The organism is Vibrio hangzhouensis, from assembly GCF_900107935.1.
In the GTDB taxonomy this organism is placed as follows: Bacteria; Pseudomonadota; Gammaproteobacteria; order Enterobacterales; family Vibrionaceae; genus Vibrio; species Vibrio hangzhouensis.
In genome coordinates, this window is the sequence record NZ_FNVG01000001.1 from 230,687 (window position 1) to 288,357 (window position 57,671).

At 45.5% G+C, this 57,671-nt stretch carries 45 protein-coding genes and 2 pseudogenes (2 of these 47 running past the window's edge); 16 read left to right on the forward strand and 31 right to left on the reverse strand.

Annotated elements, in window-relative coordinates; all coding sequences use genetic code 11:
• A protein-coding gene (locus C4S60_RS01000; RefSeq protein WP_103878453.1) for a methyl-accepting chemotaxis protein crosses the window boundary here: on the forward strand, positions 1-709 show its 3' portion. The gene continues 719 nt to the left of window position 1, outside the view; 709 of the gene's 1,428 nt are visible here — the last part of the coding sequence; the start codon falls outside the window, past its left edge; it ends in the stop codon at positions 707-709.
• A gap of 470 nt (positions 710-1,179) precedes the next feature.
• Here the strand turns inward: C4S60_RS01000 and C4S60_RS01005 are convergent, their stop codons facing one another.
• Both C4S60_RS01005 and C4S60_RS01010 read right to left on the reverse strand, forming a co-directional pair.
• Positions 1,180-1,842, reverse strand: coding sequence for an HAD-IA family hydrolase (locus C4S60_RS01005; RefSeq protein WP_103878454.1), 663 nt, complete (start codon positions 1,840-1,842; stop codon positions 1,180-1,182).
• A gap of 124 nt (positions 1,843-1,966) precedes the next feature.
• Entirely contained in the window at positions 1,967-2,458 is a 492-nt protein-coding gene (locus tag C4S60_RS01010; RefSeq protein WP_103878455.1) for a hypothetical protein, read from the reverse strand.
• Between the two features lie 77 nt (positions 2,459-2,535).
• Here C4S60_RS01010 and C4S60_RS01015 point away from each other — a divergent pair, with 77 nt between their 5' ends.
• The 3 genes from C4S60_RS01015 to C4S60_RS01025 all read left to right on the forward strand — a co-directional run bounded on the left by C4S60_RS01015 (position 2,536) and on the right by C4S60_RS01025 (position 6,496).
• A complete protein-coding gene (locus C4S60_RS01015) occupies positions 2,536-3,009 on the forward strand; it encodes a CreA family protein (RefSeq protein WP_410000923.1) in 474 nt (157 codons plus the stop codon).
• Between the two features lie 268 nt (positions 3,010-3,277).
• Positions 3,278-4,582, forward strand: a complete 1,305-nt coding sequence (locus C4S60_RS01020; RefSeq protein ID WP_103878457.1) for an inosine/guanosine kinase — start codon at positions 3,278-3,280, stop codon at positions 4,580-4,582.
• A gap of 165 nt (positions 4,583-4,747) precedes the next feature.
• The gene (locus C4S60_RS01025; protein WP_103878458.1) at positions 4,748-6,496 is read left to right on the forward strand and encodes a formate--tetrahydrofolate ligase; all 1,749 of its coding nucleotides are present in this window, start codon (positions 4,748-4,750) and stop codon (positions 6,494-6,496) included.
• A 91-nt stretch (positions 6,497-6,587) separates the two neighbouring features.
• Here C4S60_RS01025 and C4S60_RS01030 read toward each other — a convergent pair whose 3' ends face one another.
• Positions 6,588-7,214: an OmpA family protein gene (locus tag C4S60_RS01030; protein ID WP_103878459.1), complete on the reverse strand. Its 627-nt coding sequence runs from the start codon at positions 7,212-7,214 to the stop codon at positions 6,588-6,590.
• A 186-nt stretch (positions 7,215-7,400) separates the two neighbouring features.
• Here C4S60_RS01030 and C4S60_RS01035 point away from each other — a divergent pair, with 186 nt between their 5' ends.
• A complete protein-coding gene (locus C4S60_RS01035; protein WP_103878460.1) occupies positions 7,401-8,030 on the forward strand; it encodes a thiol:disulfide interchange protein DsbA/DsbL in 630 nt (209 codons plus the stop codon).
• A gap of 9 nt (positions 8,031-8,039) precedes the next feature.
• The gene (gene bamJ / locus C4S60_RS01040) at positions 8,040-8,513 is read left to right on the forward strand and encodes a BamJ family beta-barrel-assembly machinery protein (RefSeq protein WP_103878461.1); all 474 of its coding nucleotides are present in this window, start codon (positions 8,040-8,042) and stop codon (positions 8,511-8,513) included.
• Positions 8,514-8,560: 47 nt separating this feature from the next.
• On the opposite strand, the gene C4S60_RS01045 is transcribed toward bamJ, so the two are convergent.
• Positions 8,561-9,163 carry a beta-phosphoglucomutase family hydrolase gene (locus C4S60_RS01045; RefSeq protein WP_279626932.1) on the reverse strand — a complete coding sequence of 201 codons (603 nt, stop codon included), beginning with the start codon at positions 9,161-9,163 and terminating at the stop codon, positions 8,561-8,563.
• Between the two features lie 266 nt (positions 9,164-9,429).
• Here C4S60_RS01045 and C4S60_RS01050 point away from each other — a divergent pair, with 266 nt between their 5' ends.
• The 3 genes from C4S60_RS01050 to C4S60_RS01060 all read left to right on the forward strand — a co-directional run bounded on the left by C4S60_RS01050 (position 9,430) and on the right by C4S60_RS01060 (position 13,866).
• Positions 9,430-11,178, forward strand: a complete 1,749-nt coding sequence (locus C4S60_RS01050) for a methyl-accepting chemotaxis protein (protein WP_103878463.1) — start codon at positions 9,430-9,432, stop codon at positions 11,176-11,178.
• Between the two features lie 511 nt (positions 11,179-11,689).
• A complete protein-coding gene (locus tag C4S60_RS01055) occupies positions 11,690-12,301 on the forward strand; it encodes a response regulator transcription factor (protein WP_103878464.1) in 612 nt (203 codons plus the stop codon).
• Between the two features lie 335 nt (positions 12,302-12,636).
• Positions 12,637-13,866 (forward strand): hypothetical protein, encoded by a 1,230-nt coding sequence (locus C4S60_RS01060; protein ID WP_103878465.1) that lies wholly within the window; start codon positions 12,637-12,639, stop codon positions 13,864-13,866.
• A gap of 240 nt (positions 13,867-14,106) precedes the next feature.
• On the opposite strand, the gene helD is transcribed toward C4S60_RS01060, so the two are convergent.
• The 9 genes and pseudogenes from helD to mocA form a co-directional block, all read right to left on the reverse strand.
• Entirely contained in the window at positions 14,107-16,176 is a 2,070-nt protein-coding gene (gene helD / locus C4S60_RS01065) for a DNA helicase IV (RefSeq protein ID WP_103878466.1), read from the reverse strand.
• Between the two features lie 465 nt (positions 16,177-16,641).
• Positions 16,642-17,970: a putative aminohydrolase SsnA gene (ssnA, locus tag C4S60_RS01070; RefSeq protein ID WP_103878467.1), complete on the reverse strand. Its 1,329-nt coding sequence runs from the start codon at positions 17,968-17,970 to the stop codon at positions 16,642-16,644.
• A 15-nt stretch (positions 17,971-17,985) separates the two neighbouring features.
• The gene (gene ygfK / locus C4S60_RS01075; protein ID WP_103878468.1) at positions 17,986-21,102 is read right to left on the reverse strand and encodes a putative selenate reductase subunit YgfK; all 3,117 of its coding nucleotides are present in this window, start codon (positions 21,100-21,102) and stop codon (positions 17,986-17,988) included.
• A 400-nt stretch (positions 21,103-21,502) separates the two neighbouring features.
• Positions 21,503-21,982: pseudogene (locus C4S60_RS01080) on the reverse strand (MarR family winged helix-turn-helix transcriptional regulator); the annotation flags it as partial.
• An 87-nt stretch (positions 21,983-22,069) separates the two neighbouring features.
• Positions 22,070-23,458, reverse strand: a complete 1,389-nt coding sequence (locus C4S60_RS01085; RefSeq protein ID WP_103878470.1) for an NCS2 family permease — start codon at positions 23,456-23,458, stop codon at positions 22,070-22,072.
• Positions 23,459-23,538: 80 nt separating this feature from the next.
• Entirely contained in the window at positions 23,539-24,855 is a 1,317-nt protein-coding gene (guaD, locus tag C4S60_RS01090) for a guanine deaminase (RefSeq protein WP_103878471.1), read from the reverse strand.
• Between the two features lie 120 nt (positions 24,856-24,975).
• A complete protein-coding gene (locus C4S60_RS01095; protein WP_103878472.1) occupies positions 24,976-27,846 on the reverse strand; it encodes a molybdopterin-dependent oxidoreductase Mo/Fe-S-binding subunit in 2,871 nt (956 codons plus the stop codon).
• Positions 27,846-28,643, reverse strand: coding sequence for a molybdopterin-dependent oxidoreductase FAD-binding subunit (ygfM, locus tag C4S60_RS01100; protein WP_103878473.1), 798 nt, complete (start codon positions 28,641-28,643; stop codon positions 27,846-27,848). The genes C4S60_RS01095 and ygfM overlap by 1 nt, the downstream gene beginning before the upstream one ends.
• A 285-nt stretch (positions 28,644-28,928) precedes the next feature.
• On the reverse strand, positions 28,929-29,561 hold the full coding sequence (gene mocA, locus C4S60_RS01105) for a molybdenum cofactor cytidylyltransferase (protein WP_341865957.1): 633 nt from the start codon (positions 29,559-29,561) through the stop codon (positions 28,929-28,931).
• A gap of 24 nt (positions 29,562-29,585) precedes the next feature.
• Between mocA and yqeC the strand changes: the two genes are divergently transcribed.
• Both yqeC and yqeB read left to right on the forward strand, forming a co-directional pair.
• Positions 29,586-30,395 (forward strand): selenium cofactor biosynthesis protein YqeC, encoded by an 810-nt coding sequence (yqeC, locus tag C4S60_RS01110; protein ID WP_103878475.1) that lies wholly within the window; start codon positions 29,586-29,588, stop codon positions 30,393-30,395.
• Positions 30,396-30,417: 22 nt separating this feature from the next.
• Positions 30,418-32,010: a selenium-dependent molybdenum cofactor biosynthesis protein YqeB gene (yqeB, locus tag C4S60_RS01115; RefSeq protein ID WP_103878476.1), complete on the forward strand. Its 1,593-nt coding sequence runs from the start codon at positions 30,418-30,420 to the stop codon at positions 32,008-32,010.
• Between the two features lie 83 nt (positions 32,011-32,093).
• Here yqeB and C4S60_RS01120 read toward each other — a convergent pair whose 3' ends face one another.
• The 16 genes and pseudogenes from C4S60_RS01120 to C4S60_RS01205 all read right to left on the reverse strand — a co-directional run bounded on the left by C4S60_RS01120 (position 32,094) and on the right by C4S60_RS01205 (position 48,765).
• Positions 32,094-32,576 (reverse strand): tetratricopeptide repeat protein, encoded by a 483-nt coding sequence (locus tag C4S60_RS01120; RefSeq protein WP_103878477.1) that lies wholly within the window; start codon positions 32,574-32,576, stop codon positions 32,094-32,096.
• A gap of 304 nt (positions 32,577-32,880) precedes the next feature.
• A complete protein-coding gene (locus tag C4S60_RS01125; protein ID WP_103878478.1) occupies positions 32,881-33,129 on the reverse strand; it encodes a DUF3297 family protein in 249 nt (82 codons plus the stop codon).
• Positions 33,130-33,240: 111 nt separating this feature from the next.
• Positions 33,241-33,756, reverse strand: a pseudogene (locus C4S60_RS01130) (GNAT family N-acetyltransferase).
• A 265-nt stretch (positions 33,757-34,021) separates the two neighbouring features.
• On the reverse strand, positions 34,022-34,540 hold the full coding sequence (locus C4S60_RS01140; RefSeq protein WP_103878480.1) for a GNAT family N-acetyltransferase: 519 nt from the start codon (positions 34,538-34,540) through the stop codon (positions 34,022-34,024).
• A gap of 6 nt (positions 34,541-34,546) precedes the next feature.
• Positions 34,547-34,735 carry a YqaE/Pmp3 family membrane protein gene (locus tag C4S60_RS01145; protein ID WP_103878481.1) on the reverse strand — a complete coding sequence of 63 codons (189 nt, stop codon included), beginning with the start codon at positions 34,733-34,735 and terminating at the stop codon, positions 34,547-34,549.
• Between the two features lie 101 nt (positions 34,736-34,836).
• A complete protein-coding gene (locus tag C4S60_RS01150; protein ID WP_103878482.1) occupies positions 34,837-35,304 on the reverse strand; it encodes an OsmC family protein in 468 nt (155 codons plus the stop codon).
• Between the two features lie 75 nt (positions 35,305-35,379).
• Complete coding sequence (locus tag C4S60_RS01155; RefSeq protein WP_103878483.1) at positions 35,380-36,195, reverse strand: nucleotidyltransferase domain-containing protein; 816 nt, start codon at positions 36,193-36,195, stop codon at positions 35,380-35,382.
• A 20-nt stretch (positions 36,196-36,215) separates the two neighbouring features.
• Entirely contained in the window at positions 36,216-36,515 is a 300-nt protein-coding gene (locus tag C4S60_RS01160) for a hypothetical protein (RefSeq protein ID WP_103878484.1), read from the reverse strand.
• Positions 36,516-36,930: 415 nt separating this feature from the next.
• Positions 36,931-37,872 (reverse strand): carbamate kinase, encoded by a 942-nt coding sequence (gene arcC / locus C4S60_RS01170; RefSeq protein ID WP_103878486.1) that lies wholly within the window; start codon positions 37,870-37,872, stop codon positions 36,931-36,933.
• A gap of 72 nt (positions 37,873-37,944) precedes the next feature.
• On the reverse strand, positions 37,945-39,387 hold the full coding sequence (gene hydA, locus C4S60_RS01175) for a dihydropyrimidinase (RefSeq protein WP_103878487.1): 1,443 nt from the start codon (positions 39,385-39,387) through the stop codon (positions 37,945-37,947).
• Between the two features lie 145 nt (positions 39,388-39,532).
• Positions 39,533-40,753 carry a YgeY family selenium metabolism-linked hydrolase gene (locus C4S60_RS01180; RefSeq protein ID WP_103878488.1) on the reverse strand — a complete coding sequence of 407 codons (1,221 nt, stop codon included), beginning with the start codon at positions 40,751-40,753 and terminating at the stop codon, positions 39,533-39,535.
• A gap of 96 nt (positions 40,754-40,849) precedes the next feature.
• Positions 40,850-42,052 carry a diaminopropionate ammonia-lyase gene (dpaL, locus tag C4S60_RS01185; RefSeq protein ID WP_103878489.1) on the reverse strand — a complete coding sequence of 401 codons (1,203 nt, stop codon included), beginning with the start codon at positions 42,050-42,052 and terminating at the stop codon, positions 40,850-40,852.
• A 77-nt stretch (positions 42,053-42,129) separates the two neighbouring features.
• Complete coding sequence (gene ygeW, locus C4S60_RS01190; protein WP_103878490.1) at positions 42,130-43,317, reverse strand: knotted carbamoyltransferase YgeW; 1,188 nt, start codon at positions 43,315-43,317, stop codon at positions 42,130-42,132.
• A gap of 397 nt (positions 43,318-43,714) precedes the next feature.
• A complete protein-coding gene (locus tag C4S60_RS01195) occupies positions 43,715-45,010 on the reverse strand; it encodes a nucleobase:cation symporter-2 family protein (protein WP_103878491.1) in 1,296 nt (431 codons plus the stop codon).
• 11 nt (positions 45,011-45,021) lie between these two features.
• Positions 45,022-45,528 (reverse strand): (2Fe-2S)-binding protein, encoded by a 507-nt coding sequence (locus C4S60_RS01200; protein ID WP_103878492.1) that lies wholly within the window; start codon positions 45,526-45,528, stop codon positions 45,022-45,024.
• Between the two features lie 6 nt (positions 45,529-45,534).
• Positions 45,535-48,765: a molybdopterin cofactor-binding domain-containing protein gene (locus C4S60_RS01205; protein WP_103878493.1), complete on the reverse strand. Its 3,231-nt coding sequence runs from the start codon at positions 48,763-48,765 to the stop codon at positions 45,535-45,537.
• 649 nt (positions 48,766-49,414) lie between these two features.
• Between C4S60_RS01205 and C4S60_RS01210 the strand changes: the two genes are divergently transcribed.
• Together C4S60_RS01210 and selD are read left to right on the forward strand one after the other, a co-directional pair.
• Complete coding sequence (locus tag C4S60_RS01210; RefSeq protein WP_244182984.1) at positions 49,415-51,067, forward strand: sigma-54 interaction domain-containing protein; 1,653 nt, start codon at positions 49,415-49,417, stop codon at positions 51,065-51,067.
• Between the two features lie 84 nt (positions 51,068-51,151).
• Positions 51,152-52,195, forward strand: a complete 1,044-nt coding sequence (selD, locus tag C4S60_RS01215; protein WP_103878495.1) for a selenide, water dikinase SelD — start codon at positions 51,152-51,154, stop codon at positions 52,193-52,195.
• A 33-nt stretch (positions 52,196-52,228) separates the two neighbouring features.
• Here selD and C4S60_RS01220 read toward each other — a convergent pair whose 3' ends face one another.
• Together C4S60_RS01220 and C4S60_RS01225 are read right to left on the reverse strand one after the other, a co-directional pair.
• Positions 52,229-53,464 carry a peptidoglycan DD-metalloendopeptidase family protein gene (locus C4S60_RS01220; RefSeq protein WP_103878617.1) on the reverse strand — a complete coding sequence of 412 codons (1,236 nt, stop codon included), beginning with the start codon at positions 53,462-53,464 and terminating at the stop codon, positions 52,229-52,231.
• A 139-nt stretch (positions 53,465-53,603) separates the two neighbouring features.
• Positions 53,604-54,530 carry an aldo/keto reductase gene (locus tag C4S60_RS01225; protein ID WP_103878496.1) on the reverse strand — a complete coding sequence of 309 codons (927 nt, stop codon included), beginning with the start codon at positions 54,528-54,530 and terminating at the stop codon, positions 53,604-53,606.
• A gap of 96 nt (positions 54,531-54,626) precedes the next feature.
• Here C4S60_RS01225 and C4S60_RS01230 point away from each other — a divergent pair, with 96 nt between their 5' ends.
• The 3 genes from C4S60_RS01230 to C4S60_RS01240 all read left to right on the forward strand — a co-directional run.
• Positions 54,627-55,022 carry a DNA-binding protein gene (locus C4S60_RS01230; protein ID WP_103878497.1) on the forward strand — a complete coding sequence of 132 codons (396 nt, stop codon included), beginning with the start codon at positions 54,627-54,629 and terminating at the stop codon, positions 55,020-55,022.
• A gap of 346 nt (positions 55,023-55,368) precedes the next feature.
• On the forward strand, positions 55,369-56,580 hold the full coding sequence (locus C4S60_RS01235) for a porin (protein WP_103878498.1): 1,212 nt from the start codon (positions 55,369-55,371) through the stop codon (positions 56,578-56,580).
• A 403-nt stretch (positions 56,581-56,983) separates the two neighbouring features.
• Positions 56,984-57,671, forward strand: the 5' portion of a protein-coding gene (locus C4S60_RS01240) for a porin (protein WP_103878618.1). The gene runs 521 nt beyond the window's last position; 688 of the gene's 1,209 nt are visible here — the first part of the coding sequence; the start codon lies at positions 56,984-56,986; the stop codon falls past the right edge of the window.

The window sequence follows — 57,671 nt, forward strand, 5'->3', positions numbered from 1 at the left end:
AGAGATGACGGCGTCGGCACAGGAAGTGTCCAATATCTCGCGCCAATCTAATGAGCAGGCAGAAGAGGATACTAAGCAGGTAGAGTTGAGCTACCAGCGTGTTCAAAAAGCCATTGGTGACATCAACCAATTGTCTGTATTTATCGAGGAGGCTTCGCATTCCGTAGCAGCTTTGACAGAAAACACGACTCAGATTAACGAAGTTATCACAACAATCAATGCGATCTCAGAGCAAACAAACCTACTCGCCCTCAACGCCGCCATTGAAGCTGCTCGCGCAGGGGAACAAGGCCGAGGTTTCGCCGTAGTTGCTGATGAGGTACGTACCCTGGCAGGACGAACTCAGACGGCCACCGTGGAAATTCAAGCTATGATAGAAAAACTGCAGTCTGAAAGTCAGAATATCGCGTCGATTACTCAACAAACCGTTGAGCAGGCAGAATCAAGCAGCGCGCTTATCTCGAACATTGGTCACGATGTCAACGCCATTGCAGACTCATCGCGCGCTGTCATGGACATGAGCACTCAAATTTCAACTTCGGCTGCAGAACAGAGTTCGGTGGCTTCAGAAATTGCGGCGGAGCTAAGTGATATTCGTGTTCAGTCCGCCACCATACGCGAAGTGGCGGAGCAAAGTGAAATCGGTATTGCTAACCTGTCTAAAGCCACAAAGACACTCAGTGAAGTGTTGACACGTTACCGCACGTAACACTCACACTAGGTAAAAAAGAGCCAGCAGCAGCTGGCTTTTTTGCTTCAAAACTCTTCAACCACATGTGAGTTAAAGTGCATAACATCACTTACCCTCCCCCAAATTACATTCACCACACAAATGCTTATAATCAACGAATAACAACACAGAATGACTGTTAGTGATATAAGTCGCATTAGTGTGTGAAATTAACGAATTTTACGTACTGGAACTATGAGGTCGTATTAATATAAAGAGGTGTGCGGTAAACGACTAGCAATGGAGCAATATGACATTTAACGACGAACAAAACCCCTTTGCGGGGCTGTGTCCAGTGTGTGGTGGGGATGAAGGCCTATTGTCCGAAGACAACGAGACCTTTCTTTGTGCTCATTGTGGTCATTACACAACCGAATACTCAGAACAAAGCGCTCGTTACTATCGTCAAAAGTTCTCGTCAATTTCGGCAAAATCTATTTCACTAAAACCTACAACGCTGAATTGTTCTGTTCATTAATATAATCAATCACTTGCTCCATCGATGTCAGACAAGTGGCATTGCGCTGCTCATAGTCACAAGATGTAGCAAAGTGAATGGTTCTCAAACCCGCCGAAACGCCCATTCTCACGCCTTTGACTGTATCGTCAACATATAGGCATTCCGTCGGCAAAAAGCCCATGATCGTCACAGAATATTGCAATAAGTCAGGCTCAGGCTTCCAGCTATTTGCATCAAATGCGGAAATAATCTTGCCTGTGAATTTATCAGCTAGCCCAACAATTGACAGCATCTTCTCAGCTTTCGACACCGGACCGTTGGTTACAACGCAATATTCAATTCCTTGTTCATCCAGATAATGTAAGAGGCTCATTACCCCCTCTATAGGGCGCAGTTTCTCCTCGAAGAGGCGCTTAGTTTCTTCTCGGTAGATCGGCTCAAGTAGATCGAGCGAGACATGACTTTTAGCAAGATCTTGAGCCGAAGAAAGAACGTCCGCAATTTTGCCACCAGAAAAGTTATCTGAAACAGCATCGAGACTTAGGCTTACACCTACCTGTTCGAAGGTAGTCACAATGGCCTCACAACATAGTTTTTCACTATCGACCAATGTCCCATCGCAATCAAACAAAACACATTTTACAACTGACATGATTTCACGAAGCCTTTTAACACTTATTTTTTGTTGGATATTAATACACTTCGTTCTGTCAAGCAGGGAGCTATACGGTAGTTTCTAACATTGAAGCCATCAATCCATGAAACTTACGAGTGGATCACCGTTTTTCAATCCAAAAGTGACAAGTTTTTGCAATATCAAAAGATTGTATTAGTGAGGTAGCGATAAATTCATCACTATACGCTGGAGAGCCAACAATATCTGATATCAATACGACCTCTTCCTCACGGGTGATCATTGCAGCCGCCACGGCCTTTCCTTCATGAAAGGAAATAAATAGCTCATAAGTCGGATCCAGAATGATTTGAGCAAAAAATTCCACTACTACGTTCTTTTGACTTTCCACAACCCATCGCTCAGATTGTAGAAGCGCAAACATGACGGTCAATCGATGAAAATCAACACAATGCCACTCAAGTTGGGATTCGGAAATATCCCCCGGTTGAAAAGGTTCTAAATAACAGCCCGTTAGAGATTCCGTATACAAATCTCTTCCTTTCAGGCTTTCTGGTGTTGGGAAATCAACGTCGATCTGACTCGCTAGCCACTGATTTTTTTGCTTATAAAGGCGCGCTGCGACATCTTTCATAATAATCCTGTTCGATTTTTCGGGTAACCTTAGTTAAGGTATACAGACGTATAAAGTAAAAGGAATGCCCTAATATGTTGAAAAAGCTCTTGCTTGTCCCTGCTATCACTCTGGCCCTATATGGTTGCGGTGATAAGGAAGTCGGTGATGTTTCGCTTGGTATGTTCACATTAAAAGATATCAAACTCAATACTCTTACCGATCCAATTGTAACGGGCGTTACCTGCCACATTGCCAGTATAGAAGCGGACCTGAGTCTTTCTGACCCAAGCGACAGTTCTATTTCATGCCGACAAACCGGTGAAATCACACCAGAGATGATCGCCCAAATTGATAAATCCAAATCCGGTGAAGTGGTATTTAAGAAATCTAAAAGTATATTCTTTAAAAGCATGAAAGTTCGTCGCATCTACGATCCGGAAAATCAAACCTTGATGTATCTGTCCTACTCTACCAAAGAAACCTCTGGCAGCTTCAAACATAGCTTGTCTACCGTTCCTTTGTGGAATACAGCCGCCTATGTAAACCCAACTGAACCCGTCACTCAGTAAACAGAGTTTATCTGATGACCTTAGGCTAGTTTCATTGCACACTACCTAAGGTCAATCAGATAGTTAACACCGCGAGTATCATTGGTGTTCCCTTCTCTGATTCTCTCCCAATAACTAGTCCCCTTTTATCCTCGCCATTCAGTGTTTTCGCTATTGTTTGCAAAGGATAGCCATCGCGAGACAAATCACATTTACACTGCAATTTTATGAAACATTTTTGGAACCATTGTGATATTATGCGGCAAATTTTGATCCGCTAGCCTTTACTATGAGATTTCCTGGACAACGCAAGTCAAAACACTATTTTCCAACTAGCAAGAAAGACCTTTCTGTTAGCCAAGCCCAGTCTGCCCCTAAGCTATTCAGACCCACGATTGTCGGTGTCGGGCAAACCATCGTTGACATCGAGGCTAGAGTCGATGATGACTTTCTTGCTAAGTATGAACTGAGTAAAGGACACTCATTGGTTTTAGAAGAAAGCAAGGCGGACGCCCTATATTCAGAATTAGTTGAAAAAGGCCTGATTACGCATCAATTCCCTGGTGATACCATTGGAAACACCTTACACAACTACTCTGTATTGGCAGACAGTAAGTCTGTGCTATTGGGTGTAATGTCCAAAAATATCGAAGTTGGTTCTTACGGATATCGATACTTGTGTCGCACCTCTTCTCGAATGAATCTGAACCACTTACAAACGGTCGATGGTCCTATTGGTCGCTGTTACACGCTAATCACTGCCGATGGCGAACGTACATTTGCCATCAATGAAGGCGAAATGAACCAACTCAAGCCAGAAAGCATTCCAGAATCGGTATTTGACAAGGCTTCTGCCCTAGTCGTTTCTTCATATTTGATGCGTGGGAAGCCGGAAGACCCAATGCCTCAGGCCGTCGCTCGTGCGATAGAAATAGCTAAAGCCAAAGCAGTGCCGGTTGTTCTGACTTTAGGAACTAAATGGGTAATCGAAGGCAATGAAAAGTTCTGGCAGGACTACATTAAAGAAAATGTCACCATCGTTGCGATGAACGAAGAAGAAGGTCAAGCACTGACGGGATTCTCAGACCCTTTGCTGGCTGCTGATAAAGCGCTCGATTGGGTGGATCTTGTGTTGTGCACCGCTGGTCCCAATGGACTGTATATGGCGGGATACTGTGACAATGTGGCACTACGCGAGACGACACACGATATTTTGGAAGGCGATATCGAGCAGTTCAACAAATTCGAATTCAGTCGAGCTATGCGCAAAGTTGACTGTTCAGACCCACAAAAAGTCTACTCGCACATCGGTCCCTACCTCGGTGGTCCTCTACAAATCAAGAATACCAATGGTGCGGGTGATGGTGCACTATCAGCGTTACTGCATGACATGACAGCCAACGATTTCCATTGCAAAAATGTACCGGACTCAGATAAGCACGTTGCACCTTGTCTAACCTACTCCTCACTATCACAAATTTGTAAATATGCGAACCGAGTAAGTTATGAAGTTCTCACACAACACTCTCCAAGATTAACCCGCTCACTACCCGAGCGTGAAGACAGCCTGGAAGAGGCATATTGGGACAGATAAAAAAGAGGCTTCGGCCTCTTTTTGTTTTCAAAACAGACAACTAGTTTGGCGCTGATTATTTTTAGAGCAGCATGCTGAACATTTAACTTTACAAAGCATTTTTAACCAGTATTATCTCGACGCAAACGTTTCCCTCAACTATTTTGTGGCTTTTAAGGACCGTTAATGCTATCCGATATCGATATCTGTCGTACGACGTCGCTTTCCCCTATTTCAGACATTGCTAAGCAGTCAGGGCTGCTTGATTCTGAGTACCACCCTCAGGGCTTTTACAAGGCTAAGGTTTCTTTGGACGCGATTAAGCGCCTGGAAAGCAATTGCGATGGCAAACTGGTTGTTGTCACCGCTATTACTCCGACCCCATTAGGTGAGGGAAAAACCGTCACTACCATCGGTTTGTCACAAGGTTTAAAAAAACTGGGACAATCGGTAATGGCCTGTATTCGTCAACCGTCCATGGGCCCTATCTTTGGCGTTAAAGGTGGAGCCGCAGGTGGGGGGTATTCTCAAGTTGCCCCGATGGAGGAGCTTAATCTTCATTTAACCGGTGATATTCACGCTGTGACGGCGGCACATAACCTCGCCGCAGCCGCTATTGATGCAAGGATTTATCATGAACAGCGCCAAGGCTACGAGGCTTTCGAGCAACGCACTGGCCTGAGGGCAGTTAAGATAGACATCAAGAACGTCGTGTGGAAGCGAGTTGTCGACCACAATGACCGTGCACTTCGAATGGTTACAGTGGGACAGAATGAAGTAAACAAGACTATCAACGGTTACGAACGTGAAGATGGGTTTGATATCTCCGCAGCGTCAGAGTTGATGGCGATTCTGGCTCTCTCTAAAGATCTCAAAGATTTGCGTTCGCGTATCGGCAGAATAGTTCTAGCCTACTCCATAGATGGTGAACCCATTACCACAGAAGATCTTCAGGTGGCCGGCGCGATGGCCGTCAGCATGAAAGAGGCCATTGAACCTACATTGATGCAGACTCTGGAAGGCGTTCCAACGCTGATTCATGCGGGTCCATTCGCCAACATTGCCCACGGAAATTCTTCGATTATCGCTGACAGTATTGCAACCAAGCTTAGTCGTTACACCATCACTGAAGGTGGTTTTGGCTCAGATATGGGTTTCGAGAAAGCGTGCAATATCAAAGCTTCGGCTACTGATAAAAAACCGGATTGTGCCGTGATTGTTGCCACATTGCGAGGTCTCAAGGCCAACTCTGGTTTCTATGACTTAAAACCTGGTACTCCAATTCCAGACTCTATTTACGGCCAGGATAGTGAAGCACTTAAAGCTGGATTTGAAAACCTGAAATGGCACATTAACAATGTCTCCAAATATGGTGTGCCAGCGGTCGTAGCTATAAACCGCTTCCCTCAGGACTCTGATGAGGAGTTAGCAATACTGAAACAGTGGATATCACAGCTCGATTCTAACTGCCGTGTAGCCATCAGTGAGGGCTTTGCCAAAGGTGGAGAAGGCACCATCGAGCTAGCAAATCAGGTCGTGGCTGCCTGCGAATCTAAGGCAGAGTTTACGCCACTATACACATTAGAGCAGCCGATTAAAGAAAAGCTCATGGCTGTGTGTGAAGTAGGCTATGGTGCTGCTCGAGTCACATTATCGTATCAGGCTCAGAAGCAGTTGGAGCTATATGAGAAACATGGCTTCAATCATCTTGCAGTATGTCTGGCAAAAACTCCCCTGTCTATCACCACAGATGGTAGTATCAAAGGCGCGCCTTGCGGTTTTGACGTAGTCATTCGTGAACTGCGCCTCTGCGCTGGTGCAGGTTTTATCTATGCTTTATGTGGCAACGTGATGACCATGCCTGGTTTGCCAGATAAACCCGCATTTATGTCACTTGACCTGGACGAAGACGGTAATATTGTAGGTTTGAGTTAACATCTTCTATCGACAATCCATATGCATGAAAAAGCGACGCAGAAGCGTCGCTTTTTCATGATTTCTCTATTAGCTATCTGCTATCACAGCATTACTGCGCAACAATCAACGTTAGTTCCACTCGACGATTGCACGCTTTACCATATTGCGTTTGATTAGAACACGCCGGTACGTGATCTCCATAGCCACGGGTATAGATGATTTGCCTTGGCACCTGTTGTGTAACCAGCGCCTGTCGCACTGACTCCGCTCGCTTATCTGACAAACGGTCATTGATCACTACGCTACCTGTACTATCCGTATGCCCCCCAATGACAACATCAATACCCTGCTGTTCGGCTAAGAAGTTAGCCAGTTGTTGAAGCCAATACACAGAGTTATCTGCGACCTTCGCCGACCCTGTATTGAAATGAATCTTTTGCTTTAGACGAATCATGACGTAATCACCAGGAATCAGCTCATAGTCTAATCCCTGTTTCACCAGATAGCCTTCGAGCGAATCCCAGGCGTCGGTACGCACCTGCCCATAGGGCCCCTCGACACGCGCATTCGACATGTTTGGCGCATTGGCCCAGTCAGGGTGTAGGACATCATGTTCAGACTTCGGTGCTGTATGTAGCATTTCTGGAAATAGTTTACTCGTTGTCGAAGATACTGAACTACAGCCTGCCAGTAATACCGTCGCCATCAGCCAACCTGCGTGTCTCAACGTAAACATTCCTCTCTCCATCGATCAGTTCTACCTGTTAGTATCGACCAATCGCAGAATAACTTTATCTGTTACCTGAAAAAAACTGGATGTCAATGTTGCTATTTGTAACGATTTGTTGGGAATGAATCGCTTGTAAGCACACTTAAATAAACGTTAAACTCTGTGCGTTATTTTCATATATGATGCATCAACATGTTTAAAACTCTTTCAAAAACCCTATCTGTCTTAGCTTTCGCTCTTGTCGTTTCTGCATGTAGTGATACCGATGCTCCTGTCGAAGGAAAGCAATATCGCACTCTGGAAACTAATCTGAGCAGCTACCGCTTACCACAAGTAACTGAAGTGTTCTCACTAGGGTGTGGTCACTGTCGTAACCTGGAACCCATGTTACCAAATCTAGAAAAGCTCACTGACAGTAAACTGGGCAAAGTGCACGTTATGTTTAACGAGAGCGCGCAAATCGCGGCAATGATTTTCTACTCTGCGGTCATGCAAGCAGAAAATAACCAGGTGCCTGCAGATATGAAAGATGAACTGTTTGCGCTGATCCAGAATCATGACATGGATGGCAACGCAAAGAAAACTGAATTGGATCGTATCTTTGAGTCTCGTGGCATGGTTAGCCCTTACGAATTAAATGAAGAACAGCAAAAGAGCCTGTTTGACTACTTGCAACTAGCGGAATCCGTGTCTTCAGCAGCTAAAATCAATGCAGTACCGACCTTTATCGTCAACGGTAAGTACGAAGTGATTTTAGGGGGTCATCAGGACATCAATGAAATCGCTGAAACTATTAACTACCTGAAATCAAAAGAACAATAAGGAATCATTGTGTCTAAAATCATCATCCCTATCGTCGTTCTGCTTCTTGCAGCTTTCATGATTTATCGTACCTGGACCAACAACAAAGCGGGTGAAGAAAACTTCCAGCAAGGGCAAGCATTCCTTCTGGAAAACGGTAAAAAAGAAGGTGTGATAACAACAGAAAGCGGGCTACAGTACGAAGTTCTTCACAAAGGTGACAACACCGAAAAGCCTGGACCGAAAAGCAAGGTAAAAGTGCACTACCACGGAACGCTTATTGACGGTACTGTTTTTGACAGCTCCGTTGACCGTGGAACGCCTATCAGCTTTGGCCTGAATCAGGTGATCAAAGGGTGGCAGGAAGGTCTGCAGCATATGTCAGAGGGTGACAAGTTCCGTTTGTACATTCCTAGCACATTGGGATATGGAAAAAGCGGTACTGGCCCTATTCCACCGTCAGCCGTGTTAATTTTTGATGTTGAGCTAATCGAGATTCAATAGTCTAAAAATCACTGAAGCAAAGCACCTCTCTGGAGGTGCTTTTTTATTTAAGCCGTTTCTACCGGATAAAATTCAAAACCGGATTCAGTCACCAGATAACAATCCATTCCGCCAGCGTGTGCGGCTTGCAGCCCCAGCAAAGTATCTTCGAAAACGACACATTTACCCGGCGACACTCCCATTTTTTGTGCTGCAAGTAAGAACGTGTCTGGGTTTGGTTTATGGCGTTCCACATCTGTGGCAGAGACGACACACTCCAAGTCATCAAGTACTCCGGCATGTGCTAGTAAATTCAATGCCGATTCACGCTGACTGCCCGTACCGATGGCCATTGGCTTACGATTCTTGTACTGCTCAAAAACTCCATACGTGTGACTTATAGGCTGACCATTAATAGGAAGTTCGCGAAAAGTATTCATTTTAAATGTGGAAACCAACGCGGCGTCGAGCTCAATGCCATAACGCTTTGATACTTCAGCGGCAATTTTAACGCTAGGCATTCCACCGAGAGAGTGAAGCCAACCCTGATCGAATGGAAAATCAAACTCCCTTGCCGTCATCTCCCAGGCTAAGACATGATTTGGCATTGTATCCAGTAAGGTTCCATCCATGTCAAAAATGATGGCGTCATATAATTCTAAATTTAACAAGTATTTAGCCTCTTTGCTCTATTTCAACTGGTCCAAGCAGATATTTATTCCTAAAGAACAGCGTACGCTTACCGATACAATAATCAATAACAATAAAAATATGGCTCAGTGAATGTGTTGTACTCACTAGTTTCTTTTTACTCAAGTGAGTAGTGACTATAAATCAATGTGTTGGTACATTTCCAGCCAAACAAAATATGCATACATATTCACAACACCCATCCGGGCAACAAAAATATATCTGAAGAATATGATAAAGGCTCATAATGAAAATTAAGCATCAACTTTTACTTTTAGGTTCAATCTCGATACTCGCCATTTTTTCAATGTTAATGTCCAGCTCTTACTTTGCTAAAACTACCGATAATCTCACGCAGGCGCTAACCAAACTTAGTCAGCTTGAGGTAACTCTCCTCAATCTTCGTCGAAATGAGAAAGATTTTTTATTACGAAAAGACGAAAAATACCTAAGCAAGTTTCAGATTAATGCAGAGAACTTCAGAGCACAGCGGAGTGATTTAATGACAACTTTGGAAAACTCCGGGGTGTCGTTACCTAATCAACTTATCGAAGAGCTCAATGCCTACCAAAGTTCCTTCTCTGAATTGGTCACGGCCTACATGACATTGGGCCTAAACGAATCAGAAGGACTAACAAAGACATTTTTGGATGCATTTCGTCAGGAGCTTACCCGTGGCATAACGATCTCTCTATTAGACTATCACGATGATGTGATGTTTGGCGTAACAACAAATATTAATGAAACAGATAACCAGGCTCTCAATCAGAGCGGTCAGGATGTACTTCGACAACGCAGTGTCATTGGTTTCTCTTATGACAAAGGTCTACTCGGACTAACGCGCAGCAATTCTCACAAAATTGAAACAGATTTTGCCAACTTTAATCAGCAACTAAGCAAAGTTCTTGACGAAAAGATCAAAGCAATAACGACTATCAAATGGACAATTTCGGGATTATTGCTCGCTATCATCATCGTATTTATTACCCTATTGGTCAGAGCTATTAACTTAAACGTTCAACGCCTTCAGTCAACCATCGCAAACATCGCTGAAAACAATGACTTGACGCAACGCGTCGAAATCAAAGGCAACAGTGAAATTGCGTCAATTGCCAAAGCAGTAAACTCATTATTAGACAACTTCAGTACGCTCGTTGGCAACACCCAGCAACAATCTCGTCAACTTAAGAACAGCAGTACCAATATGGAAGATGAGCTAGGCCATGTGATTCACCAATTTCATAGTCAGAGCGATCATACGAATTCTATGGCCGCCGCCGTACAGCAAATGGTGACCACCATTGATGAGATAGCACAAACCACCCACAAAGCAGCCGACGTCGTTAATAAAGCGGCTGATAACTCGCAAAACAGCCGTCTGTTTGTAGAGGATACTGTCGGCAATATCCAGTCTTTGTCTGCTGTATTAAAAGAAAGTAATAACGAAATACGCTCTCTTAGTGAACACGTAGGTAAAATTGGTGGCGCGGTTAACATTATTCAGGACATTGCAGAACAAACTAATCTACTTGCACTGAATGCAGCAATCGAAGCAGCGCGAGCAGGAGAGCAAGGGCGTGGATTTGCGGTGGTAGCAGACGAAGTTCGCGCACTAGCAAGCAGAACCCATCAATCTACCGAAGAGATCACTAACCTTGTCAGTGCGATTCAGTCTCAGATGACAACTGTGGTCACCGATATAGAACAATGTAATTCTCAAGGCGCAGCAACATTGAGCGCATCGGCCAAACTGGACAGCGCTTTGCAGCAAATTTCCGACGACATGGTCGAGATCCAGGCCAACTCCGATCAGATTGCAGCCGCAATTGAAGAACAGGGCATCGTCATGGGCCAAGTCGGTGAATCCATTACAGAGCTAAATGAAATTTCTAACGAAAACATGAATAACGCTCGCTCCTGCCTGAACGAAGTGAAAGGCGTTGCAAGTCAAACCAGCCAAATGGATCAGGCGATTTCGATTTTTAAGATCTCATAGGTTTTTTGCTTTCAGACTACATCTTAAAAACGTATTGATGTTATAAGACAATAAAGTTTGATCACTTTCGCTAAAGTCTGATCATTTACAGTACAATTCGTCACTTTTAGCCCGTATCAGGCCAAACGAAACGGGGCAGAAAAGCTAACACTATTCTGCCCCCAAAATGGGTATGCACCGACTCTCGTTTCGATTCGCCTTAGAATCGTTTGACATAATTTTCATATTGTCGCTATGTAGTGGTCACCACGCTAATTTCACTTCAGTAGTCACCTCCAAATTAACACGACAAATCACGTATAGAAAAGGTTGCAAATTGATAAAAATCATCATGTAACTCTGGTCTAGGACAAGACAGCCATTATTCCAGATTTGCCTATGGTAACTTAATCGTTAAACCCTTTATCTATATAGCCTCTCTGTTACTTGAAAAACCAAACTAAATAATCTAGGGTTTTGCGTATGCGTAACTACTTGTTTGTCTTACAAATGCAGGAAGGGAATCTAACGCATGTCGATAAAAATATTGATCATCATAAATAACCATGTCATATGTGAAGGACTGCGATTACTTCTTGATGAAGACGGTTTTGACGTCACCACCGCTCTTTCACCTAAGGTAACTTCATTCTCTCCGGACATTGTCCTGTTCGATTCTCAGCAAAACGCCTCAGAAATAATGGATACTAATCCTGAGGCGAAACTACTTTTTCTGGATACAGGCTTAAAAGAGCGAGACTTGATCTGCTTGCTTTTTTGTTACCACATCACTGGCATTATTGCCCCTGAAACCAATGTCGAGATGTTCAAAAAAGCACTAAAGGTTGTTTGTGATGGCCAAATTTGGATTGATCAGAAACATATCAAGTCGTTACTACTCAGTGGTGGTGGACTTTCCGATAACAATCAAATCAGTGAAATGAGCAGTCAGGATAAGGTTATCGTTCAGCTAATCACTCAAGGAAACAAAAACAAAGAGATAGCATATAAAATGTGCTTAAGCGAGCATACAATCAAAGCACATATTAGCCGCATCTACAAAAAACTGAATGTTCAAAACCGCTCTCAACTTGTCTGCCTGGCCATGGAAAGTAGGTTGGACTCTCATGAGGAACCATCCTGAATTTTGAATTGTTTTGTTGTCATTTAACATCAAATATTTTCTAGTCACTTATGCAAAACCTGCATAGAAGCTTTGAGCAGCCTGCTTATGATTAAGCACGCCTCAACCTTCACCGACCGATATCCGCCCCATTAGAGCAAAAAGTTTAACTAAGTGTGTCACTTTAGTCTATGGACTTTTGCCTACGCACAAGTAGCCTTTTATCTCATTGATTTTTAAATACTTAATGCCGAAACTGTATTAGGTAAATACACGAAAAATAAAGGGGTGAGAGCAAACATTTGCAAATAAATTATGTAGGTACAGTGACATTACCAAACAGGAAGGAGAAAATCATGAGGGGTTGCATACAAACAAAAAGCAAAACTCTACTTGTGTTCATGGGGATAATTTTTTCATCCTTATCTCTTATGACGTCATATGCAGTGCTGGCCAGCGACGATAGTTCCGACCGTCCAGCTTGGGCTGGAAGTCAAGGTAACGATGGTAAGCCAGGCAGGGGGAATAACGAACCCGGTATTGATAAAGGGGATCTTTATGGCGACTTGTTAATTATAGTGCGCGATGAGAATGGCGAGCCAGTCAAGTATAGCTGGTCCTGGAACTATAGTTTCAATCCAGCGCAATACGAACCGGAAGAAGATACTAACGGCTGTCTTCAACCTATCGCTAACGAGAACGCTGTAGATGACGTGACAGGTGTCGCTCTTCTGGACCTGCCTAACGAATTTACAGTCAATGAAGAGCAAAAACTAACATTAGTTCCACTGGACAACGAATGTGAAATTCCAGAAGTACTAGGTTGGTACACGGACACGTATCCTGATTTTACTGCTTATGTCCAAGAGGTGGACTTTGGTCGCTTGAGTGTGGCTAGATCACCGGTTGAAGTCATTGACTCGTCTTATGAAGAAGCAATGGCGACTATCAATAGTGCAACTTGGATTACTACCGATCCAGCCGGACGTATTCAGGTTACTCTTGAGGATGATATAGTTAAAACCATTGATTCACCACTTGAAAATCTGGCTCTGTATAAAGAGCTAATGATGAATGGTTACCTAACTAATCTTAGTTTGGATACAAACATATTGTCTGAGGGAGGCCTCAGTCATTTAGGAAATGAAGACCTAACCGTGGACGACATGAACACAGCGGCAGCTTTATTGGCTGGTGCAGCTGACAAGTTTGGTTCAATAAGCCTCGATCTTGTCATCAATATTAACACCTTCTTGGGTATTAATAGTGAAATCGACAAAGAAATGACCTATTTCGATTTCAATGAATATAGCTACTCTCGCCTTGACATGTACACAGGTACTACAGCGGTACTGTTGGTTCCCAATAAAGAGCCAGTTTCTAGCTTGTCACCGCAACGTGTTAATCTCCTTCTAACTTCAGGCTCCTCATTTCCGGTTTTTGAGGGTGACCAAGAAGAGGGCGTCAAAGCCATTGGCTTTACCAAAGCTGCTGATGATGCACTAAAAGTAATCAACTACATTCATAACTGGGCTTTGCCAGAGTTACCAAGCGATGTTGACTGGGAATTTGTCGAACAACAGTAGTAGCGTTTCTCACAACTTCAACTAATTAATGGTGGGAAGTCCTCCCACCTTTCCATAATTATCCGTATACAAAGGCTTGTTGTATGAATAATGTACAAATCTCTATGTTAACATCATTACCTGAATACGACGTTGTTAATAACAGGCTGCAATAACCATCGGAGTATAGAGTGATGAATCACTGCAAACTTACATAGTCGCAGATTTTGGAATAAAGGGGCTTCGATCACCGTCATCCAATTACTTCCTAACCAGCACCTGCTCATGTTCCATCAACTCGCGGACAAATGGCGACGGAGAGGAATTATACGTTACCCATATCCTTTGTTTTGCACGAGTAAGCGCAACATAAAAAAGTCTTCTCTCTTCAGCATGAGGGAACTGATCACTACCTTCGGTCAACACGTTATTCAGATGGACAAATTTACGTTTTGCCGGGAATTGTCCTTCATCGACACTCAATAGGATAACAAAGTCCGCCTCTTTACCTTTACTGGCATGACAGGTCATAAACTCAATAGACAAGTTACTGAAACGTTTTTGCCAGTCGGAATACAGTTCCGGTTTGTGATAGTGATTGCGGCCTAGTAGCAACACCGATTTATTTTGCTTTGCTTTGCTATTAAGTTCATCGAGAATTTTCTCGACCCGACTTCCATGATCGATGATGACTGCTTTCTGTTTCACCGATTTATGGCTGGTAATCGCTTTACGCAGTTGAATAGGATTAGCCTGGATGAAATCCGACGCCACCTCCCCTAACTTATCACTGAATCGATAAGTCATATCAAGAAGGTGCAATGAGGCATGGGGAAAACGTTGCTCGAAGCCCGTCGTCAAATCCACATCCGAACCGGTAAACTGATAAATAGACTGCCAGTCATCTCCCACAGCAAATAGAGTTGCTTTGCTGCCTGTAGGGGATTCTTGCTCGCACAAAGCCTGAACCAGTTCTAATCGGTCTGGGGAGATATCCTGATATTCATCAACCATGACAAATTTCCAGTCAGATTTATAGCGACCTGTTGAAACATGTTTCGTAGCTTTGGTGATCATCGAAGCAAAATCAATCTGTTCACTCTCTTTCAGCATTTTCTGCCACGCCTGATAGCACGGCCAGCACAGAGCTAACTCACTGTTCAAGCGAGTATAATCATCATCATCGATGATCTTTTCCTGAATTGCTTTCTTGGAAAAACCAGTAGCAATTAATTGATCAAGCTGCTGCTCTAACCAGGCGATCAGTTTTGGGTTCTCACTTTGGCTACCTAACTCTTCATCTCCTTTAAGATAAGCGATCGGCCATTTAGATAGATGCTTCTGCCAACGTTTGAAATTGGTTGGTGTCATCCAGTGCTTTTTCAGCCAGTCAATACACCAGGCCGTTTTTTGAGAAGACTCGGTAGCAAGTGGAGTGAGTACAGGAGGCTGATTCTCTGTCTCTTTTAAAATTTTCAGCCCCAACTGATGAAACGTAAGTACTGCAATATTGTCCGCCGTTTGTCCCAGTTTCTTTTCTAGACGTTGTTTCATTTCCTGGGCCGCATCTCGGCCAAAGGCCACCAGCAGAATCTGTTCTGGCTGAGCGAGATGGCTTTGTAGCAAATAAGAGACCCTAGCCATCAGGACACTGGTTTTCCCTGAACCCGCTCCTGCCAATATCAGGTTACGGTCATTGTTATGCAGCACCGCCATCTGTTGTGAATAGTTGAGTGGAGAGGACTCAGATTGTGAAAACAGTACTTGCCAGTTTTCTCGCTCCTTTTCCAGCCACTCTCTGTTTCTTTGCTCCAACACTTCAGCAGTATTATCAAGCCAGGGGATCAAACGATTAATACGGGAAGGCATCGTTCGCGTTGCTTCACACAGCGACATGTTCATTTCAACGAACTGTCCGTTAACCTCGTTAGCCCAGGCACTCATCTGTGACTGAGGCAAAAACTGCGGTAACGAACGTAAGCGCCTTAACTCGTCTTCCCATTTCGGAAGATAAGTATTCAGCAAAGAACATTGTTGGTTATACCAATCCTGATAGGCTTTAACCGCTGTCTTTGCAAAATCTTGTGCGCGATTCCAAGGTACTCCCTGCACCACCCAACATACTTGTGTTCCATCCGACTCATGACTATACACAGAAACGGAGGACCAAATCAGCCCACGCTTAACACTTAACTTTCCTGACCACTCACTGAACGGTATCCTCACTTCAGCGCGCACTGAATGAAGCACCAAGCTATCATCAATGAGTTCAATGGAGCGAAATTCGTGTTGAGTAAAGAGCTCAGCAGTAGGAGAAGCGGTTAGCAGCATAAGGATATAGGTAATGTTTAATCAGCAAATCTCTCACTAGTCTACTTTATTGCACACTGATTGCCATCTAACTTTATGTAATATCTGTGAAAAAGAAGCATAACTATTTTGGCGCTAACCGCACAATTTTCTGCATTCTTCTGTGTCTCAATGAAGCAAAGCTTGAACTGGCTTCATAAGCCAGCAATCATCAAGTGCCAGCATAATTACCCATTTAACCACTTGTAATTATTACTATTGTGTTCATGCCCCATTTCTTTTGTTATCGGTATAAGGCGACCGACCTCCTCCACTTTGATACAGCGTCGGCCTGCTAAATCCCCTTATGGTGGCAATCGCTTGACCCGCTTCAAAGGCAAAATAAACCAACGAAGCTGCCTCTCTGTTCGAATTAGTTAACGTCACTTAATAATAAAGACCAGCGTCTGCTGGTCTTTATTCTCTATTTACCCGGTGACACCGGCTCTAATCCAAATTGTCCATATCTTTCCATAAACGTGCAGCGACGCTTCTGGCCTCTTTGTAGATAGGCTCTACATCAAACGGAAACTCCCGATTAAGATAAGAGAACTTACCCTCGACCATTACACTGTTTACATTGCTGGCATTCAAGGCAAAAGCAAAGTGCCCCGGCAAATTATCCGCCACAAACGGAGTTGGAGAGGTGTAATCCATTATAGTCAGATCCGCCTTATACCCAGCTTCGAGACGGCCAAACTTAGCCCCGAAGTTACGCCCTAAGATTTCATTGCCGTTCCAAAGGTGACGCAAGAAACTGTCTGGCCACATCTGACCACCCGCATCACGATGTTTGAAGAAGGCGAACTTCAGCTCTTCAAACATATCCGCACCAATACCATCCGTACCAATTGCGACATTCTTAAACTGACGTAGCTGATGATTGTAACCGACGTTATTGTTCATATTTGAGCGGGCATTATGAACCAGAAATCCATCATGCTTATTCAGGATATTGATGTCCTTTTCTGACAAAAACAGGCCATGTGCGAGCAGTGTCTTACTGTCAATCAAACCAAAACTATCGAGGCGCTCCACTATATCCTGTTCGTAATGATGGTGACTGTGGGTGACATCATAGCGATCTTCCGCGACATGAATATGAAGACCACGACCGGTCGCCTGTATTGCCTCAGACAACATAGCCATACCTTCGTTTGACACAGTGAATGGTGCGTGCGCACCGATGTGTGCTTCAACAAGATACGGCTCTACACCCCGCTGTTTCTCTGCATCAACCAGTTGAGCAAAGCGTATATTTTCTTCGACACCAGCAGCCATCTCTTCGATCCCACCATTGCGATCCGTCGTCTCAAAGCAGGTCATGCCACGCAATCCAGCTTTCAAAAAGCCTTTACGCAACGTAGCGAGTGATCCTTGGATGTAACTAGGCGACGCATGGTGGTCTATGACCGATGTACAACCATGGCGAATTGCCTCAAGCGAACAGATAAGGCCACTGTAATACAGCGCCTCTTCATCGAGGGCGCGGTCCATTCTCCACCACAAGTTCTTAAGAATGGAGATGAAATCAGGACTTGGCTTAATATCTGCCATGATTCCACGAGCCAGCCCGGAATAGAAATGGTTGTGAGAACAAACAATACCCGGCATAACGAGTTTGCCGGTGAAGTCCTTCTGTTCCGCATCAGGGTACTTAGTACAAAGAGATTCGCCCACATCAACAATCAGATCGTTCTCAATCGCAATGTCTACTCCGTCCTTGATAAAAGTTGGTTCTATTTGTACAGCTGTTACGTTCTTAAGTATCAACATATTTCCAATCTCCTTTTACACTTCTACCGCGCCAAGCAAGTATTTGTGATTCGCCAGTACGTACTGAATTATCGTGGCTTCATCTGCCAGATGTTCTGGTAACTCAATCGTACCGTCATCACCAATTTGATAGCTTGTCACCTCGCCCTGCGCTCTAAGAACTAACTGTTCTTCCTGAACAAGGAAGCCAGGATTGGTACTTGAATCAAAGTCCTGTTTAAGGCTAAACAGAGTAAATTTGTCTTTATATGGCTTGCTCTCCCAAGGGCAGAACTGCGCACAGTTACCACACTCGTTGCAATAAGCGTCAAGGTGTAACGTTTGATACTGATCTTTGAAACCCGGTATTGGCAGGGAGACGTTTGCACGGTTTGGACAAACATCCACACACTTACTACACACGTATGAACATTCCAGACAACGCTCGGCTTCTTGTTTAACGAATTCATTGCGGTCGCTTTCTTCTAGCTTATTCGCCTCGAGCAGCGCCACTTTGATTTCGCCTTTCTTGCGATAAACTTCAGCGGCCGTGACGGAAGATTCAACATTAGCCAAAGATTCAGATTGTCTTTCACGCTCAATGATCGCGGATGCAGCTTTACGGCCACCGGAGATAGCTGAGACGATGGATGATGGACCTGTTTGCGCATCTCCCAACAAGAACACGTTCTCTATTTCGGTTTCACAAGTCATGGTATCGACTGCTGGCCAACCATCTTCTCCCATAGGAACGCCCATACGCGATAACACATCTCGATTCGCTTGTTCGCCTACCGCAGTGATCACCGCACTAGCTTTGAGGGTAACGGTTTCATCAGTCGCAACGGGTCTCCTGCGCCCTTTCTCATCCGGTTCACCCAAGGTCATGACGCGAGCAACAATGGTACCGTCCTTATGGAACGCCTCAGGGTTTGTCAGAAACTTGAAGTTCACACCGTCTTCAACGGCTTCGTCATATTCCTCTTTATACGCTGGCATTTCTGCTTCTGTGCGGCGATATAGTACCGTGACCTTATCAACCCCCTCTGCTTTCAGTGCAGCTCTGGCACTATCCATAGCGGTGTTACCAGCGCCGACAACCACAACATGATCACCGAGGTTTAAACGCTCCCCATCGTTGAAACGACGCAAGAAATCCAGTGATTTGTAGATGTTGTCATTGTCTCCAGCCAAGTTAATTGGGTTCCCCTTATCGGCACCCACACCAAGACAGATGTACTGATATCCCTGCTGTTTCAGATCGTCTATTGTCACCTTCGGATTCGCGCCATATTCAAATTCCACGCCATGGGCTTTTACAAACTCGATATCGTGCTCAATCGCTTTAGCCGGAATTCGGAACTGAGGAATAATGTGTTTAACCACACCACCAGCGCTGCGTTCTTTCTCAAAGATCTTGACCGGATGCCCGGCCCTGGCAATGAAGTACGCGGCTGATAAACCGGCTGGCCCTGCTCCAATGACGGCTACAGGCTGTTTGCTGGAATCAAGTTGTGGGTGATGCCATTTAGACTGATACCCCTCCCAACCTTTATCCAGTGCAATCTTCTTCATTTCACGAATATTGAGCGCACCTTCATAGTCACGACGCGTACAGTTGTACTGACACTGATGGTCGCATATATGACCTGTAATTGATGGCAAGGCGTTCCTCGCATAGATCACCTCTAATGCTTCGGTGTATTTTGCCTCGCCCATCAGACGCAAGTATTCTGGAATATCCTGACTAATTGGGCAGGCAGTAACACAAGGCGCCACATAGCAATCCGTCAGTGGCACGGGTTGTTCAACCGTGATTTCTTCCGGGCCACGCCACTCTTTCTGGGTGTACTCTGCAGACAGGGCTTTGTCTGCTAAGCGCTCTAGCTTCTCAAGGTTCACGCCGTCCATCGCCCAGTCAGCGCTTTGTTCTAACTCTTTCGCACAATCGGCTAAGCGCAGATAACCCCCGGGCTTGAGCAAGTCCGTCGCCATGGTGATAGGTCGGATACCGGTCTCAAAGATTTCACGAATATTAAACTTGCTGGCCCCACCCGAATAGGAGATAGGCAACGTGCCGTTAAATTCACGAGAAAGCTCAAGTGCCACATTAATGGATAGTGGGAACAACGCACGCCCGGACATATACATCTCTTTATCCGGAAGACGTCCCTTGTTATTCAACGTGCCCAAAGTATTAGTGAGCTTAACGCCAAAGCCGATGTTTTTATCTTTGCTCAGTTTCACCAAGCGATGCAGCATCGCTTTGGCATCCTGGAGTTGCAAATCATGAGAAAACGACTCTTCACTTAAAGCCACGTAATCAAAGCCGGTTTGGTCCAGGATGCCTCGCACACGACTATAACCTAACAGCGTTGGATTCAGTTTAACAAAAGTATTGATACCTTTATCTTCCAACATATATCGGCAGATCGCTTCAATCTCATTCGGCGGGCAACCATGCATGGTTGACAGTGTCACCCCTTCAGTCAGAGTAACAGGAATGTCATCAACCATTTCAAACAGCTTTTGCAACTCGGTTTCTGATGTCCTGCTATTAATAAGCTTGTTATTCGCGATAAAATCTTTTAACTCAGTCGAATACTGAGTAAATTTGGCATGCTTTGACGAGTCGAGCATATTATCAATATACTCCTGCATTGGTTCTGTCAAAATACCGTCCAGATCATAGCCAACACTCATATTGAAAATAAACGATTTGGCTTTCTTCGCTGACTCACTATCAAATACCGCCTCAAGAAGATGTAGCGCAAACCAGGCTTTTAAATATTCATCATAGGCCTTATGTAACGTAAATTCTGTAGACCATTCTGTATTGAAACACTCGTCTTCTGCATCAATACAGGGTTTGGCTATTTCCAGACGGTCAAGTTTTTGAACCGTTTTAAGCTCCATAAAGCGGCCACCCGCCAACCATGATGTAATGATGTTTTGAGCCAACTGAGTATGAGGACCAGCGGCAGGCCCTACCGGGGTTTCACAGTTTTCTCCCCATACAGAAAGGGATTGGGATGTTTGCTTGTTGTAGAACTGCTTTTCTGGGATGCCGAAAATCGATTTACTATGATGATACTCACCGAACATACGTTCAAGCAGTTCAGTGAATGGAATTGGGCGCATGATGTCTCCCATGGTAACACTCCTTTATTAATTCTCTTGTGCTTCTATTTATGCAGATAAATTGAATTAAGGAGATAAGAGCAATCACTACGCCAAGGTCGTCTAATAACTTAACATTAAGAGGTTTTATGTTTTATTTCGTGATATAGGTCAGATAATAAAAACAATTGATAATCGTTACTAATTTGGATAACTGAGTTTGTTTTTATAACTCGATTAGAATAAGAATATCAATTACGTTATCTTGTAGTTCGTCTATCATAACAATAAAAAAGCTATCAATATGATAGCTCCTCTCGACATGCACTCACACTTCAACGGCCAAAATGGCGTCCGAATCAACGCCCGACTCTTTCGCTTTGCGCTGCCTTTGAATTGTACTGTGGTCAGGGATTATTTCTTCTATACGTCCCTCAATCTGTTCTAGCCACTGTCTCAAATGATCAGACGTCACGGAGCGCTGCTGTGGTGATAATGTCGACACTAGCTGTTTTTGCTTATCGACGTGAGCGTCTATGAGCGCATTCGCCAGGTCGTACCCTTTCTGCGTCAGTTGGACAACGACACAGCGTCGGTCACAGTTAGAATGATAGCGGGCAATTAACTTCTTACTCTCCAGGCGATCAAGACGATGAGTCATTGCACCCGACGTGAGCATAAGCGACTGAGTCAACTCACTAGGTGTTAACCGATAAGGTGCTGACGAACGCAGTAACGAAGCGAGAACATCAAACTCCCCAGTTTTCAAACTGTATTGCCGACACAGTACAGCCAACTCTTGCTCAAGGCATTTGCTCACACGCATCAACCGTCCAATCAGTACCATAGGTTCAGTGTCTAACTCCGGGCGTTCATGTTTCCACAACTCTGCAATACAATCCATCAGGTCCATATTATTTCCCTCAAACAAACAATAAGGGCGTCACGACCTTTCATCGTGGCGCCCTTATTCCTATCGATTTATTAACCAACTATCACGTTAGATTGCCCAACCGCCAGCGTAGAACACCACTAACACTATCGTAATGAGAACCGTGCCGATATTCAGTTTTTTCCATTCACCTGATACGACGCGACCACAAACAAGGGATAAGAAGCCAAGCATAATACCCGTGACGATGTTGCCGGTAAGAACAATAAATACCGCACAAACAAGACCAGATAACGCGTCCACCGAGTCCTTAAGATCGAGCTTGCTAACGTTACTCATCATCAGCAAACCCACGTACATTAATGCTGGTGCCGTAGCGTACGCTGGTACCAGATAGCTTAATGGGGCGAGAAATAGCAGTAGCAAGAACAGACCACCTACGACGACTGCCGTCAAACCTGTCTTACCTCCGGCTGCAGTTCCGGCTGCCGATTCAATGTACACAGCCGCGGGTGCACCACCTACAAAGCCAGAAAAAATACTACTCACTGAGTCAGAAGTCAGCGCCTTACCACCGTTAATAATGTTCCCGTCTTTATCCAGCAAGTTAGCTTGTCCGGCAACGGCGCGAATGGTTCCGGTGGCATCGAAGATCGCGGTCATAACCAATGCCAGTACACTTGGCAGTACAAGTGGACTCATAGCCCCCATGATGTCCATAGAGCCGAGTAACGAACTTTCACCACTACCAAAAGTAGGCATCGCAAATAAGCCCTGATACTTCACGTTCGGGTCAAACATCAGTCCAAGCACAGATATTGCGATGATCACCAGTAAAATTCCTCCCGGCACCCTACGCTTTTCTAAGCCAAAGATGGCAGCCAACCCCAGTACTGACATGATCACCGGAAACGATGTGAACTCACCCAGGCTGACTGGTAAACCCTCTACCGGGTTTTTCACTACCAGACCAACACCATTTGCAGCGATCAGCAGCAGGAATAAACCAATACCGATACCTGTACCATGCGCAATACCAAATGGAAGATTAGTCAGGATCCACTGCCTTACCCCTGTGACGGTAATCGCAGTAAAGACAACACCCATTAAAAAGACCGCCCCTAACGCAACAGGGATAGAGATTCCCTGACCGAGCACCAGGCTAAACGCGGTAAAGGCGGTAAGTGAAATCGCGCAGCCAATAGCCATAGGCAAATTGGCCCAGAACCCCATAAGTAGAGAACCGAACGCTGCAACTAGACAAGTGGCGATAAATACGGAGCCCTGATCGAAGCCTGCTACACCAAGCATGCTCGGCACCACGATCACCGAGTAAACCATGGCTAAGAAAGTAGTCAGCCCCGCAATAACTTCCCTTCGGATATTGCTACCCCGGTGGGTGATTAAAAAATAATTGTCGAACCAACCATTGGTTGATACGGGTTTATCTTCAGCAATCTCCAACGTACTTTGCTGATTTGAGATATTTTCGGACATGTTATATTCCTTTTCATTAAGTCTTGGTCATCCCTAAATTGAGACCAATGCATCTGCTGTATTTGCTATGTTTCATAGAATCAGCTGCGCTCGTAGACCAGACAACCGTCAACGTAAGTACGGTAGATACTCCTATCGTCACCAAGGGTCATAAGCACAAACAATTTTTCAATCAATTCGGAAGAGTTGTCGTATCTAAGTTGCTGTAGTGGAGTCGCACATGGGTCGATGACGACAAAGTCTGCTTCTTTGCCTACCTCAAAGTTACCAATCAGATGATCGAGAGATAGGGCCTTCGCGCCTCCAAGGGTCGCCAAATATAACGCCTCGAACGCAGAAAGCTTATGTTGCTGTAACTGAGCCACTTTGTAAGCTTCATTCAAGGTTTGCAGCATATTGAAAGTGGTACCTGCGCCAATGTCGGTCCCGATGCCCACCTTGACGTTTCGTTTCCAGGCTTCTTGCAACTTAAATAATCCACTACCCAGATACAGGTTTGAGGTTGGGCAAAATGCGATGGCAGAATCGGTTTGCTCGATGCAATCCCATTCCTGTTCATCAAGATGCACACAGTGGGCAAACACACTCTTTGAACCCGTCAAGCCATAATGATGGTAAACGTCCAAATACCCCTCCTGCTCTGGGAACAGTTCTTTTACCCAGGCAATCTCGTTCTTGTTTTCTGACAAATGGGTATGAATATAAGTATCCGGATACTCTTCTCTGAGCTTATGTGCCATCTGCAATTGTTCAGGAGTGGATGTCGGTGCAAATCGTGGTGTAATCGCATAAAGCAAACGGTCTTTCTTGTGCCATTTTTCAATCAGAGTTTTAGTTTGGTTGTAGCTGGTTTCTGGTGTGTCGAGAAGGTAGTCTGGCGCGTTACGGTCCATCATCACCTTACCCGCTACAATTCTCATGTTGAGTTTGTTGGCTTCGGAAAACAGCGCATCAACTGATTCGGGATGGACAGTGCCAAACACCATGCCCGTTGTAGTGCCATTTCGGAGCAATTGCTTAATAAAAAATTTGGACATCTCTTTTGAGTAGTCACGGTCTTTGTAGCGTGCTTCCGTTGGAAAGGTATAGTTATTCAGCCACTCCAGTAGCTGTTCACCATACGCTCCCACCATTTCAGCTTGTGGGTAATGAATGTGTGTATCGATAAATCCCGGCATCACTATCTTGCCGGGATAGGAGCGTATCCGCACTGACGCCGGGACCTTGTCCTTGCCTTCCTGCCACTCACCAACCCATTCGATACGGCCTTGGTCAACAAGAAGTAGTCCATCTTCAATGAAACGTACGTGCTTTTCGATATCTTCGGGCTTATCTACGACTTTTGTCACATCCAGAATCGATGCCCTGATCGCTTTTATTGATTGGGTATATTGCATAATTACCTCGATCTTAACGCCCCTATTCACTGCACAACTCATTCACAGAGGCATTGCTTCCCGTTATTTGGAATAAAAGATGTGCGGCAGCACCTGTCGCCTCGACTGCCGCACTGGTTGTTATAATTTATTGAGACCTTTAAGAATTTTCTCTGGTGTAAAGTGCCACTCTCTTAGCCACACACCGCAAGCATCATGAATGGCTGTCGCAATGGCTGGCGCGGCACCGTTAACACCAATTTCTGAAATCGACTTCGCACCGTAAGGACCAACAGGGTCATCACTTGGTACCAATACGGCTTTAAAGTCTTTTGGAATGTCGCCGATTTTCGGCGCACCGTAGCTTTTCAGATCTGTGTTTACCGGCACGCCCTGATCGTCGTAAATGAGTTCTTCATATAAGCTGTGACCAATTGCCCGCATGCTCGCCCCATAGATTTGGCCAAGGGCTAGATCAGGATTGACTGGCGTACCGCAGTCAAGCAATGCATGGAACTTATCCAGTCGGATTTCACCTGTACGCGTATTTACCGCGACCTCAGCAAAATTGGCGCCGTACGGGAATGCAAACTCAGGCGTAGTGAAGCACCCTGACGCAAGTAACTGTCCCCAACCCGTGCCACTTTCAGCTTTGTGAGCAATCTCGAAGAAACTGACTACGCCATCAGGACCTTTCACCAAGCCCGGAGCTACAATATCAACTTCCTCTACTTCAGCCCCGAGCATTTCTGCACCGTATTTGAGGATTTTCTCACGCATCGCTTCTGCCGCACGTTTCGCTGCATTACCCGAGAAACAGGTCCCCGATGATGCATATGCACCTTTATCAAACGGAGCATGATCCGTGTCTCCAGAGTGTATCGTGATGTCTTCCAGAGGACACTTGAGCACTTCTGCCGTAAGTTTGGCGATCACCGTGTCTAAACCGGTACCGATATCAGCACCACCAGAGTGAACGATAAAGGTGCCGTCAGACGCCATCTTGATGCTACAGTTCGCCTGATCGATATCCGGAATGCCCGATTTTTGCTGAATGATGGCGACTCCTCGACCTAGCTTCCAGTCTCCCTGATGGGGTTTCGGTGCGTCCCAATCGATAAGTTTACGACCTTCACGCAGAATGGCTTCAAGGGCACAACTGTGTACTTTAGGCGTTGTCGTTGGCATTTTACCTTCACCAATTGCGCCGAGAATTTTCAACTCCTGACCTTCAACCACACGATTTTTCTCAATCATATCGAGATGGTCGATACCAAGCTCTTCGGCCAGTTCCGCCATTGCCATCGTAAGCGCATAATTGCCTTTCGGTGCGCCATAGCCCTGATATGCCCCTGTTGGACAAATATTGGAGTAGTATGTCGTGACACGGAAGTCCACGTTGTCACATGGATAAAGCGGCAAAGACAGCGCAGGTCCATTGGAAGGCACTGTTAGCGCGTGGTTTCCATATGGCCCGGTATTGGCTAAAAATTCCATGTCTATCGCGGTCAGTTTTCCATCCTTCTTAGCACCGAGTTTAACGGTCACCTTGGCAACGTGACGGGTGGAATTACATATAAACTCTTCTTCTCTGGTGTGATGGAAGTAAACCGGACGCCCGGTCGTGTATGTCGCCCAGGCGCAGACATCTTCAAGTAAAATGTCCTGTTTTGACCCGTAACCGCCACCTACACGTTCTTTTACGATGTGTACTTTGTTCTGTTTAACACCGAGGATTTTTGCTACCTGACGACGGACGTGCCATGGCACTTGGGTTGAATCGTGCATCACCAGTCGGTCACCATCCATGTAGCTATAGCAAATATGCGTTTCCACTGGTAGTTGCTGCACCTGTTTAGACTCGTAGGTTCGCTCAATAACTACATCGGCTTCAGCGAAACCTTTATCAAGATCGCCAATGTGCCCTCTTACACCCGCTGCAATGTTTTTTCTCGGCTCACAACCAATCGGGAAGTTAACAATTAACTTACCCTCACGAGGATCGGCATTGACGTTTTGCTGTTCAAGATCCGCTGGAGCACCGACGCCATATTCGATGGGTTCATTGTGCACAATAGGCGCATCCGGAGCTCTTGCTTCATCAATGGTCATCACTGGTTTCAGCACATCAAACTCAACTTCAATCAACTTGAGAGCATCGTTCGCGATGTCAACCGATTCGGCAACAACCGCCGCGACGCGATCCCCTACATGTCGCATCTTTTGACCAAACATGCGCCTGTCGAGGGGGGATGGCTCCGGCGCACTCTGGCCTCCCGGGGTATATGGGATATCGGGGCAGTTTCTATAGGTGATCACGCTAACAACACCCGGTAAGGCTTCCGCTTTCGATACATCCAGATGACTGATCCAGGCATGAGCATGAGGGCTGCGAAGCATTTTGATGACGCACGCATTGGGTGGGATCCGATCTTCAACATAACAAGGCTTCGCCTGAACCATTTTTGCAGAATCAAGTTTGGGGCAATTCTTACCTACTATATCGAGATCATCCCGGAATTCAGGGGCGAACATCTGGGTATATTCCGGGTCTGCTTTACGTTTTACCGCCAATGACACCACATCATAGAATTGCTGATACCCTGCGTCACGGCTGAACAGTCCAGATAGCGCATCGTCGATTTCTGCCCGACTTGGCTCAGCGATACGTTCCAGCAAATCAGTAAGCAGCAAGGCAAGTGCCGGGTCATTGTAGCCCGACTGTACGACTCCCACATCAATCATGGCTTGCTGTACCAGGCTCAAATGGTTCCAAGCCGACAGAGCCTCTGCCGTCTTCACTTCAGCTCCTTCCAATTGAGCAGCAATCAACAGCGAAGCATTGACCATTTTACCGTTAAAGGAAATAACGTCCGATCCTGCAAAGCCCCAACCGTCATCACTGTTTCGAACCGAGTGGAGCCCCATTGAATGCAGCAGTGTCTGAACATTGGTTTCCGGTGCGCAGTGAGCCGTTTCAGGTCTACCGTTGAGATTAAATTGAATAGACATTACGCCACCCCCTTTGCCAGTTCACGGCATTCGTTTAATAAGTCAGAGATCACAATGGCTGTCAGGTATTCCTTATAACCCGCACTTCCGCAGATATCGTCCACAGCGTGCAGCGCACTTTTTATCGCTTGCTCTAACTCGTCACCACTGAATCCCAACCCTTCGATATCTCGTAATCTCATCGGTTTGGTTGGTTCATCAAAACGGGTATTGACTCCTTCAAGTGCAACCACCTGCCTACCCAGTCCATCCACGGATACGGCGGCATTAACCACTCTTAATCCATCGGCGCTGCGTGTGACACGATGGCTAACGGTCTGAAGCGTGATGTCCGGCACCACAATAGCTTCAATCAAACCCTCTTCACGAGTCTCAAGGTGGGAATCCAATGCTAATTCTCTACCGTCAGCGAAACGAACCTGAGCATTCAGTGCCAATAACATCGGTAGCAGAGGTGCCTCGCATTGCAGAGCGGCGACTTCACCGCCTAAAGTTGACTGGTTTCTGAGGTGTCGGGAGTAAATGTAACCCGCACTCTGTTTTAAAGACTGAGGGACTAATTCACTCTCAATCAGTTCCTGAATGCGACTCGTTGCTCCCATTGTTAGGGTATTACCTTGTAACTCGATACGGTCAAAGCCCAACTTATCGATGGAGATAAAAACACCTGCATCACTGCGAGTGGGAGCGGCATTTAACTTCGAGCCTCCCGCGAACCAAACCGCTTGTGAACCATGGTTTGCTTTTAACTCCAACGCTGCACTCACTGTGTCCGGCGTGAGGTATTTAATATTCATATTCTTCGCCTTTTTAGCATTGTTTAAATTGAATGACAGACAAACTACTACTGGCTAAAAAGGCAACTTTTGAGCCAATACCCATGATTACGTATGGTATTCGTGAGCTTGGTCTAATATTGGCATTAATTTGAGATACAGATCGTACTTGGTTATATCAATCAGATTAACCGCCGATTATGTATTGTTATTTAAAATCACAATATTTAACCAACAATTAACAAGTGGTTGCTTTAAATAATTTGATAATATGAATATCAAATTGATACTTTCGAAATTATTTTATCAACTTGATAGTGGATCGAGTACTGACTCAGTATTCACTAATGCCTCATAAGCCTCTGGGGTATCAACATCAAGATAAATGCTGGGGTCAGTCAAATCCAGATAGTGAACCTGACCCTGTTGAAAAATCGATTTCATGGATTTCGCTTCATTCATACGATAAAGGTGATCAAAAGTAGCCTTGTGAATCAACACTGGATGTCCGGTCCTTAGCTTGTTTCCGGGGAATACAGTCCCATTAAACCTATGATGGTAAAGGCTTTGGTATATCAACCCAGAGACGCAAGGCATATCTCCGTGACAGATAAAAAAGTACTCTGTATTTACTTCATGTATACCCGTCTGAATAGACGAAAACATACCGTTTTTGTAGTTCTTATTGCGGATAACAGTCACATTATCCCAATGAGAATATTGGCGCATGAGCTCTTCCTCTCGGTGCCCTACGACCAGGATCACACGAGAACAAAACGACAAAGCATTTCTGATACTTTGCTCTAAGATCGTGCTGCTGTTATAAGGTAGCATTAATTTCCAGCAGCCCATCCTTGATGATAACCCTGCGGCTGGGATGATACAGTCGATATTATCTACGCTGTTTTTCATACGAAGTTCTATTAGGTTTTTTCGCATTTTAATCTATTAGGTTTAGTAATTATGCCTGTCGCTTCAAATAATTCTTTTTCTACATTCTGTTCTTCTTTTTTGAAATATAAACCGAGTGTTGAAAGACCGTTAACCATTGCATTGGTTGGTGGTGGTGGCAAAACCCATATGTTGTTTTGGCTAGCGAGAGAGTTCAAAAGAATGGGTCACAACGTCTGTGCCACAACGACGACCAAAATGTACAAACCTCTTCACTCGGACCTGGACCAACTCTGTCTGTTCTCTGAGGTTGCCCCATTAGCCAAGCCGGGAATTTCATTCATCTATCGCGAACTGATTCGTGACTGCAAGACAAAAGCGCTACGAAAGGTAAAAGGCCTGTCTCTTGAACAACTCGATGCTCTCCAACAGCGACACCAATACTCAGTGTTTGTTGTAGAAGCAGATGGTGCAAATCGGTTGCCACTCAAAGCTCCAGCTGGGCACGAGCCTTGCATTCCTTACCAATGTGATGTGGTGATAGGTGTTACAGGAGCCGAATCAATCTTCAAACCTGCCTGTGGAGATTTTATCCACCGCTGGCATGAGTTTAGCTTATTAACAGATTGTAAGGACGGCTCCGTCATCGACGAGCAGGTACTCAAACCGCTGATTAACCATCGTCAAGGCATGTTTAAAAGCTGTTTGGACAAGCACAGCAAGATATGGGTCATCAATAAAATCGACTTGGCTGTTGATCAGCAGCAACTCGAGCAGCTCGCATTGAACATTTTTGACAATGAACCGTTACTTAGCATGGTTGCGTTGACTCAACTGACCGCTCCGGAGCCCATCCACCGCATTTTCAATCGGACTCCATAGCATTTGAACAGAGGTAGTTTGGATGAACATTTTCGCAAAGGCAGCACAACTTGAGCAAAGCAACATACCATTTGCATTTGCCAATATCATAGAGACTAAAGGCTCCTCCCCTCGCCATAGTGGTACCATGCTCATCGAGGAAGGAGGGCAAATTCATGGCACCATTGGTGGTGGCATGATTGAACGTTATGTCATAGAACAAGCCGTAGAAGCAATCAAAGAGAACAAACCTCGCGTTGTCACCGGCCGTATGACTCGCAATGGGCCTGATGCTATGGGTATGGACTGCGGGGGCGCGATGACACTCTCCATCGACGTATACGGCACTCGACCACGTCTTTTTCTTATCGGTGCCGGACATGTAAACAGAGCGATTGCCCAGGTCGCAACACATCTTGGGTTCGATATCACGGTTGCCGATGCTTATGAAGCCAGCCTCGCAGAACAACATTTCCCCGAAGGAACACATCGTGTTCTGGGCAATAACATGCTAACGGCCATTCAATCGCTCGATATCAACGAAAACAGCTATGTCATCATCGCCACCAATCATCAAGATCAAGATGCCATTAACGCCATCGCACAACAACCTACGGCTTATACCGGACTGATGGCAAGCCGAAAAAAAGTGCAGACACTATTTCAGGGACTTCGCGAGCTTGGTACGAGTCAGCAGCAAATTCAACATATTCACTCACCAATAGGCTTTGATATTGGTGCGGAGACCCCTGAGGAAATTGCCATCAGCGTGATGGCTGAAGTGCTCAATGTGAAGAATGGCGCTTCTGGTTTCAAGCTCAAAGATCATGTTGGTGACTTTAATCGTAAGCTGGTTTTAATACGTGGTGCCGGTGATATCGCTACTGGTGTCGCCGCCAGACTGCACAACTCAGGATTTAAAGTAGTTATGACTGACATCGAGCATCCCACAATGATTCGCTGTAGTGTGTCTTTTGGTCAGTGTCTATATGGTGACCCTGTCACTGTTGAGGGTATTCAGGCGGTCAAGGTTGATTCTTTTGACAAGGCCTGCCGAGAACTTGAAAAAGGTAACATTCCCGTATTCGTAGATGAAACAGGCAAGCTAACAGATACCATTAAACCCGACTTTCTTGTTGACGCCATACTTGCGAAAAAGAACTTGGGCACCCACAAAGCCATGGCGCCAGTGACGATTGCTTTGGGTCCGGGTTTCCATGCTGGCAAAGATTGTCATGCTGCCATTGAAACAAATCGAGGCCACCAACTGGGACGAGTCATCTATGACGGACCATGTCAACCCAACTCAGGGATCCCTGGAAGCATACTAGGTTATACCGACCAACGCGTGATACGGGCACCTCAGGCAGGCACATTTGTCGCCAAAGTAGTATTGGGAGATATTGTCGAAGAAGGTCAGGAAATCGCCAGCATCGACGACACCGTCGTTTATGCGACGCTCAGTGGCAAAGTAAGAGGCCTGCTTAATTCAGGTCTTCAAGTTCACGAAGGTTTTAAAATTGGGGATATCGACCCAAGGGGCACCAGTGTCGACCACTGCTCTATCTCAGATAAAGCAAGAGCGGTCGCAGGTGGCGTACTAGAGGCAATGCTGAGTTTAAGCCATCAACAATAGCCTAGATACTGGCCAGCGCATTCACCGCTGGCCTTTTATTTTTTGATCTTTCTATCTTTCTTTCTGTTTATCAACCTTCACGTTCACCAGGTTCGGTCTAAATCTTTTGAGTACAATAAAATAGCGCGCTGATATTCTTTGATTGCATCACTGTTCGTGGTTGCGACGAGAAGATCGAGTAACAATGATACCGCTTCTTTATGGCGACCTAAATTATACAGGCACATAGCATAGAAGGGCCTGACCTCGTCTGCTTCAGGAAATTCACTGATGGTTTGATCGAAGTACTCCAACGCTTGCCGATAATCCCCCAGACTTCGATAGGTGCAGGCTAAACCAAACAAGGTATCAAAGCGTTCCGTCTCAGAAAGCGTGCCAAGCAGAGCCGATTTATAGTGAGGAACGGCATCGGATTCCCTACCCTCGTTATCAAATGACCAAGCAATATGCAGATTCGCCTGAGCAGCAAAATGTTCACTGTCGAGTAAGGGCTCTAGTAACGCTCTGGATTCTGAAAATTTTTCTTGTTTTCTTAATCTGATAGCTTGCTGAATAATCGAGTCCATAGTTTTCCCTCTAAACCCTTCCAAAAAATCAACATGGTTAATGCTGATACACCACGACGTTGTCTATGCTGATTTCAGGCATACTTAATAACAAGGGTAAAATTAGCACATAAAAGCCAATGATAACGTATTGAAGTGTCAGACTGCAGAATCTGAACATACTGAAGCAAGTAACAAAAGAGGTTGAAGGCTAAAAACTGGGGTTTTAAATGGATTTCGAATGGATAAAAAAACAACACATGGCGTCATATTAGTATCCATGTGTTGTCATTTAGAGTCGGCTTTGTCGCTTAAATTTTGTCTCTCAAATATAGTAAGCTTCAACAGTGCCTTTTAGTTTGATGAGCATTGGCTGGCCAAAACGGTCCAGTGCTTTAGGTGAAGGGATCTTAACCCAACCTTCACTGATGCAGTATTCTTCAACGTCAGTGCGCTCTTTACCATTTAGGCGAATGCCGATTTGGTGTTCGAAACACTCAGCCACGTGATGTGGGCTACGTGGATTGCCTGATAGATGATCTGGTAGTTCTGGCTTTGCGTTGTTATCGCTCATGGTTATACCCTGAAGTATTAATAAAGTGGGTTATTGTAGTCAATCAAATGACCGCGCTCAAGAACAGTCATATCTACTTCTGGCTCAATTGATGTTTAATCCATCTAATCGTCATATTTCTGAACGATAGACACTGACCTCTCTGTCACGACCATGCACCGTCACGACCTTATTCTCCATATAAGTAACGGCCAATTTGTTAATAACCGACTTAGACCTCTCATTCCCTACTAGATGAGAAACTTCAAGCTGTTTTAACCCAAGGTTTTCTTTACAGTAGTCGACCAAAGCTCTGGACGCTTCATATGCGTATCCATTACCCCAAAACTCTACACCCAGCCAATAACCTAGCACCCCAAGTCCACCATTGAGAGATGGCAAACTGACAGTGCCGATGATGTCATCGTTGCCTTTAATCGTGATCGCATAAACGACACTTCTACCTTCATCATAAGCAGGCTGGTGAGTTTCTATCTAAGCTACTGCCATTGATGGTTCATAAGGATGGGGGATCTGAGCAGTCATATCGGCAATGACCTTATCACCAGCCAGTTTTGCAACTCTCTCACTATCACCCAGACGAAAAGGTCTCAATCGCAATCTTTCCGTTTCTATTATTTGCTGCACTCTGTTACCTCTATCATGCGTTTCCTGCTGCCACAGCAAACAGCGCCAATATGATACTGATGAGTCCTATGTAACTGACCCTGATTCTTTCTGAATCACTAGGCTCATTTGAAGGAAACCAACCCAAGGTGATCACTTTAGAAATAAAGAACCCAACCAAATAGCAAATGGCTTCGACTAATTTAATACGCAGAATTTCATTGATCATCAAACCAAATAAACGAATCAAGGATGACAATAGCTATTCCAAGTAAGCCTCAGTAATTTAGACGCAGGAAACCCAGTATCTGGCAATGGGTCTTTCAAACACCTTGCCATAAACAATTTCGTCAAGAACACCACCATTGTTTTCAATTACCTTGCGAGAGGCAAAGTTATCATCATCTGCCGTCACCAAAGCCGTCTCAATGCCCAGTTGTAACGCCTTCGCAAGCACAAGATGCAACATGTGTGTTCCATGCCCTTGAGAACGATAGCTTGGCGCAATGTCGTAACCGATATGCCCACATTCAGTTTGCAAAAACTCGTTATGCAGAATGTGACGCACTCTTATGGCACCAATCATGTCTCCACTATCAGCTATCATCCAGAAATGGCTGCATGGGGCATAACCTTTTGGCAGGTTGATGCCCTGTTCTTCATTGCTCAGGTTTTGTATATAGCGTTTGAAGTCTGTCACTCCGCGTCTGTAGTAATCCGCATTTTCTGGATCATATCGTTCAAAGTCCTGAAAGAATCGAGCAAATTTCACTTGGTATTCAGACGATGGTGACACTAATCTCATCTGCCGCTACTCACCTAACGCCTGTTTGATTTTTTGATCCGTTTTGTACTGACTCAACGCATAAACAGACCAGATAGCTGCGGGAATCCAGCCAATTAAGGTCACTTGTAAAATTAGACAAAAAATGCCGGCAAAAGGTCGGCCAATAGTAAAAAATTGCAGCCAGGGAAGTAGGATGGCTAATATAAGTCTCATTTTTTTTATCCTTAATAACTAAATATTACTCAGGTTAACAAACTCCACAGCAACGGTGGTAGTTTTTTGTGTATGACTGAGTCATCGTGCTTAATCAATAATTAATTCGAAGTTTCGATGACCACATCTGTCTTTACCGAGTTAGCAATAAAACAGTTCTGATGAGACAACTTGTGCATCTTTGCGAGTTGTTCGTCATCCGGAATACGCTCTCCAGAAAAAACCACTCTGGGCCTTAATCTCACCTGAGTCAGCATGATTCTTCCCTGGCTATTGTCTCCTAGCAGCCCCTGGGCGCAATCTTCATAACTTTCAACACAGTATTTTCGTTTTGCTGCGATGGCGAGAAATGTCATCATGTGGCAGCTAGACAAAGCGGCAATAAACGCCTCTTCGGGATCAACACAATCTGTACTTGAAAGCGGCACGGGTATGACGTGGGGAGAAGATGAAGCAGGCACGATAACGCCACCATCGAACTCCCAAACATGAGTCCGGGAAAAATTTCCTTCCGTGAACGTATCACTTTTATCCCTACTCCAGCGCACAATCGCTGAATGCTCTGACATGCTATTTTCCTTAGTAGTGCATTTGCCTATATTGAATACCATGTCTTACAGCCATGAAGCAACTGAACGGTTAGCTTAATGGAAACCATCCGTAGCTTTAATTTCATCAAGCTTTACAAGCAATTGTTGACCGAAATGATTGAACAGAGCGATACCTTTTTCTCTGGTCGCTGATACTCCGTTCGCCAAAGCCAAAGCTGACTCAATACTTTCTTTTTCAAAGTAGTGAATTGCCACTTCGGCGCACTGTTCCAAACTGGTGTGCCAACTCTTGTCTTTCTCCGCGACTAATAAATAAGCCGTTCTGAGCAGTTTCTTACCGAGAATTTTACCTACCTCTTCAGAAGTCAGTCGGGCAAAACGGCTTTCCATTTGGGTCAAAAACACCGCCAGATCGGAATTGAGTTGGTAGCCGATGCGCACATCTGGCCGGTAGCGACAAAATTTTTCAGCTAAATCTTCCCCCCAAATGCAACAGCAGCAGTGCTTAAGCCAAAATTGCCAGCGATACTTTTCCTCTGGTTCTAGCACTTGTTTTAGATAACCGGGGTCAAGGTCGAGCTTGCTAATTTCGTCATGTCGACCCGAAATCTCCTTTGAGATTTGGTTGAGTTGCATCTGTTGTGACTTCGAGACTGGCTCTTTAAATACCACCGATACATCCAGATCAGACTGTCCCGCTTTCGCACTCCCTCTACCGACACTGCCGTAAAGGTAAATACTGTGAATTTGCCCAACAAACGCATGTCTTAGAGCATCAATCGTTGCCAACACTACAGCTTGAAATTCTGGCTGTATCTTTGTTGCCGAACAACGATTTACGATAAAGCCATCGCTATCAAGTCCGTTATTATTTAGTTTAGCTGTCGGTAGATTCTCTACATCAGTCATATACGGTCTCAATGCTTCTCTTAGCGACTCTCTTGTCTGCTTTTATCTGCCGAATCCTGCTGTTCATTACAGTCTTGTTTATGTTTAAGCAAATTAGTCAGTGAAGTGGCTTCGGTTCGTTCTGCGTCCTGATAAGCTTCAAACACATCCCCGTGTTTATATCCAGCCAGATGAAGCCCCACCTGAATTACTAGGGTAAAAAACGCAAGTATCAAAACCAGAAAAGGCACAATACCGAACAACTCCAGCCAAAGCAAAATGGAGCTAATCACAACGAATATTGCAGCAATAATGGCTTTGTTCCTACTTGATGATGCCATGGAAAAACTCCTCATAGGGTACATGCCGCCAGTTTATATTCAATTAAATGCACATAGTTAGATAAAGCTCACGAAATAGCAATCAAAAATGAGACCAAATGTTGAGAGAAACGCTCTCGCTACATAAACCCAAAATAAATTTTGACCTCACCGCCAGTACATCTATCCGGATTTATTATGACCTCAACTTGTTAAGCAATGAAACAATTAGAGGTCATCGTTATGATGCGAAGTGGTATTGGTTTGCTGGCATGATAGAGTCACTGACGAATAAGAATGACTAGCTAAGACTGGATGGCGTTAGGTGATTTTTGTAGACCGTAAGTTGGAGATGTTCCATGACAGAGCAGTCCAGAAAGCTAAGTCTAAGTAAAGCTTTCGACTTAGTTTTGCTACTCTGCCAATGACATCGGTACTACGCTTCTTCTAATTGATGTTCTAATGACACACAGGTCCCGCACGATTCGGCCAGAACATCCAGGCTTTGGTCCAGAGCACCAATGTAGGCTTTGCCACCAAACTCAGCAAAATCCACCGCAGCGTCGACTTTAGGCCCCATACTGCCTGCTGGAAAATGGTACTGTTTCAATTCATCAGGGCTGACATTACGTAGCGCTCGTTGATTTTGTTTTCCCCAGTTTAAGAATACCGCTGGCGCGTCGGTCAGAATCAGCAGTTTTTCAGCGCCAAGTTGTTTAGCCAAAAGAGTTGCAGCCAGGTCTTTGTCAATCACCCCTTCAACGCCTTTGAAGCCGGATTCGCATTTACAAACAGGAATGCCACCACCACCACAAGCGATAACAATCTGCTCCGCGGCCAACAAAGTTTCGATGGATGTTTTGTCGATAATGTTTTTGGGTAGTGGTGAAGGAACAACGCGACGCCAGTATTCGCCATCGCGCTTCATGGTCCATGCGTTCTTCTCCGCCAACGCCCTGCCTTCTTCTTCGTCGTAAACGGGCCCGACAAATTTAGTTGGATCAGAAATACTCGGGTCGTCACTATCGACTTCAATACGGGTTAATAACGTCGTGACATCTTTCTCCGGGATCCTGTTTTGCAATTCCTGCGCTAACATGTAGCCAATCATCCCTTCACTCTCAGCACCTAATACATCCAACGGATAGGGAGAAACCTTATCGTAGGCCAGATTTTGCAGTGCCAGTAAGCCCACTTGTGGGCCATTGCCGTGGACGATCACCACGCGATATTCTTTGGCGATTTCTGCAATGGCTCTTGCCGCCAGTTTTATGTTGTCGAGTTGATTGGCGAAGCTGGGTTCATCCCCCCTTCTAAGTAGCGCATTGCCGCCCAAGGCAACCACCACCGTGCTTCTTTTGGTTTTATTTGCGTTCATAGGTACTCCTTGAGGGAGACCAAACAACTCAATGTTCGGTCTCACCATACGATATTGGTATCAGGTTATTTATTAATATGACGACTGCGAGAAAGGCTTTCGATGAACAAAGTGACCATCGCCCGCTTCTCCAGTGAATTCTCCATCATAGGCGACCAACTTCCCACGACTGAACGTCATTAATGGCCAGCCTTTGCATGGTATGGATTCGTAAGGGGTATAATCTGCGTTGTCGTGCAAGTTGATATGACGAATGGCTTGTTGTTTTCCAGGATCAAACAAAACGATATCTGCATCGGCCCCCACACCAAGGTGACCTTTATTCGGGTATAGCCCAAACAGTTTTGCGGGCTGGTAACTGGTCAGGGACACAAATTGATTTGGGGTAATTCTCCCCGCCATCACACCCTCCGAAAAAAGTAGCGGCATTCGGGTTTCTACACCCGGTATTCCATTGGGCGTTTTAGTAAAGTCTTCTGCGCCTAGTTGCTTCTGCTCTGCAAAAGTGAAAGAGCAATGGTCGGTAGCGACGGTGTCAATCGAGCCATCACGAAGCCCTTGCCAGAGCTTGTCGTTTTCTTCCTTATCTCTCAGCGGTGGACTAAGCACATACTTCAGTGCATCTTCCCGATCGTAACAACTACTGTCCAATACCAGATATTGAGGGCAGGTTTCGACCCAGACCGGCTGCTGGTTTTGTCTCGCCAATCGGGTGTAGTCAAGCCCTAACCCGTTGGATAGATGTACGATATATAAAGGTGCCGAATCGGCCAGTTTCGCCAGATTGATCACCCGCGCAATAGCTTCCGCTTCACACTCCAGAGGACGGCTTAAAGCGTGATATTTCGGTGCTACTTTGCCTTCGGAGATGAACTGCTGCCGCTTTAGCGACAGTGCGGCATCGTTTTCCGGATGTACCGTCGTGAGTGCTCCCACTTTCTTAAGCTGAGTGAGCGCTTTTAATACTGAACAATCATCCAGTTTGTAGGTGTATGTCATGTACAGCTTGAAGCTGGAGATACCCCGTTGATGAACCATCTCCTCCATCTGACTCAGAATACGTTCATCAATATGCTGGATGACACCGTGAAAACTGTAGTCAATGACGGCTTTGTCTCGAGCGTATTCATGATAAACGTCAAGTTGATGGAATAAATCACAACCCTTGGGTCCAAAGCCCATATGGTCGATGATCATGGTCGTGCCACCGCACGCTGCGGCTCGCGTACCAGTGAAGAAGTCGTCACAACTTCTGGTCATACCCGCATCAATATTAAAATGGGTATGCACATCGATACCACCCGGCATCACATACAGGCCTTTTGCATCGACAATACGTGTATCTTCACTAATGGGCCGTACATGATCCGCAATCTGTTCGATGACGCCATCAACCACCAGAACATCGGCGATACGAATAGTATCGTGATCAACGACCGTCCCATGTTGGATCAACAAAGGTGACGACGAATTATCAAGTAATGCTTCGATATGATTGAACTGTTCAAAAGTCATAGTGTCACCGCCGAAAATTCAATTTGTTATTTAGCATCTGGTTAAAACGGCAAGTCCCATCCTAGAGCGGACTCCGCCAGCCTCAGGCAGACACAAGCTGGCACTCTAGGATGGAGAACGACTTTAGTCGTTTTTTCTTAGCCCATTACTGGGTATTGCGTTTTTCCAGGTACATTTGTGGGATGACGGCATACATCGCTGCGCAGGTCACCAAATGGTCTTTCCAGGTTTTTTCGTTTGGTGCGTGAGCTTCTGGCTCTTTACCCGGACCGAAACCGATGACAGGTATGCCATAACGTCCCATGATGGACACGCCGTTGGTTGAGAAGGTCCATTTATCCACCAGCGGTTTCTTGTCAAACAGTAACTCGTATGACGCTTCCAGTGTTTTGGTGGCAATGTGGTCTTCATCTATTTTCCATGCAGGGAAATAACACTCCGTCGGATAAACCAATCCAGTATATGCCGGGCGATCATAGTTATACATGGACACTTTCGCGCCATATTTTTGAACCGCAGGTAGATTTTGAATTTCCTCAATCGCTCCCTCCCAGGTTTCCCCCCAGGTCAGACGGCGGTCAATTGACACAGCGCAACTATCAGCAACCGCGCAACGGCTTGGAGAAGTGAAGAACACCTCAGATACCGTCAATGTGCCTTTCCCCAAGAAAGGATCATCACCAAGATTGTCTGCAAGCTGTTCGATTTCATTGAGAATGTGACCCATTTTGAAAATTGCGTTGTCCCCACGCTCTGGTGCAGAGCCGTGACAGCTGATACCAGAGACATCTACGCGAATTTCCATTCGACCACGTTGACCACGATAAATCTGGCAATCTGTTGGCTCTGTCGATACCACAAACTCAGGGCGAATTTCACTCTCTTCGATGATGTACTGCCAACACAGACCGTCGCAATCCTCTTCCTGAACCGTACCAGTTACCAACAATGTATATTCGTCTTCCAGCCCCAAATCTTTGATGATTTTGCCTGCATAGACCATTGACGCCATGCCGCCTTCCTGATCAGACGCACCGCGACCACCAATCACTTCGTCATCTTCCATACCCAGGTAAGGGTCGAAGTCCCAGTTATCCAGATTACCTACACCAACAGTATCAATATGGGCATCCATGGCGATCAGTGTCGGGCCGTTGCCGATCCACCCCAGAACATTCCCCATTGGGTCGATATCGACTCGGTCAAACCCTACTTTTTCCATCTCTTCTTTAATACGAAGTACGACTTTCTCTTCGTCACAACTTTCGCTGGGGATTGCGATCATGTCACGTAGGAAGCGGGTCATATCCGCTTTATATTCTTGAGCTTTTTCCAGTACAGTCGCAAAAGGGATACTTACAGTCATTGTTCATTCTCCAAATTCTGGTCCCAACGAAAACTTCACTTCGTTGGGATTTTCAAACATAAAATTTCTCTATTTCTGATAATTAAATTCTGTTGATTAAATCGTCGAGTGTTTGCCTTGCCAGACAACTTCTCGATAGTGAACGGGATCGGTATCGCCTTCGGTATTGATGACCAATACAACCGACTCCTCATTCAAACCCAAATGCGCTTTTAGCCCTTCTTTTTCACGGCTATATTCCACGGCGGCCAACAATCCAAGCCCTACAGCACCTGACTCACCCGAAATCACTGCTGGATCACCGCTTAGCGGATTCCCCAGCACACGCATACCTAACGCCGCAACCCGGTCTTCACAAGAAACAAACTGTGTCGCGCAGTTTTTTAATACTTCCCAACCCAATGGATTAGGCTCTCCACACGCCAAGCCCACCATGATGGTCGCGAGATCACCTTCGACATTGACCATGTCACCACTCCTAGCGATGCCAGAGCGATAAATACAGTCGGCCTGATTAGGCTCAACAACGACAGAATGAAGTTTGTCCGGCCCACAATACTCTGCGAGATAACCCAATACCCCACCAGCCATGGCTCCAACACCGGCTTGAAGGAACACATGAGTTGGCTTGTCGATACCGAGCGCCTTCATTTGCTCGACGGTTTCAACCGCGAGCGTGCTGTAACCCTGCATAATCCACGTAGGGATTTCGGTGTAGCCCTCCCATGCTGTGTCCTGAACCACCTTCCAGCCATTTTCCTCAGCGGTTTTAATTGCCAGTCGCACGGTGTCGTCGTAGTTCATATCGGTCACAATACATTCAGCACCTAAGGCGCGAATATTGTTGACTCGTTCGTCGGCGGCCCCTTTAGGCATGTAGACGACTGAGTTCTGCCCCAACTGGTGAGCAGCCCATGCAACGCCACGGCCATGGTTACCGTCTGTCGCAGTAGCAAACGTCATTTTTGTGGTGATTTGCGCTTTGAAGGTTTCAAAATTGAAACCATCAATATCCATGTTGTATTCGTCACAAAGAAGTCTTGCGATAGCGTATACGCCGCCCAACATTTTGAATGCGTTGAGGTCAAAGCGATAAGCCTCGTCTTTTACGAGAATGCGTTTCACGCCAAATTCTTTGGCTAAATGATCGAGAGTGTGTAACGGTGTGGGTTGATAGCCATCTAATTGCAAATGAAATCGGCGCGCTTTTTCGGCTTCACTAATTGAAAACTGATCGGAGAGGCGTCCATTAAAATGCTGGTTATCGGCAATATGAATATTAAAATTCAACTTTGACATAGCGATACCTTATTAAATCCATTTGCACTCCCGCCTTAGTAAGGAATTAAGGCGAGGTGCAATATTTCGGGAATAACTTATTTAACTCTTTTTACTGACTCTTCCAGTAGCTGTTTCAGAATACCTGCTACATCCTGATATTTTCGATTCAGTATCATTGCTGCAATGATATAAGGCTTCCAGCTGGCTTCCTTGTAAGTAGCAATGCGATATTTTTCAAACACGGACTCTTCCACTTCACCTTCTTCACAAGAAACCCCAGTGATATCTGCAGGCAGACAATGCATGTACAAGGCTTCACCACCCTTGGTCAGCTTCATCATTTCTTCAGTGCAGTGCCAGTCTTTGTGCTGGGCGTTTTGTGCCAAACACGCCTTTTCAAGCTCTTTCAGCCCATCATGATCATTGGCACGAAGTAAATCGGTGCGCTGCCCCATGACTTTATAGGGTGCCCATGATTTCGGATACACGATATCTGCATCTTTAAACGCTTCTTCCATCGAGGTAACCTGAGTGAAACTGCCGCCCGATTCCTGAGCATTCTTTTTCGCCTCTTCGACCACTTCTGGGATCAGGTCATAGCCTTCTGGGTGCGCCAGTACAACGTCCATACCGAAGCGGCTCATTAAACCGATAATGCCTTGCGGCACCGAAAGAGGCTTACCGTAACTCGGTGAATAAGCCCAAGTCATGGCGATTTTTTTGCCTTTTAACTCATCAAGGCTACCAAAGTGCTCCTCAAGCCAGGCAAGGTCCGCCATCGACTGTGTTGGGTGGTCGATGTCGCATTGCAGGTTGACCAACGCAGGTCGATGAGGCAACACGCCTTCTTTCACACCATCGTCCAGTGCCTCGCCCACTTCTCTCATATAGGCATTACCTGCCCCTAGGTACATATCATCACGAATACCAATTGCATCAGCGCAGAATGAGATCATGTTGGCCGTTTCGCGTACGGTCTCGCCATGCGCGATTTGAGATTTACCTTCATCAAGATCTTGTTGAGCCAACCCCAACATGTTGATAGCGGATGCGTATGAAAAACGGGTACGAGTTGAGTTGTCTCTGAAAAGGGAAATGCCCAAACCATTTTTAAATACATTCGTTGCGATATTTTCCTGACGCATAGTTTTAAGCGTCTGGGCAGTCTTTAATACTCTTTCCAATTCTTGCGGGCTTTGCTCCCAGGTAAGCAGAAAGTCTTTATCGTGCAGTTTTGATTCCAACTGAGAAATTTCTTGGATCAGTTCATTTATATTTTTCATTTGCTATCCCATTATCCATCTAGATTAACTATAAAAAATACAACTCAAGATAATATGCGCATGCTATTGGTATTTAACAGGCTAACAAAGCGTACTTGCCCTCTTGTTTGTATTTGTATTTTCTTCTGACAGACCAATCACTGGCCTTCTGAAGTCTTATATTCCAAGTTCTGTGCCAATATTTGTTACAAAGCAAAAAATAATGAAGCCCATGCTTAAAGCCTGCTGTACAAAGGATTTGTTCATTCTTAACGACTGACGGTTGTGAATATGAGTTGCGATCAACCGCTATGGCGGGCTAACGAGACCAATTTGATAGCAAAGGTAATCAGGCGAGTATCATATTGATATGGAGTGATAGGCACGCTTATTCTCTACTAAGCGTGCCTAATGAACATCACTGTTCGGAATTTTTTGATTTAGGAAGTATGAGGTTCAAGGTCACCGCGGCAAGGGTGCCTGTGGTAATACCCGAATGGAAAATCAGCTTGAGACTTTCTGGGAAATGATGAAGTAGGTTTGGCTCATAGGTCACAGCGAGTCCAGAGGCCAGCGCGACACACACGACTAGCGCATTCCGTCTTGAGTCTGTCGCCTTCATCAGCATGCGGATCCCCGCGTAAGCGATCATACCAAACATCACAAAACCTACCCCACCAAGCACCGGTTTAGGGACGGTAACAGCCAACGCGGCAAACTTAGGAAACAGGCCACCGAGGACCAGTAAACACCCCGTGACAGCAACAACAAAACGACTAGCAACACCACTAATACCCACGATACCCACATTCTGACTGAAACTGGCAACGGGCATGGCGGAGAAGAACGAACCAAAGGTGCTCCCTAATCCGTCAGCGAGGAGCCCTTTTTTGAGATCGTTTCCCTCCAGTTCCACACGGCAATTATTGGCTAATGCCATAAAATCACCGGTTGCCTCAGCGACTACTACCAAATAGACCAGACTCATAGTGATAATCGCTGGTATGGAGAAGCTCATACCAAAATGGAGTGGCATTGGCGCTGACACCCAATTTGCTTCCACAATTTGAGTAACATCCACCATCCCCATAGGAATAGCCATTGCGTATCCCACCGCCAGACCAATGATAATACTCGACGCAGCGACAACACCCTTGCAGAACACCGAAACACCTATCACAACAGCCAGTGAGGCAGCAGCCAGAAATATTTTGGGTAATGTGGCAAATTCAGGATGGCCTTGTGGCGCGTCACCAATCCAACTCATCGCAACGGGCAAAATAGTCAATCCGATCAGGGTCACTACGACACCACTTACAATGTTCGGAAACAGCCTGCGAATGTGGCTCATATAAAAACTGGAGCCAACAACCAAAAATGAGCCGACGAAAGCAGCGCCAAGCACAGCATCAAGTCCTTCTGTTTTACCTATCGCGATAATGCTGCCAATAAACGCAAAGCTCGAGCCCATAACAACGGGCAGCCGGATCCCAATTTGCTTAAAGCCGAGACACTGCACAATGGTGACCAACCCCGACACCAATAATGAAGCACTGATCAAGGTCACTATGTCTTGCGGGGGCAATCCTATCGCGCTTCCTGCAATCAAAGGAACGGCGACAATGCCACCGATCGACGCTAGCATGTGCTGGATTGCGAGAAATAAGGTTACGCCATACGGCGGTTTTTCATCTAGTTCATAGAGGAGTTCCATACTGCTTCCTTTTAGTGGCTTTGCTCTATCTTTCGTTGAGGATTTACGCAAAATTCTGAAACTCTCTTTATGGCCTCGATAATGGGCTGATAACCGGTGCAACGGCACAAGTTACCTTCCAGAGCATCGCGAACTTCGTCTTCTGTCGGATCTGAATAACGTTTGAGCAAAGCCCAAGCGCTCATGATCATTCCCGGGGTGCAATATCCACATTGCGCGCCTCCGGTGCTAAGAAATTCCTCCATCAGCATTTTCCCCAATGGATCACTTCTCAACCCTTCAATCGTGACGATTTGGCTATCATCACACTGAACTGCCAAAGCAAGACAAGAACAGACAGGTGCTCCGTCTTTTATTATAGTGCAAGCGCCACACTCTCCGACGGCACACCCTTCTTTGGTACCTGTCATCAAAAGCTGGTTACGTAGCAGATCAATGAGTCTTGTGTTTGCTGCCACGTTTAGGTGGTGCTGTTGACCATTAACCGTTAGCGATATGCGTTGTTTTTCTCTAACCATTGCTTGTCACTCCTCTCCCTGCAACTGATGGTGGGCGATTTTGCTCCGAACCTGTATCATCAGTTCACGGAACATATTGAGATAGACCGGCTGTTTGTACGCCGCAGACCATCTACCGCCGATCTCAGTCTCTATCATGTCGGCCAGTACACTTATCGCCCTGCCGAGAACCTCTTCGTCTAACGTGCTATTACAAATCACCGCTTCGACCTGTTCCAGTCGCCTTGGATAACTGAACAAAGCACCATCCACTAAGCGACATTCTTTCACTACGCCGCCATAGGTGGTGATCAAACAACTTAAGCTCAATCGCGTGATATTAAGCGCGTTGCGTCGTCCGAGCTGGACATACTCTGTCACTTCGAAAGGTTTATCAGGTATGGTCAGAATAATTTTGGTGAGCAACTCATCGCAACGAATGTCGGTCTTGTATCCGCCTTTAAGCAACTGATGAACAGGTAATCGTCTCACCTCACCTTCAGAAGCAAGTTCTACTTCAGCTTGATAGGCTATCAGGGGTGGTAGTGAGTCTGCGCAAGGTGCCGCATTCGCAATATTCCCGCCCAGTGTGGCTCGGTTTCTGATTTGAGTGGAACCAATGGTTTTGCATGCTCTCGCCAGCAACGGGAAGTGGTTGCATACCGCTTCGTGCTCCACAACATCAGCGATGGTAGAGCCGGAACCCAAAATGAGCTCCTTGCCGTGGCGTGCTATCACTTTCAGTTCGTTCAAACAACTAATATCCAGTAACAGATTCGCAGTCTGCTGAAGGCGTTGCTGGACTAATACATCCGTGCCACCCGCGATGACGGTCAGTGAACTCTGCTTAATCAGACGCAGGGCTTCCTCTAACGAGTCTGGACGTACTATATCAAGCTCACCAAGCCTGTTGACCTGATGATGGTTGTTATCACCGCACAGTAATTCGCTTTGCCTGACCGGCTTTTTAAGGTTGTAGCCCAGATACACCTGCTCGAGTGTCAAAGGTAGAGTTCGATGGCGTGTTTTTGTCGCAAAAGCAACCGCATTCACGATGGCGGCCGCCGCTAATTCTGCCGCAGGTTCACCGATACTCTTAGCACCATAGGGGCCACTCGGATCCGGATTTTCAATGGCATGAATACTTAAAGGAGGGATGTCTTTGATAGTCGGCATCAGGTAGGTATCAAAGTTATCGGATTTCACCTCACTCTGTTCTATGTTGTAGTCCTCCAGAATCCCAAAGCCAATACCTTGAGCGATCCCTCCGGCCACCTGTCCTTCAAATCCTACCGGGTTAATAACTTTACCTACATCATGTACTGCGGTAACGCCTAATACCTCAACTTTTCCGGTAGCCGTATCCACTTTAACTTCGGCTACCTGACAGCCATATACCCAGGTAAAGTAAGGGGACCCTGTGCCTTTCTCCTCATCCCAATGAATGGGTGGCGGGTCAAACCAACCGTATGCGGCCAGATTAATGCCCAGTTGCCGACAACGGTTGATCGCTTCCTGCAGCGGAACTGACCTCTCCGCATCGTCTCGGACGAACACCTGCCCTTCTTTCCAAACCGTTTCCTCTACATTACTCACTTGTAGATCTTGTTTGATGGTATCGAAAAGTCGGGCCCTGATAGTCTCAGCGCCTTGTTTGACCGCATTACCACCTGTCATGGTAGCCCGTGAGGCAACCGTTGGGCCACCATCAGCGATAAGGCTGGTCGGCGATTCTGAAAAACGCACTTTATCCAGCGGTAGACCCAACACCTCACTGGCGATCATTGCCATGGTTGTCTGTAACCCTTGTCCGTTTTCGCATACACCCGTTGAAATATTGAGGCTTGAATCGGCATTCAGGCAGACCAAAGCGGTAGAGTTGTCAGCACCCTCCGCACCTAACGAACAGCCCCGGTAACTCAAAGCCAGACCAATGCCGTATTTGACAGGTGAGTTCACCTTATTTTGCGCTTTAAGTTGTGCCATCCGTTCATAAAAGTTGGATTTCTCAGCAGCCGTTTGAAGAACCTGTGAGGCCGACACGGTATGTTGATCAAAACATTGACCTGTCATACTGAGTGAACCTTGCTGTAACACGTTGCGCTCGCGAACAGTAACCGGATCCAAATTGCAGGCTAGCGCTATTTCATCCATCAAAGACTCATGCGCAAATATGATCTGAGGTGACCCAAAGCCGCGCATCGCGCCAGACACGCTGTTATTGGTATAAACTCCGGTTACTTCAACATGAACATGGTCAATATCGTACGGGCCCGCAGCCTGTACCGAAGAACGCCAGGTGACAAAAGGAGTACATGTTGCGTATGCCCCAGCGTCGGCAACGATAGTGATTTTGATGCCTTCAATTTTTCCATCATGAGAAACGCCCACTTTGTAACGCATACTATAGGGGTGTCGTTTGGTGCTCTCCTTCAATGACTGCTCTCGATTGTATGAGAATTTCACCGCTCGTTTAGTTAAATAAGTAGACAGAGCTGCACGGCAAGCCAGATGGTCTATGGTATCGTCCTTACCACCAAAAGACCCACCGAGTACTGACCGTTTGACATTAACCAATGCCTGAGGCACTCCGAGAAAACCTGCCACAAAACTGCGTACCCGATGTGGATTCTGAATCGAGCCGGTAATGGTTAACTCATTAGTCGAAGGCTCCAGATAGGTAGTGATAGATTCTGGCTCGATATAGCCATGTTCCTGAAAGTGGGTATGGTAGGTATGCTCAATCACAACGTCAGCGTCGGCAATCGCTTTTTCGGCATCGCCTTTCACTGTATGGTGGGTGTTAACCACATTCGATGCTTTATCCGGATGTATCAATCTGGCGGATTCTTTCAGTGCTTGTTCCGGCTCAGTGATCGGCTGAAAGGGTTCGTATTCAATACATATTCGCTCACTGGCCTCACAGGCTGCCTGATAGTTTTCTGCAATGACTAAAGCAACGACGTCACCACTATAGCGTACCCACTCTTTACAGATAGGATAAAAGTCCCGAATGATAACGCCTACCTTGGGGTCACCAGCAATATCGTCATAAGTGACAATCCGGACCACGCCAGTGACTTTCATGGCATCAGTAATATCGATCGACATAATCCTGCCCGCCGGAATGTCTGTGTAACGACAAACACCGTGCAACGCTCCTCGAATATTAACATCGTCACCATATACGGCAGTGCCTTCAACTTTAGCTCTTCCATCTACTCTAGGCATTCGGCTGCCTAAGCCAGCTTCATTCATAACTACTCCCTCTTGGCTGAATGAGGTGTACATCACGATTTGATGGCACATCATGATTAACAAACCGGGATACACGATGTACCAGCAATTCACTTTTAAAGACGGGATATGAAATTAGCTTTAGCATTTATCAAGCCATCAATTTGGCAAAATGGATATAGAGCATAAATATGCTTAATAAAAATTCGCAATTGGATTTTTTGTGACAGGGATATTGTTTATTGTGCTAACTCGATGAGATATATCTCTTAGCGATAAAATACTCGAATTGAAGATATTGACTGTTAACTTTGACAAGGGCTCTCATATCAATCTGAGACTATCAATATGATAGCTTTGCGGCTTGATAGTGCTGACTTTAATATTTCTGACGTTAGTCTTTACATTCACCCCAATGACTATTTATTCATTAACAATCCTGTTGAATATGTGACCAACATATCAAAGCGATGAAAATTGACAACTCCATACATTTGTCTCTGACCTAAATCAAACTCAGATGAGCCAATAAAAAATAGAATGTCATTCTCTTAATAACGATAAAAACATTATGCCTGATACAAGAAACGCCTCCGAGCTCATGGCGATACAGCCAACCATCATTCGATTTACTCAGATGCTTTCATCCGTCCTTAAGGTGGATGCTGAGGTGGTGGATGCTGACTTGGTACGAATCGCAGGAACCGGGCCCTACAGCCAGTTTTTTGGTAAAAAACTCAATGCCAGCTCACGACTATTCAGATATATCATTGAAACAAAAGAAGAAAAAACCCTAATAAAGTCACAAGACGACGCTCTATGTGCCGATTGCACCAGCAGAGAAGCTTGCCGAGAAACGGCTTTTCTCGGTGTTCCTATCTTATTAGATAATCGTTGCATCGGTGTCATGAGCCTGGTTGCGTTTACTGAAGAGTCCCAAAAGACCATCAAAGATAACGCCAAACTATTCTCCGACTATATCAAGCACACTGCACAATTAGTTGTGGCCAAAGTCACTGAAAATCAGTCGACGAGTAATGGCCTTGAAGATGTCTTTATTAACTTAATTGACAATATGGATCAGGGTGTATTGGTTCTCGATGAGAACAATTTTGTAAAATACGGAAACCAACCAGCACTTGCCAGTCTTAATATAACCATTCAAGAATTGCCACAGACAGTCATTAATATTCGCCCTCTTTCGCAATGCAGAGGAAACAATGATCATCAGCAACAACATATTGTTTCTATTGATAGCCGTGAAGAGCTATTAGTTGGTCAATTTTACAATTGCCGTTCACACAAATTGTTTTTGATGTCTTTCTACCAACCGCAAAACCCAGTGTTACCTTACGAGTCACATACTGTATTTGATGAGGTTATTGGTGAAAGTACACAAATGAGAAAGTTGAAAGGCCTGATGTCACGGATTGCAAAAAGCCCGTCCAGTGTACTGATCAACGGCGAGAGTGGTACTGGTAAAGAGGTCATAGCTAACGCCGTACATAAACTCAGCGGGCGTGCACAAAATCCTTTCATTGCGATCAACTGCGCCGCAATTCCCGATCAACTTCTGGAGAGTGAGTTGTTCGGCTATACAAAGGGGGCTTTTACTGGTGCTTCAAGCAAGGGAAGAGTTGGACTGATACAAGCCGCCAACAATGGTACCCTGTTTTTGGATGAGATTGGTGATATGTCGATGCAGTTACAAGCGAAACTGCTTCGCGTCTTAGAGGCTCGTGAAGTGATGCCCATCGGCTCAAATAAGGCCATTCCCGTCGATATCCGTATTATCTCCGCGACCAATCGAAACTTTGCTGAGATGATTGCCACCAACAAGTTCCGTGAAGATTTATATTACCGCTTGAACGTGATTCCTTTGCAACTCCCTGCCCTCAAAGAACGGGAAGGTGACGTACCATTGCTGGTGAATCATTTTATGGATATTCACACTCAAAAGCTGGGAACTAACTACCCCGGGATCAGTGAACAGGCCATGAATTGCCTCATTAGCTATCACTGGCCTGGTAACGTCAGGGAACTCAGCAACCTGGTAGAATATCTGATAAACATTGTACCCGAAGGTGAACAGATTGATGTTGACCTTCTTCCCCCGCATTTTGAAGTACAACAACCACAACCAAAATCGAATTTGGTTGCCGATTCCGGCATGAGCTTAGAGGACATGGAGCGAATAAGGATAGAAGAAGCCATTGGGCGACTTGGAAATCGCAAATTGGTTGCTGAAGAGTTAGGCATAGGAATTGCAACTTTGTATCGAAAACTCAAAAAATATGGTCTGAACGAGAAGTGTTATAGCTAAAAATAACTACGTTGTAAGACGACTATGGTCAATTTGCTCTCGTCTTGCAACCGCTTCTCCCCTACTCAGTATGGAGTTGTTGCTATGGAAAACGTCGCCCTTACCCAATACAGCCACGGAGCGGGTTGTGGCTGTAAACTGTCACCTAAAGTTCTCAATCAAATACTTGCATCCTACACACCCGGCCCCTCCAGTGAGCAGCTCATTGTTGGCAACCTAAGCCGCGACGATGCCGCGGTCTATCACATTGGTGATGGGCATTGTGTCATCAGTACCACCGACTTCTTTATGCCAATTGTTGATGACCCGTTTGACTTCGGACGTATCGCTGCCACCAACGCCATCAGTGATATCTATGCGATGGGTGGAAAGCCCATTATGGCTCTCGCGATATTAGGCTGGCCAATAGACAAACTGGCTCCTGAGATTGCCGGAAGGGTCATCGAGGGCGCACGCAATGTTTGTAAACACGCAGGAATCGAGCTCGCCGGTGGACACTCGATAGACTCACCTGAACCTATTTTTGGTCTGGCGGTCACTGGCACTGGCAAGCTTGATCAAATAAAGCAAAATTCAAAAGCGACGGCTGAATGCGATCTGTTTCTCACTAAACCACTGGGAATTGGTCTGCTGACCAGCGCGGAAAAGAAAAAACTGCTGAAACCTGAACACAAAGGTATGGCGGTGCAATGGATGTGTGAACCTAATGTTATTGGCCAGCAGCTAGCTGAGTTCGAACAGGTCAAAGCCATCACAGACGTCACAGGATTTGGACTTCTGGGTCACCTGACTGAGGTCTGCAAGGGTTCAGAGTTAGATGCTCATATCGACCTTCCTGCTATACCGCTCTTACCTGGAGTCGAAGACTACATTGAGCTGGGAACTATCCCGGGTGGTACACACCGAAACTTCGACTCTGTCAAACACATGCTCGATGAAATTACCGACAAAGAAAAAGCCATTTTGTGCGACCCTCAGACTTCAGGCGGTTTGCTACTTGCCGTCGAAAAGTCGGGTGTGAACGACATGCTGAATTGCTGCCGTGAATGCGGTGTGACCGCCACCCGAATCGGCACTTTAACCACACCGGATGATTATCAACACCCGAGAATCAAGATAGAACGTTAGGCCACCGCTTTATCTACAAGCCTAGTGTTAGAACTAGGCTTTTTTATCCAACACATACTGATCAAACTTTGACACTCGCGCGATAAATTCCGGCATGTCTACTGCGGCAATTGAAGTCGCGAGTGGCAAATTTTCTTTAATGGGATCTACTGCTCGGTTTCGAACCAGCACTTCAAAATGTAAATGTGGCCCGGTAAGTCGACCTGTTGCACCCGATAACGCTATTTTCTGGCCCCGTTTTACCTGTTCACCCCGTTTTACCAGGAAGGTTTGCAAATGAAGGTATCGGGTCTTGTATACGCTGTTATGTTCGATGACCAAATATTTCCCCGCATAAGGATGGTTGCGAACCGCAATCACTTTTCCGTCCCCTGTCGAATAAACGGGTGTACCAACTGGTGTCGCGAAATCAGTGCCATTATGAGGAGTAACACGGCCCGTAACGGGATGTTTTCTTCTGGGATTAAAAGGCGATGTCACTCGACGGTAGGGACTTGCAACAGGATAACGATCAAAAGCCTGCTCTAAGCTATTGCCACTTCTGTCATAAAACCGCCCATCCTTGGCCAGAAAGGCGGCTATCTCCTTACCACGAAGGTGAAGGGTAATCCCATGTATCTCGGCTTTTCCCGTCAGATGACTGGCCAGGTATTGTTCATCTACTAGTATGTCAAAGCGATCGCCGGCTCTTAGATCTCGAGCAAAATCAACCTTGTCTTTTAGCACTCGGGTAATACTGGCAATTTGGCGTGTCGTCAGACCCGCCTCGTGCGCGGAACCAGAAAAGCTCCCTTGAATGGTGCCCGAATAGAGTTTTTCCCGCCACTCTCCCTGCTCTTCTACAAACTTATATGAATAGCTGCCATCATCCTCGCGTAGATAGCTTGCTCGCTCTACCAGGCTTTCATGATAAATCAGTTCCAGTAACTCATGGTCATCACCATTGATCACTAGCTCAAGATGGTCACCAGGTTTGATAGTATCTAACTTTAACGAGTCCAAATCGGCTTCGAGCAAGCGTTGTAGCGATTGGTACGAAAGCTCCCAAGAGGAGAAAATGGTACTTAAAGTATCTCCCACCTTTACAAAATAGTGAACCCGAACAGGCAGTGATGGCGGTTCATCGACAGATTGCTTGTTGTCTTCTTGGTAAGGAGTGACCTGAATGTTCACTGCCTGGTCGGCTGGTTCTGGGTCTTTTGATAGCAAAATAGCGGCTGAAAATGACAAAACCGCAATGATTACGAGCACCGTTCGAAATGACTTCATAAAGGGTAGTATTAACATAAACAATAAATGCAATGTTATAACATTACAGAGCGAGTTATTAAATACTGCACCATAAAAAGAAACCGCACTTGCTGCCAAATACAGCAAGTGCGGTTTCTTATTCCATCTTCAGACTATTTTAAGGCACACCGTGACCTTTAGATGCAACCCAAACCCGATACCACTGCTCTCTCGTCAGTTCTATTTCGAGGGCTGCGACGGCGGCTTTTACTCTCTCTATCTTACCAGAGCCAATAATAGGCAGAGGCCTCGACGGCAGTCTTCTGACCCATGCATAAATCACCTGATCAATGCTTGCCGCCCCCACTTCATCGCGAATAGCCTCCAGTTCCGCTCTAACCCGTTTAGCCTGTTCGGACTTGCCACTAAAAATCTCTCCACCAGCCAACGTTGACCAAGCCATAGGCAAGACACCGTGTTGCTGCAACTGATCAAGCGTGCCGTCATGGGCAACTTCAAAATTAAGCGGGTTAATTTCTACCTGGTTAGTGACCAATGCTTTGCTCAGACGAGACTGCAACAAATCAAACTGGCGCGGGGAGAAATTCGAAACACCAAAATGTCTCACTTTGCCGATTTTATACAATTCATTAAAAGCTTCGGCTACTTCATTCGCATCCATTAGTGCGTCCGGACGGTGGATAAGCAATACGTCCAACTCATTGACTCCAAGACGTTGCAAAGAATTATCTACCGATTCATAAATGTGCTTCGCTCCTGTGTCGTAGTGATTAATCTTACGATTCGGGTATTTATCACTGCATAATTTGATATCACATTTAGATATAATCTGAATTTCTTCGCGTAACGACGGCTCCAGAGCTAAAGCCTCTCCGAACAACTGCTCACACTCGTAATTGCCATAGATATCAGCGTGGTCAACTGTCGTAATTCCAAGCTCAATATGTTGTTTAAGGAAGGTCAGACGTTCTTGAGGCGTCATACCCCAATCGGCTAAACGCCAGTATCCTTGAACCAGTTCAGATACATCTGGTCCACTTGGCGCCATAGTCACTTTCGAAACAGCGGTAACATTCGAAACCATTGGTCATCTCCTTATTTAAGTCTGCCCACATCCTAGTCTTGTTTTCTATGCCTCTCAACGGGTAAACTTCGAAAAAACGAACTGGAGTACGAAGTTGTGAGCTTTGCTGAAAGACTGCAAGAACTGATTGGACAAGAGAGCGTTAGCGGATTCGCCCGACGAGTCGAGTTATCAGAAGCACTCATACGTAAATACTTAAAAGGTAGTGAACCAAGCTTAGCAAAAGCTAACCAAATCGCCATGAAAGCTAATTGCTCACTAGAATGGTTGGCCACCGGATGCGGCTACTTATATCGACAAGCAGAGGTTGTTGATATGAAAGCTTATCAGATCGCCTACGAGAGCGTAATGTCAGCACCACTTCCAGAAGGCGACCAATTGACACATAGACAGATAATTACTGCGTATCAGTATCTACGCGCAACGAAAAAGTCAGACGGCTACTTAGATCAACATGGAATGAAACGACTACTCTCCACTATCTCAAAGTAATGAATACCCCAAAAAACCTCAACAAACCGCAACCACAATGTTACAAACTGCAACATCTCAGAAACACATATTGCCTATATTAACAGTTCACCCCCTCAAACCATTCAATATCCAAATGGTTTCCAAATCATCGGTCCTATAAATGTGACCGAGGTTAAACGCATGTTTGAAAGAAATATCTTACACTAATTATAAATTACTTATCTATTAACAATAAGGTTCAACTAACAATACGTAATTAAAACTATCCCAAACAATGCCCCCCAATAGTGGTATTCGAAAATAGAATTATTTTTGAAGGGGGATTTTATATCCAAAAAAACGGAAAAATATAAAAGGAATAACTATGAAAGGTCTATTTAAGCTTTCAACTCTAGCAGTGAGTGTATTAGCGGCATCGCAAGTGAGTGCGATTGAGCTTTATAATGCAGAGGGTACTACGGCGAATATGTATGGTGCGATTGCAGCCCATGTAAGCAAGTATGACTATGACAAAAGCTCGATCATTGGCAATGACTACGGACTTGCATATAACAGCGACAAGACACTAATTGAAGATCCTGGTTCATGGTTTGGTTTTGATTTGAAACACCAATTTGGCAGTGTATATGGCATTGCCAAGATCGAATGGGACGTGGACTTTTCAACAGCGACAGATCTGGACAATCGCCGTGCGCTAACTGCGCGCCAAACCTACGCGGGTTTTGGTCATGATGACTTCGGCTCAGTGACTATTGGTCGCCAAGAAAGTCCATACATGAAAACAGACAAAGGCTACTATGCTTACTGGGTCGGTGGGCTCAACATGATGCAGTCTGATGAGTTGGGTAGCCGCAGAGCACCAAACACGGTCGTTTGGCAAAATGACTTCGACAATTTGTACGTTGGTTTACAGTATCAAGCGGCCAGAAATGTTGATGACTATATCTTCTTTGGTGGTAACGGTCTGAACTTTGGTGGTTTGCTTTTTGTAGACCCTGCCAATCCAGTCTCCATTGACGATGGATTTGGTGGCTCGCTGGCATACACAATTGAGTCCACAGGTACCTATCTTGCGGCTGCCTACAACCAGGCCAATAATATCAACGGTAGCTTCTTGGACCTCTTGGGAGACCTGATTGAAAACACTGCAACAGACGCGGAAATCAAACAGTACGCAATTGCAGTTGAGCAGCACCTCTTGGAAGGCGGCTTGTCTCTATCCGCACGCTTTGAACAATTCTTCGCCAAAGACGGTGCTAATGCATTTGATACGGAAACGACCACATTCGGCATGGGCGCTAACTTCTATGTGTCCGAAACTGTCCGTATTTACGGCGGTTACGAGATGGCAGAAGAAAAGAACAACGTATCCGGTGCCACTAAATCCGAAGTTAGCCAATTTAACTTAGGCGCAGCGTGGGCTCCAGTACCTTGGGGTGAAGTGTATCTGGAAGGCTATAATGATGACGTCAAACTAAACGAAAGCTATACCTTTGACAACGAGGGCAATGTGACCGACTTTGGCGGTAACTCCAAAGGTACTCACGTCTTCCTGGGCGCAGCGGTATTCTTCTAATCTCATATCCCTTCCTTTTCGTCCAAAGCCTCCTTCGGGAGGCTTTTTACATTCCCCCTACAAAATCTCTAAATCAGCGCTACACCGTACTCTCGCGCTCACCTTTGTTTCCTTGACGCAACCATAACCTATTAGAAATATCAATGAACCCACCAATCATTCATAGAAACCATTAAAACATCGAGATTTATAAAAATATAAATTGTGATTTACACCATGAATGGCTTTGAAATTATTAATTAGACTGCCTCGAAAACAACAAACAAGGAGGCTCAATAAAGAAACATCACAAATTAGAAACAATTCAAACAACGTAAAAAACTAAGCACTGAAATTAATGGAATTAGGATTTTGTTTTAAACAAAACCCAGAGATTTTGACACCTATTATAAGCTTGAAAACCATGAAAAACTTTATACAACTTAATCCTTTCGCATTAGCACTTTTGGCCACTTTTTCTACCAATGCCGTCGAACTTTACAACAATGAAGGTACGAAAGTCGCGATGTATGGCGCCATCGCTGCACAGCTAAGTCAGTACAATTACGATACATCGACGGCAATGGGTAACGCAGCGGGCTACAACTACAACAGTGATGTGGTTCACGTTGAAGATCCAGGTTCTTACCTTGGCTTTGACGTATCCCACCAACAGGGTGATATTACGGCGATTGTAAAGCTGGAGTGGGACGTCAATTTTGGCACTCAATCTGATACCTCCGACATTGCATTGCAACAACGCCAGACTTATGCAGGTTTCGCTCATACTACTTTTGGCCAGGTTACAATTGGTCGTCAGGAAAGCCCGTACATGAAAACCGACAAAGGCTATTATGCCTACTGGGCCGGTGGTCTTAACATGATGCAATCCGATGAACTCGGCAGCCGCAGGACCGCCAACACAGTAGTGTGGAGTAAAGAGAGTGACCACTATTATTTAGGCCTTCAATATCAGGCTAGCCGCAAAGAAAGTCAGATCTCATTTGGTAACGGCCTTAATTTTGGTTCCGTATTCGTACCAACCACAGACCAGCCAGCTATCACCATTGACAATGGATTCGGTCTCGCCGCAACCTACACCTTTGATTTTG

Coding starts and splice junctions, on each gene's coding strand:
- C4S60_RS01180 (WP_103878488.1), bottom strand. CDS start 40,753: ATGACTGTAAGTATCCCTTTTGCGACTGTACTGGAAAAAGCTCAAGAA.
- C4S60_RS01205 (WP_103878493.1), bottom strand. CDS start 48,765: ATGAATGAAGCTGGCTTAGGCAGCCGAATGCCTAGAGTAGATGGAAGA.
- ygeW (WP_103878490.1), bottom strand. CDS start 43,317: ATGAAAAATATAAATGAACTGATCCAAGAAATTTCTCAGTTGGAATCA.
- mocA (WP_341865957.1), bottom strand. CDS start 29,561: ATGCGAAAAAACCTAATAGAACTTCGTATGAAAAACAGCGTAGATAAT.
- C4S60_RS01095 (WP_103878472.1), bottom strand. CDS start 27,846: ATGTCTATTCAATTTAATCTCAACGGTAGACCTGAAACGGCTCACTGC.
- yqeB (WP_103878476.1), top strand. CDS start 30,418: ATGAACATTTTCGCAAAGGCAGCACAACTTGAGCAAAGCAACATACCA.
- C4S60_RS01200 (WP_103878492.1), bottom strand. CDS start 45,528: ATGGTTAGAGAAAAACAACGCATATCGCTAACGGTTAATGGTCAACAG.
- C4S60_RS01050 (WP_103878463.1), top strand. CDS start 9,430: ATGAAAATTAAGCATCAACTTTTACTTTTAGGTTCAATCTCGATACTC.
- C4S60_RS01140 (WP_103878480.1), bottom strand. CDS start 34,540: ATGAGATTAGTGTCACCATCGTCTGAATACCAAGTGAAATTTGCTCGA.
- C4S60_RS01025 (WP_103878458.1), top strand. CDS start 4,748: ATGCTATCCGATATCGATATCTGTCGTACGACGTCGCTTTCCCCTATT.
- hydA (WP_103878487.1), bottom strand. CDS start 39,387: ATGACTTTTGAACAGTTCAATCATATCGAAGCATTACTTGATAATTCG.
- ssnA (WP_103878467.1), bottom strand. CDS start 17,970: ATGTTGATACTTAAGAACGTAACAGCTGTACAAATAGAACCAACTTTT.
- helD (WP_103878466.1), bottom strand. CDS start 16,176: ATGCTGCTAACCGCTTCTCCTACTGCTGAGCTCTTTACTCAACACGAA.
- selD (WP_103878495.1), top strand. CDS start 51,152: ATGGAAAACGTCGCCCTTACCCAATACAGCCACGGAGCGGGTTGTGGC.
- C4S60_RS01085 (WP_103878470.1), bottom strand. CDS start 23,458: ATGTCCGAAAATATCTCAAATCAGCAAAGTACGTTGGAGATTGCTGAA.
- C4S60_RS01030 (WP_103878459.1), bottom strand. CDS start 7,214: ATGTTTACGTTGAGACACGCAGGTTGGCTGATGGCGACGGTATTACTG.
- C4S60_RS01055 (WP_103878464.1), top strand. CDS start 11,690: ATGTCGATAAAAATATTGATCATCATAAATAACCATGTCATATGTGAA.
- C4S60_RS01150 (WP_103878482.1), bottom strand. CDS start 35,304: ATGTCAGAGCATTCAGCGATTGTGCGCTGGAGTAGGGATAAAAGTGAT.
- dpaL (WP_103878489.1), bottom strand. CDS start 42,052: ATGTCAAAGTTGAATTTTAATATTCATATTGCCGATAACCAGCATTTT.
- C4S60_RS01220 (WP_103878617.1), bottom strand. CDS start 53,464: ATGAAGTCATTTCGAACGGTGCTCGTAATCATTGCGGTTTTGTCATTT.
- C4S60_RS01225 (WP_103878496.1), bottom strand. CDS start 54,530: ATGGTTTCGAATGTTACCGCTGTTTCGAAAGTGACTATGGCGCCAAGT.
- ygfK (WP_103878468.1), bottom strand. CDS start 21,102: ATGGGAGACATCATGCGCCCAATTCCATTCACTGAACTGCTTGAACGT.
- C4S60_RS01005 (WP_103878454.1), bottom strand. CDS start 1,842: ATGTCAGTTGTAAAATGTGTTTTGTTTGATTGCGATGGGACATTGGTC.
- C4S60_RS01235 (WP_103878498.1), top strand. CDS start 55,369: ATGAAAGGTCTATTTAAGCTTTCAACTCTAGCAGTGAGTGTATTAGCG.
- C4S60_RS01195 (WP_103878491.1), bottom strand. CDS start 45,010: ATGGAACTCCTCTATGAACTAGATGAAAAACCGCCGTATGGCGTAACC.
- ygfM (WP_103878473.1), bottom strand. CDS start 28,643: ATGAATATTAAATACCTCACGCCGGACACAGTGAGTGCAGCGTTGGAG.
- yqeC (WP_103878475.1), top strand. CDS start 29,586: ATGCCTGTCGCTTCAAATAATTCTTTTTCTACATTCTGTTCTTCTTTT.
- C4S60_RS01020 (WP_103878457.1), top strand. CDS start 3,278: ATGAGATTTCCTGGACAACGCAAGTCAAAACACTATTTTCCAACTAGC.
- C4S60_RS01145 (WP_103878481.1), bottom strand. CDS start 34,735: ATGAGACTTATATTAGCCATCCTACTTCCCTGGCTGCAATTTTTTACT.
- arcC (WP_103878486.1), bottom strand. CDS start 37,872: ATGAACGCAAATAAAACCAAAAGAAGCACGGTGGTGGTTGCCTTGGGC.
- C4S60_RS01060 (WP_103878465.1), top strand. CDS start 12,637: ATGAGGGGTTGCATACAAACAAAAAGCAAAACTCTACTTGTGTTCATG.
- C4S60_RS01120 (WP_103878477.1), bottom strand. CDS start 32,576: ATGGACTCGATTATTCAGCAAGCTATCAGATTAAGAAAACAAGAAAAA.
- C4S60_RS01160 (WP_103878484.1), bottom strand. CDS start 36,515: ATGGCATCATCAAGTAGGAACAAAGCCATTATTGCTGCAATATTCGTT.
- guaD (WP_103878471.1), bottom strand. CDS start 24,855: ATGCAATATACCCAATCAATAAAAGCGATCAGGGCATCGATTCTGGAT.
- C4S60_RS01125 (WP_103878478.1), bottom strand. CDS start 33,129: ATGAGCGATAACAACGCAAAGCCAGAACTACCAGATCATCTATCAGGC.
- C4S60_RS01010 (WP_103878455.1), bottom strand. CDS start 2,458: ATGAAAGATGTCGCAGCGCGCCTTTATAAGCAAAAAAATCAGTGGCTA.
- C4S60_RS01035 (WP_103878460.1), top strand. CDS start 7,401: ATGTTTAAAACTCTTTCAAAAACCCTATCTGTCTTAGCTTTCGCTCTT.
- C4S60_RS01155 (WP_103878483.1), bottom strand. CDS start 36,195: ATGACTGATGTAGAGAATCTACCGACAGCTAAACTAAATAATAACGGA.